A 57671-nucleotide genomic window follows, 5' to 3' on the forward strand; every position below is an offset into this window, starting at 1 on the left:
AAGTTAGTCAAGAAATGAACCGTATCTTTTAGATATGGCTGGGTCTTCTGCTGATAACAATGACTTTTCATCGATTACCAAAGCTGAATTGAGCTCCAACTATGAAATCTTGGTTTATGGTATGAATGGTCAGAAAATCAATCCGGATCAAGACTTGAATGGTGCTTCTAGGCGTGCCATCACACTTGCATTTATTTTGGCACTAACTAAAATTTCACAAGTCGAAGCTCCGAATGTTATTGATACACCGCTTGGCATGATGTCAGGTTATGTTAAGCAGTCTGTATTAAGACAAATGGTGAAAGAAGGCTCTCAAATTATCTTATTCTTGACTCATGATGAGATTAATGGCGTTGAGCCTTTAATTGATAGATATGCTGGCGCTGTATATACCCTAACCAATCCTGCTCATTATCCCAAAATATTAAAGAATAAACCGCTCACAGAGAATGGCAGCATTTTACGCTGTGACTGCAATCATCATGAGTCATGCTCAGTCTGTGAAAGAAATAACTATTTAGAGGAAGCCTAGTATGTCAATGCGAAACCCTTTTGAAAGCTATCAAATTGCCATACCCAGTAAATATTCAGATAAAGTAAAGCAATTTTGTAAGCAATCTAGTTCACAAACTAGCACACAATATACACCTTTTAATCGCCAAGTGGATTTTTGGTACTTTGCTTTTCTCTATGCTACTAAAGAAGATTTATCACCTGACCATTTAACAGATACGTCTAATATTACTGCCGCTAGCATTTTAGATGATTATCATATTAATCATATCCAAATGGCCTATTTAGCTAAGAACCTAGATATTGAAAGACTAACAGACAGTAGGAAAATATTTAATTACGCTGCTGACATGGCAAATGCAGGTATCCCGCATGTTATTCAATTATTAAGTGATGATGAAGACACGCCTTTAGATAATTTATTCTTCTACTTAGAACAAAATATGAAGTAAACATACATTAGTATATGGTGTTCTAAAAACATGCTAGCGATAAAAGTCAGTAAGAAATCTTTGCTAATTTTTCTAACTTTATAGGGCTCTCAAAGCCTCAAGAATCGTTCAAATTTTAATTAGAATACTTTTTTATACACCACTATATATTGAAGTTATATGTAAGACTTGACGGGACAACAACTAAATCTAAGTATAATAATATGTACGCTCGCTAATCAAAATTATCGTTATAAATAAGACCTATGTAAGGAAAAAGTATGTCAGTAGATCCAAAAAATATATTTGAAGCAATAACCAAACCGGTATCAGAGCTATTATCTGATAGAGGGCTTGGCCTATATATCCCCTCTTACCAACGCCCTTATAGTTGGGACAAAGAAAAAGTAAATAGGTTAATTGAAGATATAAGTCATGGCTTTAAATTGCTTTTAAACTCTGAAGATAGTTTCACTTTTTAGGAACAGTAATTACCATTCATGATCATAAGCATGTGACTGTCCAACCTATTGTTAGACAAGACGTGCCAAGTAAAGTACTTACAGTGATTGATGGTCAGCAGCGTATGACAACCCTATTGCTTCTGTGCATGGCACTACATAATGAACTCTCTGTTGTACATCAAAAATATATAAAATATAAGAGTAAAATCGAAAAACTATTATTGAAAATCAAGGCGGCTTAGATTTTGGAGAAGAGAAAAATGAGGAGCTTCAAAACTTTCAAAATGCTTTTGAATGGCTTGACGGGCAAACTCGACAAGTAATAGATGCACTTGCAAGTACATTCTACGAAAAGTATCCCTATGGTGAAACACCACTTTATCCAAGAATGATTAGATCTTTAGACGATCAATGGTCTAAAAGTGCCAAATCTCGTAAATACTACTCTTTCGATAGCTAATCTAATAGCAACATATATAGAGCAGATTGAAGATGGGGGGTACAAACCCATTCACTTTAAGCCTAAAAAGCGTTCAGATAAAAATATTGAAGGTGAAGAAGCCTTAGTCGATAGATTCAATCAACTCAAAAGCTTGCTTGGAAAATTAGGCACAAGTAATGATGAAGAGATTCAAGAAGTTCCAACTAATGAAGAAATTTATAACTCAGAAACGCTTCAGTTAGGTTTACTAAATCATGTCGCTCCGATTGATAGCATTAAAGATGTAAGTGAGGATTATAGAAAGCAGTTTGACGAACTCTCTCCTAATGTTTTATGCGAACTATGTGTTGAGTCGCGTCGTAGTAACAGTTGTTCAAGGCAAAAATGAAGATTATGCATTCACTATCTTCGAGTCACTTAATACGACTGGAGAGCCTTTTAACTGCATTTGAAACATTTAAGCCTCGTGTTGTTGGTTCAGTTGATTTAGAAAACTATGAAAAATCAGAAGAAAAAGCTTTGATGGATGAAATATCAAATTACCTTAGTCAATACTCTGCTGGCAAAGACCTACAAAAAGGAAACGATGGCCCTATTGATTGATTTCTTTGGTGCTTATGAAGGTATAAAGGTTCCTCGTAGGTTAGCGGATCAACGTTCTGCTCTGAAACTAGGCTTTGAAACAGCTCAAGAAGATGAGAATCCAAAAAAAGGAGAAGTTAAGATTTATACAGACTATGCGAGACGCGGCTAATTTTAGACATTATTTTTGGGATGCAACTAGCTTTAATGATATTCATAAATTCATTGGTAATTTAGAGCTCTCTAGTAAGTCAAAACTATGTTTAACCTTTTTGGGTGACCTAAAACACACCATTGTTATTCCTATACTAACTAACTTTTTCACTCAAATTATTAAAGCTGAGACTATAGAAGAAAAACAAGCAAGATTGCATGATTTTGAAGAAGCTCTTCAAGCAATTGTTGCGTTTAGTGTTTTATGGCGTGCTTCAAGAAACGGAACTGGAGGTATTGATAATCAATACCGAGAATTATTGAATACAACTGGTATGCGATCAGGCCTACCTCCTATGTCTAGAAAAACATTTGAAAGACGACATTATCAATATTGATTTATTTAAGAAGGAAATGAAATCACGCTTAATTGACTCAGATCGCAAAGGTTCGTTAGAAAACAAAAAAGGCTTCATTAATAAAGCTATTGAACTACCTGTTTACAATATAAATAAGAAGGTAGCCAAATTCTTACTACTTGCAGCCCATCATAATGCCGTAGAAGACCCCTTGAACCCTGGACTTCTTGTAAAAGGTAAAGAAGCATTAAACTCATGCTTAACATCGGATATGTACAACGATGAGAGAAACCTATCTTTAGAACATGTTGCTCCTCAAACATATACTAATGGATGGGATCAAAATATTTATGCTAGAAACACTCTTGTTCACACTTTAGGTAACTTAATATTAGTATCATCTACGTTAAATTCCTCTTTAAGTAATAGAGTATGGAACGAAAAACGTAACCTTTACCGTGCCGCTGGAGCTAGAACTGAGGAAGAGGCAAAACAAATTCTTATAGATTCACAGAGGAATCAGAATTTCGATTTCCGTAATAGCACGAAAGATGTCATTGAAGCTCAAAGCTACATGCCTAACTTAGTTGCATTAAGTAAAATGGAAGCACCGTGGACTGCAGAGTGGATAGAAAAACGTTCACAGCATTTATACTCATTAGTCTGGGAAGAACTGATGCCATGGCTCAGTTAACTGAAACAGCTTATTACTTATGACACATCACACACATTTTACCTTGGCCATAGATATCATCCATATCTAACTCAGGCTCACCATCAGGTCTAAGCGGATTAACTTTAATCCGCTTTTTCATCTTTGCAATTCGCTTTTCATGATCGGCTTTAATCTCAGCAATACGCTCAGGACGACTGAGCTGCTCCAATGATTCACGCTCAGACCATGTAAACGGCGTTTGGTTAGCTAAAGCTTCTTTCTCATAAGCCATAGCTTCTTTAAAAGCTTCAGGATGACGCTCTAGCAGTCCTACCCACTCTATCTTACGCTGGAAGAAACAGAAAGTGCATCCACTGCGTGTACGCCACTCATAATATGATGGCAACCCTACTCCAGAGTTTTCTAAAATATCCATGACACCTGGCTTATCTATACCGTCCTCTCTGAAGGGCAGTTTAATAACAAGCTTTTCGTCACTAGAATCATAGCCAGTACGGTAAGGCTCATCAGCACGAATAGCAACGTATGAGTGCACCTCATAGCCATCATCTAAGAAACCTTGAACCCAGTCTTGAAAAGGCTTCAGCTTCATTTTAATGGTGCACCAACGTGCCTGCGGAGAAGGCAGGTAGTCATTATGCTGAGTTAGCCAGAAATCAAAATCTCTATCAGGGTTTATATGTTGAACAGGTTTACCGAGATAACCCTCTAAATAAGAAAGATACTCATAAACTTCATCAAGCTCTTTGCCAGTATCGGTGAAGAAATATTCAATTTCTAACTCTGGGTAATGATCACGCATATAAATAGCTAATGCAGCGCTGTCTTTACCGCCTGAGATACCCAGTACATGTTTAATTTTTGACATTTAAGATTCTTCCTTTTCAGCAGATTCTTCATTGAGAGACTCTAAAAGCTTAGCAATCACAGCAATCCTATCGTTCATATCAAGCGCACTACGTTCTAAAGCTTGATTGATTTGGTCTACTTGTTGCCTGATAGATTCGGCATTCTTAGAGGTGATATGAGCCTCTCTTACTAAGCTTGTCGTGGCATTTGGAGACTTAGTAATAACCCCTACTTTCTGTCTATCTGGGCTGGCATTCACATCAGCATTAACTTCTGCTTCCAAAAACTGAAAACCATATGTGGCGATACGCTGCTGGGCTTTAGTAATGTCCTGGTCAATCCACTTTTTAGAAGGCTTATTACCTGCTAATAAACTGATTAAGCTTTCAGCATCATTCATAGAGCCATCGTACTTAACGAGTCTGGCAATGAATGAATCCAATAAATAATCACCGGATTTGCCAAATAGTGCCTCAGAGCGTTTATTAATTTCGGTGTAAGGATTAACACTATCTTCTTTATCTTAAGATGGTTTTGAAGGTTCATATTTATATCAGAAACTAAATCCGGATAAACCTTATCTAGCTCTTGCAGGCCATCAATAATTTTAGCTACCTTTGCATCATCATCATCTGCTGCACTAAAGAACTTCGGTAAATCATCAAAAAGCAGTTGGTTAGGGTCATTTGCTTTTTTCAGAATATCACGCAGTTGCATGGTTTTAGGTGATAAGTTGCTAGTACGCTGTATCCATGGATGCATGCTAAAGAATATACTTACTAAGGCTTGCGCAATAGGTAAGGGTTCGTCCTCAATTTTGGTATTTAGACGTGCACCAAACGCTTCTTGTAGTCTATCTCGTAAAACGTGAATCCATGATTGTACGCCCTCCAAAAAAGACACTTCTCTCACACCCACATCAGCTGGCACTTTAATTAAATACTCAGCCAACAAATACTGAACTGAAGGCTTATATTCACCATTGATATAACTAGCTAAATCACTATGGCGCGATAGTATGTAAGCAATATATAGAATTTCATGAAGTCCAGCCTTAACACCATAAGGAGGGGCTTCCCAAGCTTCATATATTTCCTTAGCGGTAACCAGATCACCTTTAGCCTCAGTAATGATACTATCTGCACACTTCCAGATAGCTTCTAACTGTACATCATCAGGCTTAGAAAAATAATAGTTACCGTCGCTATCCACTTTATGTAAACCATTTTTGACAATAACTGATTCATATACGCCTTTTTCAGGTGGATACTTTTCCATTCCTAGGTTTGGCTCTTCACTACGTTCAATCATACGTTTAAGCAATTCACGGATTGCACCTTTAGCGCTAGGTGACGGCTTATTACGATTGACTAGCTCATTATTGCAGATGAAGTTTTGAGTAACTTGCTTATCGGCGATGGTTGATGCAAGTGCTGATAATTTAAATCGGTTCAGCTGGCTTTCAGGGTTTGATAAATGATTGCTATACCATTTTGACGCATTCAAACTCTTATCAAGCAGTCTATTCAACGCGTCTTCAATTTCAACCAGACGTCCCTCAGTTTCCTGACGCGCAATCTTATCGTTCAGCAGTCTCTCTTCATTTTTTAAGATATTACTCAGGGCAATTTTGTCTTTTAACATATCAATGATAGTCGTATGACTATCCAAGACCGCGACAACCAAATTACTGAACTCATTAGAGCTGTCTATTTTTTTGCAAATCTCTGTTGCCAGTAATACTTCTTCATCGTTTTTAGGTATCAGCAGACAGAAGTATCCGACTAACGACGCATTGATATTATCTTGCAGGCCTGAAAGTACTTCTTCTAATGCATCAGTAACTGGAAGTAGTTTCACTTCCATCCAACGGAGGCTACCGGTAATTTGATAATGCTTTTTTGCAACGATAGGCTCAAACTGTTCCAGCTTTTCAAATGGTAATGATTCAAGATCCTGAATCTGTTCTCTCATCGCATCGTTTAGGTTGAAATCGCTACCTTCACTAAGCACATAGGATTGTTTAAATTTACTATAAAATATAACCGAAGCTGACTCTAATGACTTTATAAGCTCACCCAGCTGCTCTTCATCCACACCTAGTAGTGTCATTAATAGATCAGGACTCGCATGCACTCCCGTTCCATCTGCAAAAATACTAATGAGAGCTATTATTTTAATTAACTTAACTGCAAACTCATCATCAATTCCTTCATAACGATTAACTGCCGTTTGAGACAGCAACCACTGTTTACTGTACTCAGAAGCAATGATGGCATTATTTAAATTGCTATCCAGATAATCCCAAAACTGATGTGGCTGAAATAAAGCAAATTTATCAAGTGTCGTATTCTTTAAATAATGACCAAATCCATTTGGTTCAGACGACATTAAGAAAGAGAAAATACTACGCTGGTTTTGCCCAAAGTTCTTTGAGACAATTTACACAATAAAATTGCCACAACCGGATGTAGAGGAAAGACGTCGCTTAGTAGTTAGGCTAAGCTCTCACATTGGTTTGGCGAGAGTTAGCAATATTAGTAACTAAAGACTGGATTTGGGTGGTGAAGTCATCGCTATTTTTGTATCTTTGTAGCTGCTCACCATTTATATTGATGACTTGACCAATTAAATAAATCTGCTCGTCAACTGATAGAGTAATAGCGAAATCGTCAAACCTTCCTTGAATTTTCATCCATTCATTGTGCGTTTTATCAGTCGCTTGACGTGCATAAGCGGTAAAGGATTGATGTAACATACCAACTAAAATCATTCTTCCATTGGTTCTACTTACAAACTCCGCAAGTTGCTGGAGAAAATAAATATCATCTGGACGATGGCTTTTAGCAGCACCATCAAAGACCTTACCTAGCTCATCAATGAAGATTATAAGGTGTTGCTCTTTAGTAATATAGCTTTCCAATGCCTCTAGAATATCTTTAGCACTCGCACTTGATTCTAAATTTAATGCATCTATAAACAGCTGCTCTGGCGCTATCGTCTGACCTGTTAGGTTGAGCGTTTTCCATTGTTGGTTTTTAGAGTTAAAGTATTTAACAATAGCAGCCTTATTTTTTTACTTAACTTAGAAGATGCTATTTCAACGATTTCTTTATCGTCGCTTACTAAACCCTGTAAAAATAAAGCTAAACTAGATTTCCAGATCCAAAAGGACCTGTCCAAGTAAATGCTGTCCGTCCACCCTTTATATTATCAATCATATTGATTAGGATTTGTTCATAGGACGCAGTACAGTAAAAATTACTAATAGGTCCTTTATCGTTGCTATCAGCATGGATGTTTATAGAGCGTTGAAAATATTGATTACGCTCAATGTGGTCTTCAAGGTATTTATCTGTATTAGTAATAGTATTCATGACTATTTATAACTCTTTAATTAATTTATTAAAAATATGGTAATTAAATATTCTTCAGTAAGTCTTAATGGCTATAATCTTCTTTTCGCATATTCTCTACGCACTGCTCAAAAATAGCATTCAAATTGCTGCCATCAGTTATTTGGAATTGGCGAATCCCCAGCAGACTGAGTCCAAGTTAAAGAGTAGTTAGAATCCTGTAGTTGCTCCGCATAATCTATAATCGCATCTTCATCTAACATGAATACACGCCCTGGCGAACATTCGTCATAAGTACACATCTCTAGCGACAAGGTATCAGCTGCCCCATTATGAATCCGCCAACAGTTAATTAACGAATAAACGAAAACATGCAGTGTCAAAGAGTTCTTCTCACCTCGTAGTGCTCTAATGTTTTGCTTATTAACACGGGTCAATAGCCCAAGCTCTACTAGCGGACCTTCTAATACATTTTCAAAATCATCAGTCGCTTTACGAGTTTTCGTTGTGTAATTTTGAATCAAGCATTCAATATCTTTTTTATTGTTGAATCTGAAGGAGCCGATAAGCCGTGGTCTTTAAAAAACTCTTTTAATAAGCGAGCAAATTCTTCGCGGCTTAACTCTGACTTCGTGTTGATATTGAAGAGCCAGTAATAGGTCATTAAATTAGGGTTTGTGACGAGGCATAAATGCAATAGCCAAATGGTCGAAGGCGATTCTAGATAAGGATCCAAACCATGATCAGCAAAAATATTTTCAGCATTATAAAAAGAATTGAGTTGTTTAGTTGCGTTTACATTATCGTTTTTCGAAATTTCATCAATTATCGTAGTAGGCTGTGTATTATAATAAACGCTGTTATCTCTGATAATCATAGCCGTATGTGTTGACCAAAACCGCATAGCATTCAACATATTTTTACCAACACCAAAATCAGCAATAGCGGTATTTTGAGAGAAGACGTTTTCGATCTCTTCAGATTCCGGCTGTATTGCAATTTGATCATGAACTTTTTTTAACCAGCCATATCTCAGTGGGAAGGTATCATGGCCTGAAAGAGTTGGTTTTATATTATCTATCAAAGATGCAAAGTAACGCATAAATTTCAATCAATCCATATAATTTATAATAAACTTGTATAGTTGCTTTCTGCATTGAACAACTCTCCAATGCAGAAGTATATCATGTTACTATCTTTATGTAATGAGATTCTCTTTTTTCAACCTAAAAACTATCCTATACAAATAAATAATGAAAATTTTATGAAAACATATATTTAGATTACAATTCACATACCCCTTGCGACACGTCAGTTATTAAAGCTATGCAGGACATATGGTCTCAGCCTGGAAACCCTCATTCAGACGGACACTTTTTTGGCTGGAACAAACAAACATTAGTCAGTGATAGCCTCACAAAATTAGCTGATATATATGACTGCTTTGAGGAAGAACTGTTAATTACTTCAGGAGCTACTGAAGCGAATAACTTAGCTATCTATTCAGGCATCCCTATTGCCGAAAAAACGAACCCACAAGCAGACACCGTCCTAACCAGTCACTTAGAACATAAATCTGTCTTAAACCCACTAGAGATAGCTGCTAGTAAATATGGTCTAAAACTGCTTTATGTGGACATCACATTGGAAGGTATTATCGACTTACAAGATTTGCAGACCAAACTTGAGCAGAATAATGTCCTATGGGTTTCTTGCACGATGACCAATGGTGTTATAGGAACAAGCCAGCCTATCCATCAAGTTGCTGAGCTATGTCAGCGCTACGATACAATGTTACATGTAGATGCCTCACAAGCAGGTTATCTTGATATTTCTTGTCATGACTTAGAAGTGGATTTTCTGACACTATCAGCTCATAAAATATATGGTCCATCAGGTATTGGTCTATTGTACTCAAAACACTTACAACACCCTGAACTTATACCTATGATCTCTGGTGGTGGTCAGCAGGATGGTTTGCGTGCTGGTACATTGCCTGTACCACTGGTTGTTGGATTCGCTGAAGCAGCTAAGGTGCTAGATGAGATTAAAGAATCTGAAGCTTTACGATTAAGATACCTAAGAAATACATTACTAAATGGTTTGACTCAAGCTCTTGCAATCACAGTGTTTGGTGACTTAGATGGTCGCCATCCTGGCAACTTATACTTAGCGATTGAAAATGTCGATAGTATGCAACTTCTGAACAACCTACAACCACACCTCGCTTTTTCGCTTGGCTCCGCTTGCGACGGTTTGAGTCGTGAATACTCACCCATTATGAAGGCAATGGGTGTTCCAAAAGATGTCGCTGAATGTGCATTCCGAATTTGTGTTGGGAGAATGACTACAATTGAAGAGGTTAACTCGGCAATAGAGATGATTGTAGCTAAAGTTAAGAAATTGAAATGACTTTAGCTGAGGTTAAATTTATATATTATTTGGCTCGAAATCGTATTACTGACCCATGCTATAAAATCTGTAGACTTAAATAGGTTTTATGGCGTGTTGAACATTCAAGGTTTTAACCAGAGATAAGCATAAACGAGAGCCAGCGTATTCTCAAACTTTACCTAGTGGTATTTTAAATTATGTAATTACTCTAAACGTTAAATTAAATCGTGATTTATTAACTTTCTTTCGCTTAGGAACCGCATGTTGCCAAAAACTCTGTAATTCACCAGACATTATCAATAATGTGCCATGAGCGAGAGGTATGGTTAATTTTAAGTCACAATTTGCATTATTACGGATCTGAAAATCACGTGTTGCACCAAAGTTAACAGAGCCTATCACTGGGTTTATACCTAGCTCTTTTTCATCATCAGCGTGCCAATTTAAATAATCGTCTCCGTTACGATACCAATTCAGCAAAACACTATTAAAATTCACGCCTGCAACCTCTTCTACTTTCTCTTTGATGTAAGTTAGTCCTTTATTCCAAGAGTTAGGCTCCTGCTTAATACCCGAATAGCTATAAGACTTGCCTTCATCACCATACCATGCAGTTAATCTCGGTATGGCTTTACGGCCATATAGGTTGATATATTCTTGTTGCCAAGTAATATTAGTGAACTTGATTTTCTCAAACTCTTCGATAGGAATAGATTTCCAGTCAGTATTCATAGAATCGTAACTTTCATTCTCCAAAAAGTATTCAACACTTCTATCACTGATTTTCTCATTAAAAAAATTAGGCGCAAAAAACAGTTTGCCATGAGGCACAACAATATCAAAACCCTGTAGTGCCTCATTCCACTGATAATAATAGCCTCCAACATCATCAGGGAATTTAAAAGGCAGAATGTGTTTATCAGTAGAAAACAAGTCCATAATCTTCCCTTAAACAGTCTTTATACAGGCAAACATTGCAGTATAATTTTTATTATTACGTGGAATATTAAAGGTATTTAAAGCCATATTAGTAGCTGTTTTTCTTACTTTCCTAGATTCTTTTGGTGGTGTTCTAAAGACAGGGCGAATGGTATTAGCACCTACATATGTACTGGCAATGTACCTATAAAGCTTTAATATATTTCTTTGATTATTCATACCGTCTACCTCGTGGCTTACTACATGAATATAGTGCATACCAATCGTTGAGGTAATAGTTTCAAAAAACTCTAGAAGATTAAACTCATCAGCAAGTGTTATATCCAAAACCTGCGAAAATATATGAATCGTCACTTTATTAGTATCAAATAACAAGTCCTCACTATCCAATGTTTCTAACTTTTTATTGACGGTGCGAATAGTAGCATCTGGGAATTTTAGTTTAGCGATGGCTTCTGCCCGGTTTAAAGCAATCTTTGATGGTTCAATAAGAATGACAGACTTGAGATAGTCTTGCCATGTTCTGTCATCGTCATGACTCCATCTACAGACTAGGTTTAAAAAGGATAATCCTTGTCCGCAACCATAGTCGATAATTGTAGTATCGCCATCAATCATACTAAACTCAAACTGTTTATCCCATTGCTCATTACCCATTCTGCCATAGGAATATAAGTATTGGTCTAATTCGGTCAGTATCATCGAGAATACCTCTGCCTCTACCTAGAACTTCTGGTCCATTTCCGTAAATATCATCTGAATAACCTTTTCTAAGAGTTTCGTGAGTTAAATTGTCCGCAGTCAACGTACCATTATTAATGTCTTCAATGACTTGATCGGTCATAAGGTATCCTATTTAGAGTATGTGTGAAGCTAGATGTTCATTATTCAAAAACGAAAGTCATTTTAATCTTAGGTTCTATAGCTCCCTTTTTCTGAAGCCTCAATACAGCTGCCTGTAATCAATGTTTCTACTTTATTATCATGCTTCTTAGATTCCTCATTAAGTACTTGCTTGATAAGCTCAATATTCCGAGAATCCTTGAGTAGATGCTCTGCTAGACATATGAATACATTCATGATTGCCTATTAGGTAATGATACTAAACATATCTACCATAGGCGCAGTTTCAGTAGATATCCTTACTGAACCGCCCCAACTTTATCGGAAGTTGCTTCATAGAGTTTTTAATAATTAAAACATGCAGATATGTATAAATCAATTTTTATAAAAATTAGTTGACTAAATCCCCCTATTAGCGAGGATAATATATAGCCATGTATCTTCTGATAGCAGCTAAATTTAATTAGGCAGGTGAGTTTATGAGCAGCAAAGAACTAAAGGTCTTTAGTTTCTGTCAACAGCGTTTTGCCTATGCGTCTTCTCATGCTGCCAAACGCATCGCTCAACGCACATCTATGGATATATTAGAGTTAATGAGCTTGCTTGATAACGGGGCATGTGTGAATATTGGCCAATACGCAGGTTCTTATAGAAAGCATTTATTATTCTTTAGTCCTAAAGACAAATTTTACTATGTAGCTATCCAAGATGAACGGTATGGCAAAATCATCACTGTTCTACCTCCAGCGTATCACAAGAATTTAGCATGGCGCATTAAAGACGAACAATATCAGCTAGCTAAAGAACGTCATGAATCATATATCAAAGCCGTTACGGTAGCGGCCCAATCTAAAGAATGTCATAAGTTGTTTGAGCCTCATACAAATAGTGAAGGCCCGCGCAAATACAAGATATTGGTTCAAGCATTATATATTAGCGAATCTTTGAAAACCAAACGTAAAACGCTTTTGAGAATACCAGTAGATTTTCACATAGATGATTTTGAAAAAAGTGTAAAAGAGCTGATTAAGGACCTAGCGTTATACGAGGAAATCGATAAAGGTATTAAAAGAAAGCGTCTCTTTCAGGATACTATATATGCCTTATGTTTCAGGCAAGAAAAAGATGCAGCAGTTTTTTATACTTTAACATTAAGGAGTCAATATGAAGCGGAAAATCACGCAAAAAACTATCAAGAAATGCGTCAAAATATGAAAAAGTCTTGTCCCCTTATACCAGTGCTCATATAGCTTTAGCTGCACCAACCTCCATGCTATTACTGCGCTTATGCTGGAACAACGTTTAGATAACAATCAGTTTGCGATCAGTTGATTATATTTTAAGGAAGAAAAATGCTAGAAGTTCGTAGGGGTTTATCCGTTAGAAGCTATGAAAACACCTTTTTTAGAGAGTTTGCTCAAAATCTATCCATGCTGTTTGAAAGGTATGGCTTAAATGGCGTATTGATTGGTAACTCTATATGCACTCAGTCTGAGAATTTACAGATTGATGGGTTACTCGTTACGAACAACACGGTATGTATCATCGACTTCAAGAATTTTGGTGGTGCAATCACCCTACCTAGCCATCAAGACTTTGCAGATTCAGTGTGGACGAATGAAAGTGGCGATCTAATCAAGGGTGGTAGTCATATAAACCCATATAAGCAACTTACTCAACAAAAGAGAGCAATGATATGGGTTCATCATAACAGCACACTCAAAGAAACCATACAAGAGCATGGCGACCTACTTAACCCTTCACATGCCAAACGAATAGTATGCTTCCAACATCCTATCGAGTTAATTCGGCTCAATCCCTCGAAAAGACGAGTTGGATTTTTTCATAACAGATAAAAATGGCTACCTAGAGGTCATCAAAGACATTCTTGATGTGACCGACGATGAAGTCAATCTCAGTGATAAATCGTTTGAGATATTCAAAGATGTGTTTAAGGCTGATAGCTTTCAACTAAGTGAAGCATACAGTGAAGATGATGTAGAAGTCAGTACCGCGCCTGATATCGAGGTAGGTTTTGAGCTTGAGGTTGCTGAAAAATTTGATAGTAGTGAGTTGTACGACGATCAACAAGCCGCGATACAGCATATTCAACAGTTCCTACAAGCCGAAGATGAAAAGGTTTTTATACTTCAGTCAGCATCGCAAAGCGGTAAATCCCATTTAATTCCTCACATCAAAGACATGGCTTTCAGGCAGGGCTTCGCTCAGGTTGAATTATTAGCCACTTCATATAAGGTGATAAAAAATCTACTACATGATAATGCTGATTTTAGCAGTATTTACGGCTATATCTATGGTGGTAGCAGTCAATTTGAAGCGCAAGATGAAGGTCAGGAATCTACTGGAACAAGTGAGGAAGAGTCTACCAATAACAATTCTGATGCAGATGGGTTTATAGAAATCATCCCTATAAAGGGCTGTGACGATGAAGATAAGACGTTGTATGTGATTGATGAGGCGCATCTGCTTTCCAATTCTTTTGCGCAGTCGCTCGTAAAGCAATTTGGCACAGGCAGAGTGCTTGTTGACTTTCTTAAATTTGTGAATTTAGAGAAAAGTAAGCGTAAAGTTATTTTTATCGGTGATCAGTATCACATGGTTATGGGTAAAAAGATGAAAACGCACTCAACCCACTATTCTACACCTCGCATCTTGGGCTTGATAACGACCCAAATGTCTTCTCACTGAGCCCAAAGCAAGGTAGCGATATAACTACCCAAGCACGCTTGCTGGTTGATGCTATTGACGATAAACGCTTCAACAACCTTGCCTTCGATTATGATGATAATTTTTCAAAGGTTGCCAAATCTGACTTACAGACACTTATTGCCAACAACCTAAACAACGACTTCAAGGTGTTAACCTATACCAATAAATCCTGTAGCGCGATCAATCTATGGATTAAAAAGTCAATACTACGCAATGGCACTGATCTCACAACTAACGACCTTGTTTTAATTAATAATACTGTAGATGCGATATTGCTAGAAGATAGCATTAGCCCGACAAAACGACTGTTTAATGGGGATTTCGCATGGGTTGAAGATATAAGTGAAGTGCACTCATACCTTGTTGAGATAAAAAACAAAGAACCTATCACGTTATTCTTCAAAAATATAACATTGAAACTCTGTGATTCAGGTGAGATATTAGAGACATGCTATTTAGAGAATTACCTTGCCGAAGACTTATCGGAAGATGAAAAGCTGGCTCTTAAGATACTGATTAACCAAAAGCTCGATCTACTGCTTAAGTCATTCCCTTTTGAGGGTTCGCTGACTGAAAACAAGCTCATTGCATCAAGCGAATATCAAGACCAGTTACTTATAATTAATAGGCTTGAGTCTCAATTGAAAACTGGTGATAAAGTAGTAACCAAACTCAAGCAAGCAGAAGCCACTTTAAAGCGTATCGTCAAAAAGCACAGAGATACCATAAGCGCGATTCTATGCGTCTGGTAAGAGGTGATATTACAAGTAACTACTTCACGCTCTCTAACAGCCTTAATTTGCGTTATGGATGGTGTATTACTGTCAATAAAGCCATGTCCTATAGATGGGATAGTATCTTGCTTGATGCTAATGCTGGGAACAGAGGAACGATGAAGGATTCTTACTATCGTTGGTTATACTCAGCGATTACTAGAGCCAATCATAAGGTCAGCATTATCAATCTTGAAATTATCTCACCATTTAACAAGATTGTTATCGAAGACAAGCATGTTGCTAGATCAACACCGCCTGCTTACTTGGTGCTTAATAGCGCAATAGAAAAGAGTTGCCACGCCAGCATGGTTTTGAGCAGAGTGAATTTTCATCAATCCTCGTTCAAATTTACGATCATGTGAATAATATGATTGAGGCAAGTGGCATAAGAATTAAATCCATAAGACATAACAACTACCAAGAAGTGTACGAGCTAACCGACGGCACAAATATTAGTGCGGTCAATTTTTCGTACAAAAAGAACGGTCAGATAAGACTTCAAAAACCTTCAGGCAGCAATGAGAGTCTTAATACTAAACTGGCTAGCCTTCTCGCCAACCCTAAGGGGCTTGACGATTTCAGCTTCTTAGAACCTGATTGGAAAGTTAGCTGCTATGAGTGCATCGGTGAAGCACTAACCGCTAAAGGCTACTCTATTCAGTGGATATCACAAGTAGATTGGAAAGACTTTATTAAGATAGCAAACAGGGATTCTTACTTGCTTGCTGATTTTAATTATAAAAGCACTGGGGTTTTCACAAAAGTTGTTATGACCGAATACTCAGATGATGCGATAAAAACAGCCTTTGTTGGTGCATTAGAATCCCTTATGCCAAAAGGGAGTACTGATAATGGGTAGAACGTATAAGGGCAGATCATCCTATGAAAACAAATATGCTGATAGTGGCACTAATAAGGTCACAGCACTTCGTAAGCAAGGCAACTTGCAACAAGCCCATCAGTTAGCTATGACGCTCTACAGCGCAGATAGGAATGACGAGTGGGTGCAGAGAGCGTTGGCATGGGTATTACACGACATAGTTAAGGCTGAGTTGAGCACCAATCCCAACAATCTAAATAATGCGAATCATTGGTTTAATCAACTGCTAAACATGCGCCTAAACGACCAGTACATCAATGATGGCATTGAGCGACTTAGGGTGCAAATGAGTCCAACACACCACGCTGTTGAGAACGCCAATAACTTAAGTAAGGCACGCCAGCATCAACAGGCATTAAATGAGTTTAGAGGTATAAGTAATCAGTACGGTAAGTTGCCTATGGCCCAAGCTGAAAAGTATGGGTGGGCAATCTACAGATGCCTAAAAGATGATGCTGATCAGATGCCTGTTCTTGCGGTTAAAAGAATGTTGGTCGAGTACAACAGCCTGGATACTGAGAAGCCAAGCATGTTGCATACTCAGATATTGGAGTTTGTGCTGAGATACAGTCGTTCAAATCAAGGTATTGACCTGTATAGGTACTTCTTAAATTGGAATCCTGCTTATCTTCGTCCGGAAGACGTAAGACCAAGTGAGTACCAAGGAAAGGTGACGGCTGCACTCTTAGAACGGCTTAGCAAGGAATTGGTCAACTCGCCTTCTGTCATCGACTTCAACGATCTTGATAGGCGAATAGAGATATCGCACGACATATCTTTGATAGACAGTTACCGTGAAAGTGTTTTTGGTTGGCTATCAATGTTAATAAAGAAAATCGTTTGCATGACTTGTGGAATATCCTAGATGGCTATGTCAATAACTACTCAGACTATGGCTCAGGTAAATGGCATTCAGACATACTTGGGTTAGCAGAAAGAACGATGGTTGAGACTCAAGCATGGCGATTTCCTAGTTTCCTACAGCGATGGGGTGTACAAAACTTTCAAAGAGCAGATTGGGTTGGTGGTGTTTATAATGATCACCCCACTAAATCCTTGGTTGAAAAATCACTCAGTAAATTGGTTGAGTCCATTAAGGACAATAAAGATCCAAACGAGATACGCTGGATGCAGCCATTCTTTGAGAAAGCATCTATTCATTATGATAAAGATATTTGGGCGTTAAGAAACTACGCTATGTTCTTAATCAAAATGGGTGAAACCGATAAAGCAATTGGTTTATATAAAGATATTCTATTAAGCCTTAATGATCAGGCTTATGCTTGGCATGAATTGGCCAAACTGCTGCAAGCCGACGAACCAAAAATTGCGATATCTATGCTTTGTATGGCGATAAGCAAACAACCAAACGAAGATTTCTTAGGTGCTATTAGACTGAACTTAGCGGCATTATTGATTAATCAGCAATTCTTATGTGAGGCAAAAAGGGAGCTAAAAACCTATGAAAACCATCGAAAAACAAAAGATTGGAAAGTGTCACAAGATTTTAATCAGCTGATGGCTAGCGTGTCCGAATCAAAGACTTTGGATTACGACAAAAACTATTATAGAAAAAATACTGAGCTTGCCGAGAGCTACATATATAGAGACATTGCATGGCAAGATTTTCTAGTTTTTCAGGCATGGACGATGACTAAGAACGATAAGCCTGATGAAATGGTTGTTATGAGCAACTTACAAGATGTTGAAATAGTTAGCAAGAAGCGTCAATTTAAAGTATTAAAAAATACTAAAATCAATGATGTGGTTAGGTGTAAGGTTTATTACGATAAAGCAAAATCGCGTTATACAGCAGTATTGATTGAAAAATCAGATACAACTTATGAAGATATTATTGATAATGCAATGGAATCTATCGCGGTTATTGACGGTGTCAATCAGGATAAAAACTATTTCACTACCACTATAGCGAGACTATAAACGGTAATATTCTATTTACTAATTCAGATATAAAACCGAAAGTTGGTAAGTGTATTGCTATCAAGTATTTCATGCATTACAACACTAAATTCAAGAAGAAAATGGCAAAAGTATTAGATGTAACAGATACCGATAAAACCAACGATTCCATTGTAAGAATTCATGTTGGTGAGGTGAGACTTAAGTACAAAGATGGCGGTAGAACATTGAGCTATGATGAAGCTAAAGGCGCAGATATAGATACCCGTAAACCGAATTTTGCTTTTTTAGAGGACTACTATATTCATAGTCGATTATTGAAAGAAGCTAATATTACATGCGACCAAAAGGTTGAGATTATGGTGCTATTAAAAGAAGGCAAATGGAATACTATTGAGATTAAGAAAGCTTAAACAAATCAGTAAAGTGTGTTGAACATTGAGAATAAAATGCTGACAAAAAGGGAGTTTCCTAAAAACTGTGTAACTGCTTATAATCCACTAACAGGAGAATAAGCAATGACTACTCAATCTGACATCAAAAAACTGGCCGAGCAAATGGCTGGTAGCATGAACAGCTTCGATGACATCAAAGACTTTCAGAGGCAGCTCATGCAATCTTTTATCGATACTGCCTTGGAAGCTGAGATGGAAGACCACCTCGGTTACCCCAAGCATGAGAAAGCCGATAAACCTAATAAGCGCAACGGGCACACTAAAAGACCGTCCGCAGTGACACAGGTGATCTTGATATCTCCACCCCAAGAGACCGCGGTGGCAGCTTTGAGCCTGAGCGAGGAAATAGCGAAGCACTGCTTCGCCCGAGCGCAAGACAAGAGCTGTGCTCGCGTAGGTGAGTAAGCATCAAACCCGTATCTCAGGTCTCGATGATAAAATCATATTCCTTTACGCCAAGGGTCAAACCACCACTGAGATCGTAGAGAGCATTAAAGAGCTCTACGATGTCGACATCTCAAGCTCTCTTGTCTCAAGAGTCACCGATAACATATTAGAGGACATCACTGCTTGGCAGAACCGGCCGCTGAGCAGTGTTTATCCTATCGTCTATCTAGACTGCATCGTCGTGAAGATACGTCAAGACAAGCAGATCATCAACAAGGCTATCTATCTGGCGCTAGGTGTTGCTCTTAACGGTAAAAAGAGCTGCTTGGTATGTGGCTCTCAGAGAATGAAGGCGCTAAGTTCTGGCTAGGTGTTCTTACCGAGCTTCAAAACCGTGGCGTACAAGACATCTTAATCGCTTGTGTTGACGGTCTAAAGGGCTTCCCTGATGCCATTAACACCGTCTATCCAAAGGCACAGGTTCAGCTGTGTATCGTACACATGGTACGCTATTCAATGAAGTTTGTGCCGTGGACGGATAAAAAGGCCGTAGCGGCTGATTTAAAGGCCATTTACGGCGCTGATACCCTTGAGATGGCAAAGGCCAATCTTGAGCACTTTGATGAGACTTGGGGCAAAGATTACCCGCACGTGGTCAAGTCTTGGCGCAATAACTGGGAGGGCTTAACGGTGTTCTTTGAGTATCCGAAAGACATCAGAAAAGTGATTTATACCACCAATGCGATAGAGTCGCTAAACAGTGTGATTCGGACGGCAGTGAATAAGCGTAAGGTGTTCCCATCTGATCAGGCAGCATTCAAAGTGGTGTACTTAGCCACCCAGCAGGCGTCTAAAAAGTGGTCGATGCCAATCCGTAACTGGACGTCTGCTCTGAATCGTTTTATGATTATGTTTGATGACCGTATAAGCAGGCATTTAATCTAAATGGCAGTTACACAGAATCTGGGATGGTCTCCGATCTTCGCGAATCTTGCTTCTCATAATGATATTGTCCACATTTCTATAGATTTATAACCAGCGTTGTAGCTTGGCTCATAAAAATAGTTTTTTTAGTATGAGGTGAGAAGCCTAACTCAATCACTAAAACAACCATTTTCACTTAACAGTCGAAAAACCTTATCCATTTCTCCTAAGATTTTATTTGCCATCGTGCTTTCATTTATCATTAACCATGCCTCACTCGAACCTTTCCAGTCCTGCGGATCAAAGTAGTAGTAAGCAGGCCATTGAGCAGAAGAGCTCACTTTTTTATCAGTCAGCATCGTATTCAGTACCGTTTTCATAGTTTCTGTATGTGGACACGCTTTCGCGGCTTCTACAGAAGTGAACTGAATTCCTAGAATTGGACTATCAAACCCTGCATTATCAAACTCGAAGCAAACCCATGCATTGTCATAGCCAGGAATTATGAATCTAATCTGTTCGTATCTTCTGCCCTCGCCGATATAACTAATATCTAATTCGTAATCAGTTTTTTATATTTTGCTAACAAATCTATTTTTAACTTAGCTATCAGCTCTTTGAACCGCCCCGGGATTGTCGGAGACTCAACATTCTGAGAGAATACGACAATGAAAAAACAAACCTACACTCCTGAGATTAAAGAACGCGCCGTTCGCATGCTGATAGAAGCGTTGGGCGACTATCCCTCCACATGGTCAGCGATTCAAGCCATTGCCCCTAAGATTGGCTGTACGCCTGAAACCCTGCGGTCGTGGCATAAAAAGCACATAGATCAAACTATTCCTGCATCGGTGCAAGCGCAAAGTGATAAAGAGCGCATCAAGGAGCTTGAACGCGAATGCAGAGAGCTCAAGCAAGCCAATGAGATCATACGTAAGGCTGCCGCTTTTTCGCCCAGGCGGAGCTCGACCGCTGACTAAAATCATGATTCAATTCATCGACGATCATAAGAATAATTATGGGGTCGAGCTGATCTGTAGAGTATTACCGATTGCCCCATCAACCTATCACCGTGCTAAAGACTTGGAGAGCTACCCTGAAAAACGCTCATTGCGCAGTCAACATGACGACTTTTACATCAGCGAGATTAAACGTATCTGGCAGGACAGCAAATGCCGTTACGGTGCGCGTAAAGTATGGCAGCAGATGAAAGCTGACGGGTTAAAGGTTGCTCGTTGTACCATAGAGCGTTTAATGAGACAGCATGGCCTACAAGGTGTCTGGCGCGGTAAGGGTAAAATAACAACTCACAGCCGTGATGATCAAAAGCGTGCTGATGACTTGGTTAATCGTAACTTTAGCGCTCATCGCCCTAACCAGCTTTGGGTGGCAGACTTTACTTATATCAAGACGATAAGCGGCTGGGTGTATACCGCTTTTATGATTGATGTGTTTGCTCGCGCTATTGTGGGCTGGAAAGTATCTAATCGTATGAACACAGATATGGTGATGGCGGCGTTAAATCAAGCAATAGCAGATAGAAACTATCCCAAAGATGTGATTCATCACAGTGATCGAGGGGTTCAGTATTTATCCATTCGCTATACTGATAAAATGGCTACATGCGGTGTTATAGCTTCTGTCGGTACGACAGGCGATTCATACGATAATGCATTAGCTGAAACGGTCAACGGGCTTTATAAGTCTGAGGTGATTCATTATTTAAAACAGAACTGGACTGGTGTGAACGATGTTGAACTAGCAACCCTTGAATGGGTGGATTGGTTTAATAGAACACGATTGCATAGTACGATTGGATATGTGTCACCCTTTGAGTTTGAAAAGCGGTATTATGATAATTTAACCCTGTCAGGCATCGCTGCCTGACTCAAGTAAATCACTCTCCGATAAAGTCGGGGCGGTTCACTTTCTTCATTCGATCTACAGTGTTAGATACTTTGATACTGGCATCAATAGTAGCCGTATTTTTTTAATAATTTCTAAAATTGCATTGTCTTCGTTCATATCTTCTATCCCCATAAACTGTTTCTGAACAAACTTAGTTAGCTGTGCTATAAACTCACTGACACTATGATTCTGGCATTCTACTTGACACGCTTTGAGCCAACCAATCAAGTCACTAAATCTAAGATGGCTATATTGATTGCGGGTTATCCAATCTTCTAAAGTTTTAGTATCAACGCTATATTCACTTGGTACGTCATTATTCTCGTTTAAGTAAACAAGATGCCAATGCTTATGTTTTCTTTTTCAAGCTCAATAGCATAATCTTTCATTTGGTCAAGCTGATCTGCTGCATAAGGTTTATTTTCGATACAAATACCGTAGCTGTCATCACCTACCTGACATCTTAAGTAAATATCCATACGCCGCTGGGTGTTACTTTTACCCGTTATTTCTTCAAGAAAAACTTCTGTTTTCTCAAGATTATTAAGGAAAATCTGCCAGTTATCGTCTCCATATATAACAGGCAGACAATACTCAACGAATAACCTTAAAAAGCTTTCTTGCTGAGCGTGACTTCCTTGAGGGTCAAGCAGAGCTGCCAAAATACGACTAAGCCCTAATTCATCGGTATTGATATAATCAAAAGCACTGAAGTCCGGAGACAGTTGACGGCTATAGAGTGCTTGTGCCGTCTCTAATGCATTAATCTTTTGGCTCACATCATTGATTAAACTTTGCACGGTACTCATACTCATATTTCCTTTTAAAACCTCGTTCGGTTATATTCAGCGTTATTGCTGGTCATTGATTTGCTTTAGCATATTGATAGTGTTTATATCGTAACTGCCTTCAAAATACTGATCCAAAAGCTCGCTAAAAACACATTTTCTATTAGGGGATACTAAGGCAAATAACGTTAGCGAAGATTGCAGTTTCAAGTGATCCGGTGAACCAAAAATATCTAAAGCACTTTTATCAGGATGCAACAGCAATAATTCAGCGCACTCTATTAACCGTGCTCCAAGCACCTCGTGCTGCAAATACGTTTTTGATTGCTCCAGACTCTCTATTGCAAAGCGTCGAGACATTTTACTGTGCCCTAACCCTTTCACCTGTGGAAAGATAAACCACATCCAATGCGTGCGCTTACGACCTTGAGTTAGCTCTTCAATCACTTGTGAATAGATAGCATCTTGAGCTTGGATAAAATTATCAAATAAATCTTTATCTATCGTTGTCATTTTCTGCACTCCTTGTACTCTAGATAATAAGCGTTTACCTACCTAACATACTCACAACGTAAGTAAAACTATATATAGTCGATAATAAGCTAACTGGCCACGTATATCGCTCCCATCCAGCTATAGTCAAGTTTGTCAATCATCCTATTACCGTAAAACACTTCTGAATCATCAGAAATCCGACTTTCAACAGCAGTTGTGACGCTAAAAAACTCATCAAGAGATAGCTTATGATCGCTTTCAATATCAAGCATCATATACTGGATACTAAGACCTTCAGGAATTTGATTGAGCAGATGATTAACGGCACGCCTTATTTGTTCTGAGTCTGGCTTACCGATTACCCTAGCTTGTATAAACTTAGCAGTCTTTTCAGACCCGCAGGATCTTTTGATATCATTAACATCTATACCAACCTTATCCCGATCAGATAGTACCGATTCAAATACGCTTATCACCTGCTCGACTTCATCCGCTTTGCAAATAATGATCCCGTCTATTACTTCGGATCTATCAATTTGCTTATTGGTGGTTTGTAGCGCAAACAATGTGCAACCGACTTGTTGTTGTAGATTTAGCAATGACTGTTCATCCCAACCATCTTCGATAACGATAAACCCAACCTCAGACAAGAGGTAGCTATTTGATTGTGGCGTATATAAAGTAGCTAAAGGTATGGGCTCTATCTGAAGCGCATCATTACATTCTTTTTTAATGTCATTTTTTAGAGTCTGTTTGTCTTTAAAAATACTATCTACTGTCATACTCGGTTCCTTTTTAAAGTGAAATCATTAATTACGGTTATAAAGCTGCATCTCACTTTCTAGGCGCTCAAGAATAACTGCCTTTAGCTCCAATGGTTCAATCACGACGGACAATTGCGACATACTCACCATCCAATCTTGCAGACGAGTCGTATTAGCAACTGTAGCGCTGACTTGACGCCAAGTGTCATCGATAATCGTAATCTTCTGATCTATCGATAATGGACGCTCATAAAGATGCTGACAGGCATATTTCTGTACTTTTAAAACCAAGTTGATTTCAATATTTTTACCAAACTCTAGCTTGCCCAGCTTCTGTAAGCTATCTAATGTAAAAATGTCACGCCCTACCCAGTCAGGTATTAGCTTATCTATGACTACTGCCTCCGTAATACGGTTGACCGCAAAGTTGCGATGCTCCTCTAGCAATACGTCATCATTGATATGATCATCAGTAGGATTAAAGCCTGTGAGATAGACCATATTGTCAATAAAGATCAGTCCTTTGGGATACACCATTCTTTGAACTGGTTTTTCTTCCCATTTATTTTGATAGCTTATGCGTAATTGACGATTCTGTAGCAGAGCCTGATGAATACTTTCAAGCACATCACTATCAAGCGTTGGTGCTTGCACGATACTAGGTAAGGTGATGAGATGATCTTGCCATTGCCCTAGCGGACTTTGATGAAATTTATCTTTGTCCTGTCGACGTAATTGAGTGAGCTTGTCTGCGATTTCTTGTTTAAAAGATACTGGTAAGTAGTTTGCGGTATATTTATCCAGCATCTCCCAAAAGAACACAGTTTGCTCGTTAATGACATCGATGCTAAAGCTGGGGTCAATATAAAATCGCGCTGTTTGTCCGCTGATTTTTCTCCCCATCTAGGTACTCGAACCAGAGCATCACTATAAAAAATATCGTTAAAGATTTGGTTTAGTGCAATCAGGTCGTTCTCTAAATTCTTACGCTCATTCGTATGATTATCAGGGTTATTACCATAGGTGTTCATCAACTCCGTCAGTGACACAGCATCCGCTTCACTCCGAGGAAGGCTTTGATATAAAGCAAACAGACGTGTTGACTTTGTATAGCTGGCGATAGGATGTGCAGGCATAGTAGCTTCTCTGTTAGACTGATGAAGTAATCAATTTATTATTAAAATACAGGCTCAATCAAAACGAACCAAAATTGCAGTGCCATTGTCATAAGCATTGCCATCGGAGTCATAAACTTGATTCTTAAGATTGATTAGCCAAGCTTGTAAATCGGTTTCAGCATTGACAAGTTGCCAATGACGACTCGGCACCAAGTCATGAATACCATCCGTACAAACCAAGAGACAGTCGCCACTATTAATATCAATCTTGCAAGAGCTGTCTTTTGGTGCTTCACTGCTTAGATAACTGTCATCAGCCGTTAATGCAAAGCATTCAGTAATACTATATAGACTCCCCGCCATTTCTTCTCGGTTATAGTCAGCGAACTTCGCTTGGCGACCTTGCTCTTGCGCTTTCTGGTCAATGAGCTCATTCAATAGATTATGATCGCGTGTCAGACACTGCCATTGTGTCTCGCCTTTAGGCAGACAATAAACACGACTATCACCTACATGCGTTATCGTTGCCTTTATTGTTCCATCACTATTTAACTCACAGGCAACCATTGCGAGGGTTGCCGCGGCACCATGACGCTTAGATGAATGCTTAGTTTGATTAATCAGCTGATAAATATCTTCTGAAGTAATACTCTTCTGATTAACCCACAACCGTCTGATTGCTTTTACCACCGCTTTTGAGCAGTGCTGCGAGTGATTAGAGCTTGCCACGCCATCAGACACTGCTAGGCAAAATGGTAATGCAACTGGTGTCACTGCCATCACACCTAGATCTTCTTGATACCAATTATCTAAAAAGAAAAAAGCGTCTTGCTGCAGGTTATTACTGGTATTTCCTAGAAAGGTAATTGCACAGGCCTGTGCAATAGAAGGAGTTTCTTTTAAAGGACAATGGTCAAGAGGAGCAGGAGCAGGAGCAGGAGCAGGAGCAGTCATGATGGTAAGCCTATATGTTTGTCATAGAGGCTAGTATATCTGACTACCTATAAAATAATTTTCTAAGTTACATTTGCTGAGGTTTTCGTTCAAATAAACTTCATTTTTATATTGAACTAATGTTTGTATATATAATATATTGTTGCTAATATGTAACCATTTTATTTCATCGGACATATGTTATGTATCAGAACAAATTTTTTCTTTTGAGTGCTAGCTTAGTAGCCATGGCAAATTTATCAGGCTGTGCAGAAGTAAGCACATTAACAAAGGATTTTAGTACATCTGTTGGTCAAGGCGTCTCTACCATAGTTAGAGATATTAACACCAGTATAAACACATCTACTTCAGTACAGTCTCAAAATCAGAATGCTGCTTCGATTCCTCCGACAGATATCGTTTTTTTAATGGGTTGGATGGAAGATGGTTGTCAAGGTAGCATCGCACCATATAACAAAATTTCAGATCGTTATTATGCTTTTAAAGACACCGTGATTGATATGGATAACTCACGTGCCCAGCCTTATTCACAATGGTCACCAGAATATCGTGATCAGATTCAAAATGTTATAAAAAGTACAGATGGATCCTATGTAACTTTCTCACTGCCATTGAAGAATGCCTATTATAGAAAACAACCCTTAAAAGCTATAGAAATTGGCTACCGTGAGGAAACTGAAGGCGCTCATGCAAAATTAGTCTTTACTCAATCTGCGAACGTTACCGCAGTTGTCTCAAACTTTAAAACTCGCAAAGTCGAAGGTATGGGAGGTATGGGAGGTATGTACAATAGTGGCGCCACCTATAACGCTGAAGAAAGAAGTTTAAATTGCGAACTTTAGGTCAGTATTCGTTGAAACATACAACAAGTAATTCTAATTTCTGACGTATATTCATTAAAAATTTGTTTATTAAAACATATGATCCTACGTCGTTATTGTGTTTTGAATAAACAATATTAGAAAGTAAAAAGGACCACTAGGATGTTACGAAAAAAAGTGATTGCCTTAACGGTTATAACAAGTCTCTTATTTATTGGTTGTAGTAAAAGCGAGTCTGTTCCAAGTACTAGAAATGCTAACGACGATATCAGTATCAAATCAACCAACGTAGAAGCTGCGTCAAATATAGAGCAAAATATAGAAGTAGCATCAGGAACGGAAGATACATCAACCACAGATTCTGTTTCTAAACTGGTTCAATACGTAGTCCCCAATGGTGAGTACTCAGAACAATGCGGGTTCAAAAACAACGAAGGTAAAATCGTTGTAAAAGCAGAATATGATTTCTGCGGTACGTTCCATGAGGGCATGGCCTATCTACTCAAAAAGAATCTAAAGTCTGACTCTGACGGAGGCTATTACCTTGGATACACTAATAGCTCAGGTGAGCTTGTGATTCCAGTGAGTATCGAAGCAGATTATGGCTGGATGTTAGATGCTAGAAACTTTAGTGAAGGCTTGGTCGCTATTTTAAATAAAGACCAATGGGGATATATGGATAAAGAAGGTAAAGCTGTAATCCCCTTTGACTTTGAGAGCGCTAGTGACTTTGCTAATGGCATTGCCACAGTATCGAAAGATTATAAATATGGTGCGATTGATCGTTCTGGTAAAGCGATACTTGAGTTTAAGTACAGTCATCTTAGTGATTTTCAAGAAGGCCTAGCATCCTTTAGTCCAATTAATTCAGATAAGCAAGGCTTCATTAATACAAAAGGTAAAGAAGTCATTGCCCCAACCTGGGATCAAACAATGCATTTCGCTGAAGGACGAGCTGCTGTTGCTAAAGGCGACTACGAAAACGCCAAGTGGGGGTTTGTTGATACCTTAGGCAAAGTCATCATTGAACCTAAATATGATGGCGTCTTTATTGATCCAGGTGGAGATTCTCCCGATGTCATCGGTGGCTACTTTGAGAATGGCACTATAGATGTTTATCAAGAGGGCGAAAATGGACAAGTAACGGCTATTACTATTGATAAGAATGGCAAAGAGCTGAAACGTAAAGACTATGCGAGCACCTTAGATGTACTAGAGTCAATGTATAACTAGACTACAAGAAAACCTCTAAAGTATTTAGTTGTTTAGAACTCTGTTCTCATTCAATAGGAATAGCCATCTAAACCTTTTCTGATTTAAGTCCTTATTTGCTAAGGCTTTATCAGAAACTACCGTTCGTCGGATCGATATTTAGACGCTAAATTAGTCGATATAATTTCAAATACAGATCGAGTCCAATAAAAACTTTAATTTAATGATGAGGAATTTAATTCATGATTTTATCCCCTACCCGTTTGCTACCTCTAGCCACTGTTCTAACCTTTGCTACGTGTATTCTTCCCGCTCAGGCTTACGTAGATAACTGTAAACCACCTAAGACAAATTATGCTGAAATTGCTTGTACCGCAGATAGCAAATACTTTGTCGGGTACAACTCTGATTACAGTGTTAGAACCTTATTAGATGAGCAAGGCAAGGCACTAGTAAGCTCAAAAGGCTATGACGATGTAGACTACTACGGTATCAGCAATGGCGTCTTTGCAGTAATGAAAAATAACAAAGTCGGCTATATGAATACCCGAGGTAAGCTTGTGGTACCAACCATCTACGATACTATGCGAGACCCTAATGATAAATACGATGAGTCATGGTCTGAACCCGTATCTGACGGTCGTATATTAGTCTCTAAAAACGGCAAACTGGGTCTTATCGATACATCAAACAAAATTGTCATGCCCTTCACGAATAAATATCCTTCTATAGAGTCATTTAGTGAAGGTATGGCTCCAGTAATGTCAAAATCTTATAAATGGGGCTTTATTGATAAAAGTGGTAAGGAAGTTATTAGGCCTCAGTATGACGGTATAAATGGTAATTTTGGCGGCGTCTATGGTTTTTCTCAAGGCTTAGTTGGCATGAAAAAAGGTAAGAAATGGGGCTATATTACTAAAATTGGTAAAGTCGCTGTACCTTTCGTATACGATGAAATACGTCCGTTTAGTGAAGGTCTCGCCGGGGTATTAAAAGATGGTAAATGGGGGTTTATTAATGGTGCAAATAAAACTGTGATTCCTTTTAAATACTCTGATAGTAATGTCGAACGATATAGTTCTAACTTTATGGGGGCCACGTATTTTATTTTTAATGAGGGTACAGCCCAAGTTGCGACCATCAATCAGAAACAAATATGCATCAATAAATCAGATAAAAAGATAGCCTGTCAATAGATTGAGTCTGCTTTAGCAGCTCAAACCACTTCTCTCAATCTATGTATTTAGTATCACTATTTAATATCTTTTTAATTTTAAGGAACTTTTCATGCAGGCCAATCATATTTTATCTATATTCGCAATAAGTAGCTTAATGGCTATATCGGGATGTTCTGAAACCACTTCAGTAGAGGAAACGACAGATGTCACTACTCCTGAAGAAACAGCACCTACAGAAATAGTCGTCACTGATTCAACGGCTATTGCTGAACCTGTAGTAGAGACTGAAGAAGTAGAAACTGTCGAATCTATTGACGAAAACCCTCCTAGATTTTCTAACGTTACTGACTATTTAGCATTGAAGTCTAATGCAGACTGGAGTTGGGAATCGCTAGCAGATACTCCTGACATTAAAGAGTGGTATAGCAAAACGCCTACCAAGAACGAATACTCACCCGAGGATCCTAGTTACTCTATTAGAGGAGGTCTTGACGATTATGGTGGCATGGTAGTTTATGGTACCAAAAGCAGCCAGAGATAATAACTATTGGTTCAGGTCAAGCGGTTATGGAAGATGAGACTGGGAGTGCTGTATATAAACTCGGAGACATATTTAGAGCCAGCGAGCTTACCCGAGTGAAATCGAACTGTGATACGGGCGAAAACGAGCTATTCTCACAACAATTTTATAAATGGCAAAAGCCAGGGTATCAACCGCTTTATCTCTACTCAATCATAGATCATGCAAATGCAGGTACCTCAAGTAATGTTGGTATTGCCAAAAGTTTGGATAAGTTCTTTGAATCTGATTATAGTAGCGCCCTTATGGACTTGAGAGCTTTAGATGCTGACTATAACGATATTACTTGCACCTTTGATCTTTAATATCTTTTTAATTTTAAACTTAACGGAATGAACTATGAAATCGAAAAATACGTTATCTGTGTTGGTTATTAGCAGTTTTATAGCCTTATCTGGCTGTGCCGAAAGTAAAACGATAGGTAGTACCGTAGGAAAAGGGGCTTTGAGTCTTGTTGATAGTTTTGCTACAGGTGTACAAAAAGGTATCGATGAATCTTTCTTAGGTAACAACAGTAAAGCAGCAAACTCTACTAACAAAGTCAAAACTGCTACCACCATTGCCACAAAAACATCAAATACTATTACAAGTAAGGATATGGTTTATTTATTCGGCGGGATGGAAGATGCTTGCTCAGGTGAAAACCCAGCTTACAACGGTGTAAGGAAAAACTTGTCTGCATTTACCGAGAGTTTTCAAGGTAAAAAAGGGTATGACAATTTCGTCAAACCTAGATCTGAATGGTTACCAGAATATCGTGACATGATTAAAGAGATTAAATATAGAGATTTTTACGATAATGAATTGGCTGGCGATTTCGGTGAGTACAAAGTGATATTTGAGGACGGTGTGAAATATCGTGGTCAACCTTTAGAGCAGTATATTTACAAATATAGAAGAGAGTCACACGGCGGCGTTGAAAGCCTTAAATTTTCTTCTAGCGCCAATGTGATGACCATCTGGCCAAATTTCAAAACCCGTACTGTAGATAACTGGGGGGACATGATAGATATGGGTGCAATCTATACACCACAAACAAGAACTATTGCCTGCGAATTTGAATAACTGTAATTTGAAAAAACTGTTTCTATTAAGGATAGTATAATGAAAAAAATTTTAGCAAGCCAAGGTGTAAGCAGTGTTGTATTCCTAAGTTTATTCCTTGCAGCTTGTGGCGGAGGCGGTGATTCTGATAAAAATACGACAACGCCACCGCCAGTAGTAGAAACTCCAACTGACCCAGCGCCGACCAATCCAACACCCATTGATCCCTTACCTACGGATCCAGTTGACCCAAAACCTACTGACTCAATTGATCCAGTTGAGACTGATTATACGCAGGTGACTATTAGCTCTTTAGGCAACCAAGAGCAGTTGGGTGCTAGTTTATTAGCCTCTAATATGATTAGCCTTAACCGTCAATCATGTGGTCTTGGAGGTGTTTCGCATGATGAAGAGTTGGCAGCCATCTCTCGCAAACACGCAATGTACTTACAATACTTGTATTCAAATGGCAAGGTGAATTACAGCCCACATTATGAGTACAAGTTGGTAGGTCTTGAGTCAATATCAGGTGACGCTAACCCTTACTTTACAGGCGGTACACTTACTGAGCGCATCAAAACCGCTGGTTACACAGCGCCAGGTCTTGTAATCGCTGAAAATATCACTCAAAAAGAGTCGTTTAACTCCAATGGCATGGTTAACACGCCAAATCGAGAAGCTAAAGACTTTATCAAGGCTTTGTTTGCTGCACCTTATCACTTGCAATCGCTTGTTAACCCGAGCTTTGATAAGACAGGCACAAGTGTTATCACTTATACGCCATTTGGCAAAAGCGAAACTTTATCTAATGGATTTATATTAGTCAATAGTTCATCTGGAACAACAGCCAATACAAACTACCCTAAAAGTGGGTTAATAATTTATCCTTGTGAGGGTGTTATAGACACCTCTACAGCGTTATGGACTGAATCCCCAAGTCCAGTAGCAGGTACAGGTCGTAACTTGCGTACAGACCCTATTGGGCAACCAGTTTATATATTCGCTCCAGAAGCAGACAAAATCAAAGTTAGTAATATTGAGTTTTATGACAACGTTCGCAAGACTGATGTGCCTGTTGATTTGATTGACGATGAAAATGATCCTCAAAAAGGCACGGTATACGATCTTCCAGAGAACAAAGCGTTCATTTTACCAATTACCGATAGTCTGAATAGTTGTGGCGTTACCTCTTCAAAAACAAACTGTGGTCTTTATGCTAATACCAAGTACACAGTAAGCTTTGACTTATTGGTCAATGACAAGACTTTGCAAAGGAAGTCATTCAGCTTCACAACAGGCGATACAAATTACTAAGACTTAACCGCCCCGAATTGTCGGCGGCTCAACTTTCTGAGAGTCTCCGACAATCCCGGGGCGGTTCACCTTGTTTTATAATCCTTATGATATACCAGCTCATTCTTTAATATGCTCCAGAAGCTTTCTATGGGTGCGTTATCAAAGCAATTACCTTTGCCACTCATTGAGCCTATAAACTGGTGCTGTTTAATGATTTTATGATACGCATGGCTACAGTATTGACTACCTCTGTCTGAGTGCACAATTAACCCTTTATTAGGTCGTTTGTTTTTGATTGCCATATTTAGTGCTTTGCAAACTAAGTCAGCAGTCATGCGTTTGTTGATAGCGTAACCGACCAACTCTTTGGTATATAAATCTTTCACTCCTGCTAAGTACAGCCAGCCCTCATTTGTCCAGATATAAGTAATATCGCTCACCCAAGACTCATTAGGGCAACTGGCATCAAACTGCTGATCCAGCACATTCGGATAAACTAGCTTGTTGTGATTAGAGTCGGTGGTCACTTTAAAGCGCTTATGACGACGACATTTAATGCCGTGTTGCTCTTTGATGCTTCTTACCATATACAAGCTAATGTTATGGCCTTGCTCGCTTAGATGAGCATGCAGTCGATCTACGCCATAACATTCTTTCGTTTCACTGTGAGCCGCTTTAACCAGTAATTCAGACTGGTTGCGGTGTATCTGTTGGTCACTGATGTCACGACTAATCCAGTCGTAATAGCTTGAGGGCTTAACCCTTAACACACGGCACATAGTGGTTATGCTAAATATCTTCTGGTTATCCTTGATAAAGGCGTACTTCACTAACTGTCACTGCGGGCATAGCCCTACGTCTTGCGTCACTAAAACAGTCTACTAGACTGTTTCTTAACGTTCCTCATTGGCAAAGTACGCCGTCGCCTTTTTAAGATCTCGCGCTCCTCTTCAGCCACTTTAAGCTGCCGCTTGAGCTGCTTTATTTCTTGAAGAGCACTCATAAGATCAGGATCATATTGATCTGTGCCGACAAGCTTGCCTTGATTGGCTTTGTTCTGCCAGTTGGATAGCGTTTGCATGGCGATGCCAAGTTGCTTTGCGGTCGCTGAAATATTGCCATTGTTATCCGCTATCTTCTTGACGGCTTCAGCTTTAAATTCGTTACTGTAAGTTCTTAATTTCTTGGTCATGGTAAACTCCTATAATTGTGCTTAGTTTACCAAGTTTAGTTGTACGGTTTCTTCAGCATAGCTCAGTTCCTTGTTTCTGCATTTGATGGTCAAATAGTCGACCGATTAATGGCAATGGTACCGTCAATCGACCCTCAGACACCCAAGTCACATGTGTGGTACCATCGCCCAAGTCTTTTAAATCAATGATACCTTTATCATGCTGCATTTTGATGGGCTTAGATTTTTCGATTTGGTATTGCATATGAGTAGGACGCTCAAACGCTGTAATCCGCTCCCAGAACTTAACAGGTCCCGATTGAATGCTACGTAAAGCCCCGACGCCATTGCGCTCCTCGTCACCTTCATTCACCAACTTAGCCACTCCCACCGCTTTAAATGAGCCATAACTGGCATGATCACTCAGTGCTTCAAATACCTCATCAATCGGTTTTTTGACAATGCGCTCTACTTTTATTTTAAACATAATATTATCTCATTAAGACTAAAGTTATTTAGCTTACTGCTATTTTTGAAATAAATATAGCCGTCACATTGTGAAAAATTATTACCGCGAAGAGCCTCTACCTTTCGAAGGACGCCTGCCATTGGTAGTAGGTTTGCCATTGCCTCCAGACTTACCATTACCCCCTGACGGCTTACCACGACCAGTAGGACGTCCATCCCTACCTTTAGAACCTGCTGGTTTTCTAGCATCATCCTTGGCATATTTGTTACGCCCCTTTGCTGCCCCTGCCGATTTTGTAGATGGTTTTGACTTTGACGAAGCATCCGTACGAGGTTTCTTTCGTGGCGCATTGCGAGATTTCTTGTTTGAGTGATTGTCTTGCGAAGAGGAATCTTCTACAGATTTAAGTAACACAGACAGCTCTTTTGGGGTTAAGTCTCGCCAGTCACCAACAGGAAGACCCTTAAGACTTACATTCATAATCCGCGTACGTTCAAGCTTGACGACTTCGTAGCCAAAGTGCTCACACATACGGCGAATTTGACGGTTTAGACCTTGAACGAGCGTGATATTAAACACATTAGGAGCCACTTTAGTCACTGGGCATTTTTGGTCATCTTGCCAAGCATCGGCACACCGCCCGCCAAACCTTCTATAACGCTATCCGTTAACGGCTTATTTACTGTAACTAAATACTCTTTTTCATGGTTATTACCAGCACGTAGTACCTTATTGACCAAATCACCGTTATTAGTCAAAAAGATCAAACCTTGAGAATCTTTGTCCAAACGGCCAATCGGAAAAATACGCAAACTATGTCGCACAAAATCGACAATATTATTTTTCTCAGAGCTTTCCGTGGTGCTCACAATGCCCACTGGCTTATTCAACGCAATAAAAATAAAATCATCAGGCTCTCGCGGCTCAATAAGCTGCCCGTTGACTTTTACCGCATCACCAGCAACCACCTGATCACCGACCGACGCACGTTTGCCATTGATGTATACATTACCTTGTTCAATAAAGCGGTCAGCGTCTCGCCTAGAGCAAATCCCACTTTCGCTGATGTATTTATTTAAACGAGTCGAGGAAGCGTTGAACATAAAGCACCGTTTTACCTGATAAGAAGCATTTTTTGCTAAGAAAAAGCCTAAATTGAATGGATCAACAATAACGAAATAGCTTACATTATATAGGAAACTGAGTAGTTCTTTTAGGTTGAATTGATGTGTATATCAACTGACAGTTATAGAGTACTAGCTCATTCTCCAAAACCTTCAATATTTGAAACTAGTCTTTTATCAAGACTTAAACAGCCCTTTAAATCGAATTACTTTTGAGATTTTGTTCGGTTGGATTTAGTAGTATTATCAGTTATTTATATGGGCTGAAAAGTAGAAAACATGTATAAAATTTTTATAAAAAACCGTCTATCCTATCACTGATAAACGGCTTTTTTGTTCATAAAGGACAGTGTTAAGTTAAAATCTTATCTACCTGTTCAATTTAGTTTGCTCACTCTCATTTGTATTCGATAAATAATATGAAACTAATAAGTCGCTAGCTCAATACCGATACCAACACCGACATTGGTTGATTCTATATCTGGAGTCTACTGCCCATAGTCTCGTGCTAACTTTGGTCAGCGGTTGCAACTGATGCTCCCATGCAACATCGACAGCGGTGAGCTTATCCATTGTTGGATAGGCTTGGTTAATCGCTTCATCGGCTTGGTTTACCTTCGCATGCTGCAGCTTGGCATGGATAAAGTTACGCTCATCAAGCCATAAGCGTCCACCCACTGCCACACTTTCAGCATCACCACCAAGCGCATAGCCTAACGGATAGCCTTGCTGATAATAACCATCGGTATAGTTAATATGGTCATAGGAGATGCCTCTGACCTCACCGCTGGTACGCGTATCGGTATATTCAGCATAAAGCTGATAGGGTTTGCCGTAAGCAGATGAAGCATAGTCAGCACCGGCTAGATACATATTTTTGGCAGGTAGGCCGCCCGCTTCGTCTTCACCAATATACTGACCGTAGACGCTAGCCGGAACATCAATCAGTGAGGCGAGCTTGAGTTTGGCATCAAAGCCGCCCAATTGGTTGGCTGGATCGCCATCATCACGACCACCATTATCTTTGGTACCTAATATGGCATCACCAAAGGAGCTTAAACTTTCAGGTCGACCCTCGCCGCCCCACATAAAACTACGTGAAGCGCCGACTTCTAACCAAGGCAATGGGCTAGCGGTTAGACGCGCACCAAATAGCTTAGCGTCAGGAACCGCATCATAATCATCCAATTGCCCAGCAAATAGCTGATATTGCCAAGGTCCGACCCAGTTTAGATACTTATAATCAGGCGCAGTTTGCTGATCACGCTGCATAGTAAAGCCAGTCACCGGGATGCTAGCATCACCGCGAATCAGGCTACCGTCATGCCCAGGACCCCACCAAGTCGGAATCTTACCAGCGATCAACCACTGATTGGCCGCCATACCAGCAAGATAAGAGCCCTCAAAGCTAACGTCTGAACTGTCATCGATAAGTTTGTCATTTTTAAATTAGCTTGTAAATTAAATTCCCACTCCGCTTCGCTAAGCGACACGTCAATGCTTGCTTGTTGACCAGCAAGTTGATTATCAGCAAATTTTTGTGGTAGCTGATCTCTGTCGGTTTGTACATACAGGGCTGCCGAGCCTTTTACCACTGAGTCGCGGTTTTGATTCAATCGTGTTTGTACCAATTGCAGGATCTGCTGCTGCGCTGGCGTTTGAGCATTAGCCTTATTTAAAGCGCGTTTGATCTCATTGGCCGTCAGCGGCCAAGTACTGGTGCTAATCTGCGCGACTCCTTGAGTATTCAGCCAGTCAAGATCTGCTTTAAGCTTGAGATCGTTCATATATAGGTTTTGTGCAGATGCCAACATCGATACTGATGATAAGACACTCAAACTTAGGACCAGACTTAGCTTTTTATACATGATAGATTACTTCCAAATAACTGAGATTATATTGTTTTTCATTTAACTGCGTCGCCACTACCTTTACCTAAAGCGGTACTCAGTATATAAGAAAAATAGTTTTTGAGATTGATAGTATCAATCATTTCTTTGTCTTTTTAGCTAAGCGTTCGGGCGTAGACATGTCGATTCCACTTAATTGAGACAGACCTGTGATACCTGGTAATACGTCATAAACCCGCATCTCATCTCTAGCTTTGATAAGGTCTTTTTGATTAAAAAGGTTTGGTCTCGGACCTACCAAGCTCATCTCACCTTTTAATACATTGATGAGTTGTGGTAGCTCATCGAGCTTTGTTTTACGCAGCACTTTACCTAATTTCGTTACCGAAGTATTATCAACAAGGTGGCTGGCAACGGATTCTGTACTCACCTTCATAGTACGAAACTTAATCAGTTTAAATGGTTTTTGATCCTTACCCACTCGTTCTTGGATAAACAAAGGTGAACCTGTATCCAAGTAACCAATAGCCGTTGCACCAATTAACAATGGTGAGGCTACTACGAGACCGGTCGCTGAAAACATAATATCCAAAGGTCTTTGTAAAGTCATGGACTTAGGAGCAGTTAAGCTTAATTTATAAGATCTAGCAGTCTTTCGAATCGACTCACTAGTAGAGCTCTTAGGACGCCAACCTAACAAGGCTTTAGCTTTACTGATATCCACTTGTAATGAGCCGGATAGCCTTTGCGCCACACCTGACTTACCAATCGCACTTGCTGCCGTATTAATAAATCCAGCAGGTATATTTACCGCTCTATTTTTGACACCCAAACCTTGAGATATTTCTTCTAACAAACCAGCGGTAGATATATCATCATCGTCAGATATCAAAAACACTTCGTTTTTAGCATCCTTATGTTCAATACAGGTAACAATAAAATTAACCAAGTTGTCTACAGACACTAAGCTACGTAAGTTATTCTTAATTCCACCTATCGGTAAAGGAATACCTTTATAAGTCCATTTCATTAACGAGTGGAAGTTACCTTTTACATTTTTACCATATACTAAAGTAGGACGAATAATTACAACTTCTAATGGCGTAGTCTCTGCTAAATCAAGTAAGCCTTGCTCAGCTTCATATTTTGAGATGCCATAAGGATCGATAGGATTAGGCTTAGAATCTTCTGTATAAGGCTTACCGATCTTCGTGCCTTCACCATTAACTTTGATTGAGCTAATAAATATAAAACGCTTTACACCTGCATCAGCTGCTTGGCGAGCTAGATTTAAAGTTCCTTCCACATTTACTTTACGAAACTCAGTTAAAGGATCGGTAGACTTGTCATCCATTACATGCACGCGAGCAGCAGAATGAATGACCACGTCTATATCTTCAAAAACATCATTCAATGTCGGCTTATCTTCGAGATTGTTTGTGAGCCTATATTCACATTCAAGCTTCTCTGAAGGAATCTTACGAACACCAGCTACAACTTTATATTCAGTATTATTCAGTAAGTTGTTAACTAATGACTGACCTACGAAACCGTTAGCACCAGTTACTAATATATTCATTGATTAACCTTAATCGCATTTATATGGGATACACGTATTAATATAGACCTAAAATGAGCGAATAATATCTAAAATTTTATTCATCGCAAGCTCAGATGAGTATTTGTCTACTAAGACTTTCCGTGGAGATTTAAATTCTTTAATACGAATATCGGCTACTGCCTTGTCTAACATTTCAGCTATTGCTAAAACATCATCAGCTTCTACCACCCATCCTATATTATTTTCTTGTACCATTTGATATGTTTCAGAGCTTTTATCCATAATGGTAAATATGGGCTTGTCTGCTGCCATTGAATAGTAAGCTTTACTAGGTACACCTAAGCCAAGCATGCCATCTGCCAAAGTAACAATAGAGATATCACAAGCATTTAAGCCAAGCGATTTCTTGTCTTGAGATACTGGCCCGTAATACACGATATTTTGATTATCTGACTCGCCGATCAACGATTTCAATTCATCAACGTAAACACCATCTCCGATGAAAATAAATTGAGCTTCATCTATTCTTTTCATTAGTTTAATAGCTTGTATAAGCTTAGAGATACCCTGCACTCTTCCAATATTACCGAAAAACTGGAATACTACCTTCTGTCCACTCTGCCAATCTAGCTCCTTTAAAATAGAGTTATCACTTTTCGATTGTAAGGCAATATCACCCTCATCAATCCAGCTAGGGATAACTGTGATATTATCATGCTTGGTTTTTTCATAAACCAGACTTTCCATGTCTCTACCAATAACAATAATTCTATCAGCACTAGCATATACATCATCAAAAACACGTTTTATTAATTTGTATCCAAGATTTTCTTTTTTATTATCTTTGCAGGAATTAGGTTCTCTGGAAACACATCGTGGACTAAAAGCACCCATTTAAAACCTATTACTCTTTTTAAAAGGTGAATAATAATAAGTAGTAAAATAGGAGTTGTACCAGTAAATACTATGTCGTCTTTTTTAATATTTTGCCTACAGTTTTTGAAGAAATTAAATCCTATGAGTAACTCGTAAGAAGCTCTACTTACTAAGCTTTTCTTATCAAACTTAAACCCTTTCACATACAAAGCTTCAGGCTGATTAAGTACTTTCTCGTCCTTTTTGGTCAATAAGGTTAGATCTATATCTTTTGTTTACTAAGAAACTCATGTAGCTTACCAAATAGATAACCCGTTGTATTTTGAGAGGAATCGTAAAACTCTGTAATCAAGAATAATTTTTTAGACATAGTCATTCCTAATATTTTTTCCAAACAACGCGATTAACATAATCAGTATAACTCAAGATAATCCTGACTACTTTCTCACTGACATTTGGCATACTATAATCATCTACCAAGCATAATGAACGCTCTTCACCCCGTGCCTGCGACCCTAAAATATCTAGACCCTGTAAAATGCGCTTAGCAGCCAACCCTACCATCATTACTGCTGCCTCTTCCATACCTTCAGGACGTTCGTGTGCTGGCGTAGATTTAGCGCCGGAAAGTTTAAGATAGAAGATTCTTCGTTAATCGTACCGCTGTCTGATAAGGCGGCTTTAGCAGAAAGTTGAAGCTTATTATAATCACTAAATCCAAGTGGCTTTAATAGCTGAACAAGTGGATGAAACTTGATATCCAATTCTTCAATACGGTTACGAGTACGAGGATGCGTGGAAACAATTACTGGAAACTGATATTTCTCTGCCACTGCATTTAGCATATCGACCAAATCTAAAAAATTCTGATCAGAATTGATATTTTCTTCGCGATGGGCACTGACGATAAAGTATTGCTGCTCTTTAAGCCCTAACGTTTCTAAAATATCAGACGCTTCAATTTTGGCTTTATAGTGGTTTAACACCTCAAACATTGGGCTGCCAGTTTTAATCATTAGATCAGCAGGTATACCTTCGGCAAGCAAATAGTCACGAGCAATAGTACTATAGGTTAAATTAATATCTGCAGTATGATCTACAATACGGCGGTTAATCTCCTCTGGTACACGCATGTCAAAACAGCGATTACCTGCTTCCATATGAAAAGTTGGAATTTTACGACGTTTAGCAGGAATGACTGCCATACAGCTATTGGTATCGCCGAGCACTAGTAAAGCCTCTGGCTGAACTTCTTCCAAAACTTTATCGACGCCTATAATGACGTTACCGATAGTTTCAGCACCCGTTGCACCAGCAGCATTCAAAAAGTGATCAGGCTTACGAATTCCTAAATCAGTAAAAATATCTCATTGAGTTCATAGTCATAGTTTTGACCCGTATGAACAATGATGTGATCAAAATATTTGTCACATGCTTGCATGACTCGAGACAGTCTAATAATCTCTGGACGTGTCCCTACGACCGTCATTAGCTTTAACTTATTCATAATACAACTCTTACTCTGTTATTGGCATGGCATAAGTATCAGGTTTTTCACGGTCAAAAATCTCGTTTGCCCACAGCATAACGATCATTTCATCCTCACCTATATTAGTAATATCGTGAGTCCAACCCGGTACAGTCTCGACAATTCTTGCTTCATCGCCATTCGTGGTTAAATCATAATATTCGCCAGTAACGATATGCTTAAATTTAAATAACGCATTACCTTTAATGACTAGAAACTTTTCAGTCTTACTATGATGATAATGTCCACCACGAGTTATGCCTGGATGCGCAGTGAAATAGGAGAACTGACCCGCATCCGGTGTTTTAAGCATCTCTACAAAGACACCGCGTTCATCACCATGCTTCACTACCGTATAGTCAAACTGATTAGGCTGTAAGAAACTTAAATAAGTAGAATATAGAGCACGGGTTAAACCAGTACCTACTGGCAGCGTTATCATGGTTTCACGCGACTGTTTAAACTCTCTCAAAGTATCCGCTAGACCCCCAACCGTAATTTGATATTCTGGCTTAATGACAAAGTACTGCTCTGGTGAATAATGACCTTGAATCATCCGCCAAAATGTCTCTACCACATCATCTATATAAACTAAGCGAATAACCGCATCAGGATTATTAATTTGAATGGGTAAATCGTTAGCAACATTATGGCAAAAAGTCGCCACTGCTGAGTTATAGTTAGGGCGTGACCATTTACCAAATACATTAGCCAAACGACAGATATATACTGTATTACCTTGATTGTTATTTAAATCAATTAATACCTGCTCTCCGCCGAGTTTACTTTGACCATAAGCATTGTCTTGCTCTGCTTGAATAGATGAAGATAAAATGATCGGAGTCTTTTTATTATGCTCTATTAGCAAATCAGCAATTTTTTGCGTTAAGGTAATATTGCCCTCTACAAACTCTTGCTCATTTAATGGACGATTAACCCCGCTAAATGTATGATCCAATCTGCTTTGATAACCGCATCTTTTAACTCATCTTCACTAGAGTTACGGTTAAAACACAAGATATTAATATCATCTTGTTCGGATAAAAATTGAATAAGGTTTTTAGCAATAAAACCATTAGAGCCAGTTACTAAAATATTCACAATTACGCCTCCGGATCAATATGTCTGCCTTCAGTCAAAGCACGGACAAACTCAAGCTTAAGGAGCAGTTGCTTCATACCTTCCACATCTAATCGCTCTGTATTATGGGAGTTGTAATCCTCAATTTCGGTGATATGCAGATCACCTTCTTCGACATATTTGCCATAGTTAAGGTCACGCTGATCTGCTGGTACTCGATAATAATACCCCTGATCAATAGCCACTGCCATTTCTTCGCGACTTAAAAGGGCTTCATAAGCTTTTTCACCATGACGTGTACCCATAATAACAATAGGATGCTCATTAATATTCATAAGCTCTTTTAAAGCTTTAGCGAGCACCTCGATAGTGGCAGCAGGTGCTTTTTGTACAAAAATATCGCCATTCTCACCGTGCTCAAAAGCATATAATACTAAATCTACCGCATCCTCTAACGTCATCATAAAGCGCGTCATATTAGGATCAGTAATCGTTAAAGACTTACCCTTCAATATCTGATCGACAAATAGTGGAATTACTGAACCACGAGATGCCATTACGTTACCATAGCGCGTACCACAAATCACCGTATCTAAGCCTTCTAAATTACGTGATTTAGCCACCATCACTTTTTCCATCATCGCTTTGGAGATACCCATCGCATTGATAGGATAAACGGCTTTGTCCGTACTTAAGCAAACCACACGCTTTACTTTATTTTGAATGGCGGCTTCTAGTACGTTTTCTGTACCAAGCACATTGGTCTTTACCGCTTGCATCGGATGAAACTCACACGATGGTACTTGCTTTAGAGCAGCAGCGTGATAAATATAATCCACACCACGGGTGGCACTAAGCAAACTGTAGTAGTCTCTCACATCGCCAATATAAAATTTAAGCTTGAATTGGCGTAGGCGATACGCATATCTTCTTGCTTTTTTCATCACGGCTAAAGATACGAATTTCTGCTATATCCGTATCTAAAAAACGTTTTAGTACCGCGTTACCGAATGAGCCTGTACCGCCTGTAATTAGTAAAGTTTTATTTTTAAACATATTATTTATTTCGCTAATTATTATGAAAGTCAATAGATGTAGTATAATTATACTATAATTTCATAGCTTCTATAACCTCTAAAAGAACATTTGATTTTCGTTTATCTTTAATACTAATCACTGGAATCCCAATCTTTTGATACTCAAGACCTAAAGTAGATTCAAAATTCAAAGCAACCATTACTTCAGGAAAGTATAGCTTATCATAAATAACAGAAACCTTAGGTGATTTAATATTTTTATAAGCCTCCATAGAATATAAAGGATGTGGCTTTATAAATATCATATCTATATCTTCTATCTTTATTAAATACTGGAGGATCTCCATTTCATAAAAAACACTCTGAGGCTGCCCTATTATTAGTACAGATCTTTTATAAGAGGTTTTTGATAAGCAGAGCTTTGATTCAAGAAGATAAAACAATACATCTTGACTTAAGTCAAACAATGAAATAAAGATATTTTGGCTCAATAAATCAAAGGTATAAATACTTTTTAAATTCGTTAACTTATAAGGTAACGCTAAATTTTCTGGAAGCATTCCATGCTGCAATAAATTTAGATTACTAGTCGATAAAACTGAATCAAACATTACCGCCCATCGATCGTAATGGTTGGAAAAATAAATATTTTTTTGTTATCTAGATGTATTGAGTCAAGAGATTCATGTTTTACTAGCCAATCAAAAGAAACGTAGCATTGTAAAAGGTTTAGTTTAAACAGCATTGGTAAGTTAATAATTATGTAAAAAGCGCCAAAAAATAACATCTAACAATTCGAAGTGGACTTATATATTGTAATATATGAGCATCAGTATTTATAGAGTCGTCCTGAGTGAAGTTAATATAAAAACTGATACATGCTTTGCCTTCAAGTTTTTTTGAAATATTTCAATAGTTCGACTGTTTGCTACTAATACAACCGTACTTTCTGGAGGATTACCCTTTAGATTCTTAAGTTTCAACTTGATTATCAACATATAAGTTAATTGGTAACCGAAGATAACAGGAGATAACAAAAGAAAAATGACATTTAAAAAAAGTAAACAATAGTCTTAGTAGGTATTTTTGATAAGTGCTTAGCACTCTTCATAGGTCTAATTGGCACAAAATAAAAACCATTGATCTCTGAGCGTTGAAAAGCTTCTTTATCAATGGCTATTTCATTCGCAATTGCTTGAGTTAATTTTAAAAATATTTTAAACAAGTAAACAAGCTCCTAAAGTAATTATTGATGAGCTACCAAACATTATTAATATAGGCTTACAAATATTTATCTTGATTTCCTTTTCAATACTCATAGCCAACCTTCTAATTATTAATAAATAAATAATATAACTTATAGTCGTCGCTAGCGCAGCTCCTATAGCTCCTATAACATAAGAAAACCCAACAGTTAATATGATATTAATTAGTGCGACAAACAAAGTTGTCATTGAAATTTGTTTCGATCGTCTGTGATAAAACAAATAATTTACAAAAAAAGTAATAGAGGCCAAGTAAGAACAAACCATTAAATAATATATAGTACATAATAATGACACTGTAATCATAGTGCCTTAAAACATGAAAATATTTCCAATCAAGAATATAACTAGTTATAATTAGCACAAAGAAAGTTACAGCAATTAAAGTATATATCATTATAAATTTTTGATCGTAATTTTCAGAAACCCATTTCTTATAGTTCTTTATGACATATACAGGTAGCATTAAACCTATTGCTGTATTTAACAACCCCAATACAAGTGCTAAACTATAAGCTATGCTATATCTTCCCAATTCAGTACTATTGCTAACAACTTCTAGTATAAAACGATCTGAACTACTCATAAGCCATTGTGAAACTCCATGAGGAATCAAAGAGACACTAAAAAATATAGACAACCTTAAAACTTTCACAGGAATATTCATATTTTTGACTATAGATTTCTTTAAGAAAAAATAACAAAAATATACTAATGTAAAAAAGAATGCAGTTGAGATAGCTAAGGAATGAATAAATAGTAAATCAGCTAATGTATGACCGCTTATTTTTGCATAAATAATAGCAAAGAACACTAATGTTGTTTTTAAAGTATTAATTAAGAAAAATGCAATAGGTTTTTCAAAAACTCTTAAAGCTGTTGTAAACAGTAGAATAAGAGATTCAAAAACGCGATTATTATTGCAAACTTGAGCCAAAATATATTATATAAGTAGTAAGATACGACATAACTTATAACACTAATAAATATAGTTATAAACGCATAGTATAATATAAGTATATAAGTATAATCTAAGTTTTCGCTACCCTCTCGAAGAATAGCTGCTTGACCATTTAGACAAAGTACTGGAATTATCAGATTAATTGATACTAATGCAAGACTCCATATACCAAACTCACCTATACTTAGCATGTTACTAACTATAGGAAAGAATATTAATAAACTACCTCTACTAAGTGCCGTGCTTAAGGTATATAAAAAATTCCGCTTTTCATTTTCTCTTCTTCAAACTTTTAGGAATAAACAAATATATACAATAAGCCAATAAAATAGGTAACAATACTAGTATTATTCTAGTATTGAAAATACCTCCACGAATTATCTGTATGGAATAAAAAACAAAGAATATTAATAAAAATCTGGTAATGCTTTTCCTAGTTACTCTATTAGAAAGTAGCACATAGTAATAATTTAAAAACATTATCATTAATGGTATAATCAAGTAAGATAACCAGCCTACATTCATTAGAGCATTAGCGTATATACCAAATGTATAATTCGTTCCATTAAAAGCAACTGAAGGATATACTGCTCTTGTTTCTGCAGTAGATAAAGGTTTGTCTGGCGAAATTGCGCGAGGAATGAACATATAATACAGATCCTCCAACATGAACAGTTTAGGGTGGTGTGTACTTAGATAGTTAATTGAATCATCTAAAATAAATGCATTATTAAAATCCAATGTAGTAGCACTCCCATCTCTATATTCATCTATTCCACCTGCTCTCATAATTGCATTAGAAATAAATAGTACTGATACAAGAATAAAAGATATAAGTATCCACTTTATTTTTATTTCTACTTTATCTATAACAATAAATAAAAATATAAGAAACGTTAAAAAAATCATAAGTAGACTTCGTCCACCTGTCAATCCAACCAAGAATATGGAACTAACTAAAACAAGTATCTTAGTTTTATTACCACCTCCTTTATAAATATCATAGAACATCAAAAATATTATAATATTAAATATCGAGAATACCCAAGACGTACCTCTCTTACTTAAAGCATAAAATCTACCATAGTTATTAAATAGCTCATTATAGTTAATAGAACCGAAAACGCTAATTATCAAAAAATGATAAAAATAAACCATGATAAAAAAAACAGAAAAAACCAAATATTATTAATCGATTTGTAATGGTATCGATTAAAAAACACTTTATTTTTCATGGTAAAGCTAAAAAGCAAAAAGACCATAAAGCAACTATGTCGCAAAAAGATCATAAAAGAAATATAAGATCCGCTAATATAAGGGTAGTTATTATTAGCTATAGGAATATAATAAAATAAAATATCATAAACTACAAACAGCATTGCTGGTGATAAAATAAATACTATTAATGGTCTTATTCTCATAAACTGCCTAGAAAAAATATATAATTTTTTATGGATGATTTTTTGTTAACGATATGTCTAAGCTGTATGACTATTTATTCGCTTTTAAATGAGCTAGCTATATAGCATGATGATAATAATTAACATAAACCTTATTTGTAGACTTATATTTTTTAAAATAGATGAAAATGCTCTTTTGGAATATGATTATATTTACGCATATTTCGCTCGCGTTGGCTCCAAAAGCTCTCTATTCAATCAATATGGTTTCTGTCTTGTGCAGACTCTTTTGAATGATTAATAGGGCAATGGGTGAACGCACTGACATCAAGTGTTCTGTAAATTCCAAAGGGAATCAGTAAAGTCTGATACTATCAGACTTTACTTCCTCTCTTATAGTAAGGGTTAAGTTATCAGATCTTGCATTGAGGATGATACAAATATAGACACTGCCACTGCGCAGTCCAAAAATAGAGACCTTGTTACCAGCACCACGTTTGCATTTAAGTCTGCCACCAAAATAGCTTTCATCAACTTCTATTTCGCCTTCTAAAAGACGAAGCTTCTAACTATTCTCATAAAACCGTAGTCTTAGCCTGCTAAAGCAATAGCTGACTGTTGTTTTATTAATACCTATTAAGCTTGCTACTGTTCTCGCGGTAGAACCGGCAACAAGTAGTTCGATAAGCTTAGTTTTTTTTGTGCCAACTTAATCTACGCTTTCTCATGAGGCTATCCTAGATAAGTAAAATAATCTAGGATAGCCCCAAAATAATATTAAGATATTATTCTATTTAAGAATAGGTAAGCTATGAGAATAGAAATTCAGAGTACAATTAAATAGTAAACTCCAATATTTAATACTCATACATTATAAGGATATCGATTATAAAGAAAATCCATCATCAACAATTAAGTTTTGACCAACAATATATGCAGACTGATCAGAAAGCAAGAACAAAATTGATCCTATAATGTCTTTAGCATTTAGCATACCAGTGCCCAAAGTCTTTTGTTTGTAAGCTTCTAGAAAAGCCTCTGGTTGAGAATCAAAAATACCACCTGGACTTACAGCATTAATTCGAAAATCGCTATTATTTATGTACTTACTAATGTACTTATTAATATGTAATAACCCTGATTTTATTGCAGAGTATTCAACAGGCATAGTCATGGATGTGTTCTCATATATGGAAAAGTCTGGTGCTACGAAGCCATAAACTGAAGATATATTAACAAGAGAGAAAGGCGTCTTTTTACTTTCAAAGTAAGCTGCACATTGTTGGGAAAATAGAAAGGCACTACCTAAGTGTAATGCTAAGTTCTCATTAAAACTAGCAAGCGTTACATTAAAGAAGTGATTCCCATAAGTACTATTTCTTGGATAGGTAGCGTTTACTGCACCATCCACATGTCCGATGCCCAAAAATAAATCTTTTACACTATCTTCATCGGTAATATCCGTCTCTATAAACTTTAAGCTGGGACTATCTATATTGATATTTAAAGAAGACAAAAGCTTCTGCACTCTTTCAAAATTAATATCTGCTGCTATTATATTAGCCCCTTGCTCTAAAGCATTCTTAACTATTTGACTTCCTAGAAGCCCACCTGCTCCAGCAACTAATATAGTTTTATTAATTAATAAGTTATTCATTATTTCTGCTCAGTATAATACTTTCAGCTAATTGAAAATCATAAATATCATCAATATCTACGGCTCTGTTTTTAGGCACCTCAATACTTACTACTCTACCTGAAAACAATCCAAGATTTGTATTAATAAACTCTGGAGTGGATACATATACAACAGTAGTAATATCAAATACCTTTGGAGCATCCTGACGTCGAGTAACATTATTTTCAGGAGATATAACTAATTTAACACTATCTTCAGAACTGCGTGTAACCATATTAAAATAAGGGCTTCTATTTGCTGGCGTAATGGCAATGCATAAATCAGCATTAGTACCTTCTAATTTATTAATGGCACTTTCTATATCATCAATGCTGCGTAAGGGGCTTGTAGCCGGCAAACTGATAAATCTATCAAACGGCCCATAGTTTTCGGTTACCCATTGTATAGCATGTCGCCAAGCTAGCCATTCTGGTGAATCATCAGCTGCTAGCTCTTGCGGTCTATTAATTACAGTAGCGCCATATTCTTGGGCGACTGCTGCTATATTAGCATCATCAGTAGAGACGAATACTTTACTAATAGAACGAGCTGATAAAGCAGACTCAATGGAGTAACAAATTAACGGCTTATTAGCGAGTTTTTTTATGTTTTTGCCCGGAAGACCTTTAGAGCCTCCACGAGCAAATATAAAAGCATAATTCATCATGGGTTAATTCCGACCCTTATTTAAATCTTTACTTTAGATATAAATGAAATAGTATTCGCTGCTTCAAGCGGTGTTATGCATTGATTTGGTTTGCCTAGTATCAAGTTTTCAAAATCTAGAATCATATTTAAATACATCTTGTTTTTATCCCAATCAGGGTCACTGAATATAATCTCGCTTCGATCGCTGCTGTTCAAAACAATATTATTCTTTATTAAATCCCACTCTAATGAACCATTACTTCCAATAAAGCGACATTTTCTATAAGGTCTTCGTTGTAGAAAATCAAGATGTATGGAGATGACGGCACCTTTTGAATTTACAGATAAAATATCAGCTGAATCCTCAACCTCTAGCTCCAAAGCTTTTGAGGATCTCAATACAGAAAATTTTGGAGTCAAATTACCTATTAACCATTGGGTATAGTCAATTTCGTGGCTCAGCTCAAGCAAAGCTCCTCCACCTAAGTTAGAAGAGGCAGAAACACTATTCTTATAGTTTTTATTAGTTCTCCAGTCTGGTAGATATTGACCTACCTCGACAAATACATTATATATCTCACCAATTAAACCTGAATCAAGTTTACTTTTTATTTTTGGCTACTATTTAGATATCGTAGACAATACCCTATAGCAACAGGCGTTTGATGAGACTTTAACGCCTTGATTATTTCATTTGCATCCACTAACGATGCCGTAATAGGTTTCTCAATAAGTACAGGTATACCTGCATTTATTAATCGAATAGAGTGTTCTTTATGTAGGGTAGAAGGAGAAGCGACAATAACCATATCAGGATTATGACTAATCACTTCCTCAATATTCCTAGCTATAATATCCGCATCCGGAGGTAATTTATCAGGTGTCCTTCCACTGGAGGACATAGCAAAGATAGTGGAGCGTGGGTAGAGCATCTTTAAGTTTTTGCGATGCCTATTAGAGATGCTTCCTAAACCTATTACAGCCAACTTATTCATAGAGTTTTATCTTTCTTTGAAATGGGTTTTTATATCCTGTTGAGCTTTTTGATAATCAGCCATTTGTCCGATATCTAACCAGTATTCATGAGTAGAATATATACCTACTTTTTTATTTAATTGCATTCTTTGGTCTAACAAAGTAGGCAAGTCAATTTGTATATTGGATTGAACAGAGGCAGCGCACTCAGGGCTGAGAACATAAATGCCTGTGTTGATATTATAGCGATAAGTAGGTTTTTCTACCATATTAGTAATAAGGCCAACCTCACTTTCAACCACACCATAAGAAATCTTGTACTCTAATTGTCGAACGCACATTGTAGCATCTAACTTATTAGATTCATGATGATCCAACAATTCTGTAAAATTAATCTTAGTTAAGACATCACCATTCATCATAATCAATGGTAATTGAGGTAAGCTTTTTGGTAACAATCCTAAGGCACCACCAGTTCCCAAAGGTGCATCTTCATGGATATAAGTTATACTGATGTCCCATTGACTACCATCACCAAAGTACTCTTGAATGACTTCAGGCATATAGTGAGTCGAGATATAAAAGTCATGGAAACCCAGTACTCGAAACTGATTAATTAAGTGCTCAAGCATTGGTTTCTCACCGACACGTAACATTGGTTTTGGACAGTTGTCAGTAAGGGGACGAAGGCGAGTACCAAAACCACCAGCCATAATAAAGACGGGGTTATCCCGCTTCACAGGCTGCAATACTTGGTGTAGAGTTTCTAAGCCAACCAAATGGTTTTTATCATCAACAATCGGCAGTGCAAGAAGATCATACTGATCCATAATCTCTATGCGCTGTTGACGAGTATGAGACGGGTAACAGTTCTTGGACTCTGATTCATTACCGCACTGACAGAGTCTTGCATATCACTATTCTTTAGTAGCCCCCGACGGATATCACCATCAGTCACTGTACCTACTAACTTATCATTCTCATCACAAACTATAGCGATACGAAGCGCCGTTTCATCGAGAGTACGCATAGCATCACGGATGTTCGATGCAGGTGTTAGCACCACGTCTTGCCAATCTGTCATTTTTACGACTCCTCTCGAATAACTCGGTTGCGCGCTGGAACAATTACTTGCCCAGCCTTAACATCTCTTATTATTGTGCATCCGGCACCAATAACTGCTCTTTTACCAATGCTGATGCTTTGGATAACGTTAGCTCCTGTACCTATATGCACTTGATCACCCGTAATGACGCCGCCACTTAAAGTGGCATTCGGTGCGATATGGTTGTGTGCACCAATTACGCAGTCATGCTCAACAACTGAACCACTATTAACTATGCAATTTTTACTTATGCTAGCATTGGTCTGAATGATGGCACCATGCATGACTTGTACGCCATCTTCCAGTCTAACCCCTCCTGCAATAATAGCAGATGGAGCTATGACGGACTGAAATTTATAGCCATAATTAGAAAAGTAGTCAAACAGGTTAGTTCTTAATGTATTGCCAGGCAAAGCACCGAGGCCGTTCACTAAATCAACTTCTTCAGGTGAGTAGGTATCTAGGAGGCTTGCATCAGTCATTAAACGTTTTATACCTTTTAATGGAATATTATCCTTTATTTCATCAGGAGATACAGTCGCCACTATTGTTCTACCTTGATTTAATAAAATATCAGCAATCACAGAAGCATGACCTCCCGAACCAATCACTACTAAAGGTTTAGACATAAATCAAATCTCCCTCTAAATAGTCTCGATTAGCTGTTTTACCTAATAGGGACCAATAAAGACTCGGGGACATCCCATTACCTGGACGTTTAATAGTGAGGTTTTTTTCTGTATAAGTATCACCTGCCTTTATATGCTGAGCAGCGACTAAACTTTTTCTAGCTATAGATTTATTTTTAATTTCTGAGGCCTGAGGGCCTTTATACCATTGCCTAAGGCCATTTCAACATCACGAACCCCTTGTACCATATCTTTTAACTCATCTGGTTCTAATGATGCCTTGTGATCTGGACCAGGCATTGATTTATCTAAAGTAAAGTGCTTCTCAATCAACTGTGCACCCAAAGCGGTAGCTGCAATAGGGATGGTAATACCCGCACTATGATCTGAGTAGCCCGTTGTTAAATGAAAGGTGTTTCTTAACGTAGACATAGCATTTAGATTGATTTCATTAACAGGTGCTGGGTATTCAGTTGTGCAGTGTAAAAATTATGACTTTTGTTTGAGAGCTTTCTGTCCTACGTCGCTATTATAGGCTTCTTCAAAAGCCTGTTGGCTAGGAGTTTGACTATCGTCAGCCACTAATCCAAAAGCAATGACTGCTAAAGCGGCTTCAATTTCCGCTAAATTTGCCATACCTGTAGAAACAATTAAGTCGCATCCAGTACAAGCGTGCTCCAACACGAAAGGTGCATTTGTCAACTCACCAGAAGGAATCTTTAGGGTTTTTAGACTAAGATCATTAACTAAGAAGTCTAGACTCTCTTTATCAAAGGCCGTTGATAAAAACTCAATACCTAGATTCTTACAGTGTGCTACTAGAGATTTATGAGTGTCATAGTCAAGCTCTAAACGGCTTAGCATATCAAACTGTGACTCAGTAACACCAGTGTTTTGAATTTGATAATCTGCCTGCTGAGCACTTTTAGTGACTAAGTTTTTTGCTTTGAAAGTTTGAAATTTAACAATATCTACCCCTGCAGCATGAGCTGCATCGACGAGTTGAAAAGCTAAATCCTTGCTACCATTATGGTTAACGCCAGCTTCTGCAATAATTTTAACCATAATCTATAACTCCTTTTGTAGGTCATAAAGATTTTTATAGCAGATAAGTCTGCTTTAAGGACTTCCCTTAGTATGGCTTCACTGGCTTGCCCTTTTCCATAAGGATTAGTTACATTAGAAAAATCATTTTTAGGCTTGAATTTAACGCTTTAAAAATAGCTGTAGTCGTTGGAGGGCATGATATTACACTTTTAGCTGCCATGCGACCTCGTTGACGCTCACCAATATTGATAGTGGGTACTTTAAAGGAGGGTACTTCTATGATACCACTAGAAGAGTTTCCCACTACTGCTTGGGCGTGCTTTACAGCACTCAAATAACGCTTTTGTCCCAAAGATGGAATCGCTAAGACTCTTTCTGGACTTTTTGCAGCATATTCTTCAAGTAAAGGAATTATTTCTCGACCCCCATCATCGGCATTCGGATAAGTTAATATAATTTGATGCCTTGGAAACTGTTCCAGTGCCTGTAGTAGATTTAAAAACGACTCTTTTGCTGGTTCAAAAGCAGCGGTTACTGGATGATAAGTGACTAAAAAGTAAGGTTTGTCTAAGTTAAAGTTTAGAGAGGTAGATAAATTATTAATGGACATGAGCTCAGTTCGTTGTAAATGATCAAGCCCTACAGCGCCAACATTAAATACACGATTGGGGTGTTCACCTAGTTGAATAACTCGATTTCGATGAGCGTCTGTAGATGTAAAATGAAGCAAGCTAAGCTTAGTAATGGCATGACGAATAGCATCATCATAAGCACCTTCAGTAATCTCACCACCATGAATGTGAGCAATAGGAATACGTAAAATCATGGCAGCTTGAGCGGCAGCTAGAGCTTCAAACCGATCTCCTAAGATAATCAGTAAGTCAGGTTTCATACGATTTAACGCATCCGCGAAACCTATAACTCCTAAGCCCATACTCTTTACAGTACCAACCGCAGAATCTGAAGAAAGTAGCATCTCTATCTTTTCAGTAATCTTAAATCCGTCAGACTGTATTTGCTTATAAGTCATCCCGAACTCAGGTGACAAATGCATCGCTGATACGAGTAACTGTAATTCTAAAGACCGATGAGCCTGAATATCTTTTAACAACCAATATAAAAGCCCGTATTCTGCACGAGTGCCTGTAAATACAGCAATTTTTTTCATATTAAATACCAATAGGCGAGCTAGGTAAGTTAACGAGTCGAGCCTCTGCCCATTCAGAGTTGCTTAAGTCGCCTTTTAATTCATTAGCGAACATAGGTAAGCCGTGCATTAATTGCCAGACGGGGCGAGTCATAAGACCTTGCTTATTAGTTACTTCTAATAAAGTATCGCGAGCATTCACATCAGGACAAACGACAGCATTTAGCCAATAGTTAGACTGAGCGTATTCAGGCTCTACTACAAAACGGTAATCTGTACTTTTAAAGAACTCCATATACCGCTCTGCTATCAGACGTTTACTGGCAAGTTTTGCCTCTAATTGCTCAATTTGTGCACAGCCTAAAGCCGCATTCAAATTTGGCATACGATAGTTAAACCCTGCCTCATCATGATAAAACTCATATGGGTGAGGAACTTTTGCTGTCGTTGTAAGATGCTTCGCTCTAATGCCATCTTCTTGGCTCTGGCATAGAACCATACCGCCGCCACCTGTGGTAATAACCTTATTGCCATTAAAGCTTAAAGCGCCAAAGCGTCCTAGAGTACCTGTATGTTTGCCTTTGTAATACGAACCTAAGCTCTCAGCTGCATCTTCTATTAAAGTGAGGTTCCATTTTTGACATACCGTTAATAGCTCATCAATTTGAGCAGGATGACCAAAGGTATGCATTGGCATAACGGCTTTGATAGGCGCTTTAGTCTCTTTGTGACGGCACTGACCTTCCTCGTCTATAACAGCATTTTCAGATAGCCATTGCTCTGTAGCTACAGGGCACAGACCAAATGCTTTACGTTCTATATCGATAAAAATGGGTTTAGCACCCATATGATATAAGGCATTGCAGGTGGCCACAAAAGTCAATGCTTGCGTAATCACTAGGTCGCCCGCTCTTACATCTGCTAAATATAATGCTGAGTGAAGTGCAGCAGTACCATTGACAGTTGCTATAGCTTTTGCCGACCCAGTTACTTGTTGGACTTTTTGTTCAAACTCATCCACAAATTTTCCGACACTTGAGACGAAAGTGCTGGTTATGGTTTCTGTGACATACTTCTGCTCGTTACCCGAAAAGCTAGGCGCGTGTAAGGGTATAAATTCATCAGTTGAGTAGATCTCTCTAACCAACTTTATAAGTTCGGTTTGCATAATATTCTCACATTTTGCCATCAAGATATTTTCCAGTCTCTTTATGACCAAAATCTGGAATCATTTTGAAAATAGATCGACAATAGACTGTTTCTCCCAAGCACGTCTGTCTCTCATAGCTTGAATACTGGTTTCGAACTCTGCAAGTAAGGTAGGTTCAAATATAGCTTCATTTTTAATGACACCTAGGTTGTTAAATCGCTGCATATCCAACACTTCATTATCGGTAAAGAATTCTTCGAAATCTTTTTCGCCAGTAGTATCGCTACCTGTGAATAAACAGGGCCATTTGCCTTGTTCGGGAAGCGTTTTAGCAAGTTCGCGTGCCTCATCCTCATTACTACATAATACTGGTTCATAGCCTTTTTGTTCTAAGTACTTGATAGCAATATCTGCAAAAGAAATCAGATGAAGGTTTTCGCTTAACTTGGGAAGAAAATGTCTCTATTTTCACCAAAGATACAAGACATTAGACATAATTCACCAGACTCCTGAGGGGTCACGAAATATCTTTTAATGTCATTAGGCGCAACAATGGGTTGGCGTTTTTCAATACGTTGATTAAAGCTATGTAATAAGGATCCATCAGAGAATGCTACATTAGCAAAACGAGCCGTAGAGATATCGATTTCTAGACTACGACGCATTAGAAACATTTCCATAATACGTTTTGAGGCGCCCATCATATTGACTGGGTTAGCTGCTTTATCTGTGGAAACACAAAAGTATTTTTTAACACCACTTTCTATAGACTGCTGCAGTGTTTTATCAGTATTAAAGATATTAACATCAATCATACGCATTAAGGTATAAGGATCTTTTCACTGCGAACATGTTTTAAGGCTGATAAGTTTAATACATAATCAAACTGACCATCAGCTTTAATAAAAGCATCATACTCAACTGAACCTATATCCAGTGCAAAAGTCTGAAAGTCACCATCGATGTAGCCAAATGAACTGCGAATATCACGAACCAACTCAGCCAAGTTGTTTTCACTAACATCGACAACATGCAGCTTTTTTGGATTGCGCTTAAAAATTTCTTTAGTAACTGCCTGACCGATAGTTCCAGCGCCACCTATAACTAAAAATTTAGAAGTAGATACAGTTTTATATAATTCTTGTTGCTTATTTTGTATATCGGTAGTAAACAGCTCTTTCTCCCTACCGGTTAGTTTTAGTATTGAGTTCATAATGACCTTGTTTGATTTTTAGAAATAACTAATGGTATTAAGGCGCGTCCTTATTTTAAAAATGGTGATAAAAATTAGATGAATTGCCATGAAGCAAGAAAAATAACGCCGATAATATCGAGATATTAGCTAGTTATTTGATGCTGTTTGGAGAATCTAACCATTTTTAAACTATTTATATGACTGTCGATTCAATTGAGGACACGCCCTAGATGATGCTCATTTTAAGTTTATATCGTTGATAAAAATCTGATAACTATACATATAAATAATGTGATTACTGCAAATACTATATGAATAACTCGAATTAATAAGACTAAACTCAAACCACTTGATTCAATAAAAGTATCTGAAAACAAGTTTTTTTAAAAACTATGTATTATGTTCTATTAACTGCATTCTTGAAAACTTAGAAATAATGCTAATCATCATACTATCTTACCTACTTCTGCATATTGCTATGCCTATCATCGATACTAATATATGAGAATATATTATATAGTACTAAGCATTCTTATTATCTAATTTAGTAATAGGTTTCAAATTATTATTAGATGTCGCTGACTGATATCCTACTACAAACTCTTTAAACTGCTGCTTCAGCCAAGGAACATCAAGCTCTTTTTCGCTTTTCATTCAACTCAAACAATACTGACTCTAGCTCATCTAATGGAAAGCTATGCTCTATCGCTTGCATGATTAGGGAATGATCGGTTGTTTTGATATTGTCATCACCGATGATGAGCTCTTCATAGAGTTTTTCACCTGGCCTTAAGCCTGTGAATATAATCTCTATATCACCATTAGGATTATCTATCGTTTTCGTCCTATGCCCACTTAAATGAATCATGCGACGGGCTAAATCGACGATCTTGACGGGTTCACCCATATTTAAAACGAATACTTCACCGCCTTTTGCCATTGCACCTGCTTGGATCACTAGGTTTGCCGCTTCTGGAATAGTCATAAAGTAGCGTGTGACGTCGGGGTGGGTAACTGTGATCGGTTTTCCTTGCTCTATTTGTTTCGTAAAGACAGGTACTACCGAGCCTGATGAGCCAAGTACATTGCCGAAACGCACCATACTGATCACAGTATGATCCGTATTTTTGACTCAGCCCTTGACAGACTAACTCTGCTAAACGCTTAGAAGCTCCCATTATATTGGTAGGCCTGACTGCTTTATCAGTAGAAATAAGTACAAAGGTATCGACCTTTGCTTGTATAGCCGCACGCGCACAGTGATAAGTGCCTTTGCTATTATTAATAACGCCTTCAAAAGGGTTATGCTCTACGATGGGAACGTGTTTGTATGCCGCAGCATGATAAACCGTCTGTATCTGATAAGCGTTAAATACACGCAACAAGGTATCTTCATTAGTCACGTTACCAATAATGGCAACGACTTCAATATTTTCATAATCCTTGTTATTTGCCTTCGTCGCGGTCAGCTCTTGATCTATAGTATAAAGCGCGTATTCAGAGAGTTCATATAGCACTATGCATTTGGGCTTGTTTTTAATAAT

62 protein-coding genes, 10 pseudogenes and 1 other annotated feature (2 of these 73 running past the window's edge) are annotated in these 57671 nt (G+C 38.0%); of the genes and pseudogenes, 28 read left to right on the forward strand and 44 right to left on the reverse strand.

The window, feature by feature from the left end; translation table 11 throughout:
• The 9 genes from ACOBWA_RS09000 to ACOBWA_RS09040 form a co-directional block, all read left to right on the forward strand.
• Positions 1 to 32, forward strand: the end of a protein-coding gene (locus ACOBWA_RS09000) for a hypothetical protein (protein ID WP_420229121.1). It extends 1564 nt beyond the left edge of the window; 32 of the gene's 1596 nt are visible here — the last part of the coding sequence; the start codon falls outside the window, past its left edge; the stop codon is at positions 30 to 32.
• A 2-nt stretch (positions 33 to 34) separates the two neighbouring features.
• A complete protein-coding gene (locus ACOBWA_RS09005) occupies positions 35 to 532 on the forward strand; it encodes a hypothetical protein (RefSeq protein WP_420229122.1) in 498 nt (165 codons plus the stop codon).
• Between the two features lies 1 nt (position 533).
• On the forward strand, positions 534 to 965 hold the full coding sequence (locus ACOBWA_RS09010) for a hypothetical protein (protein WP_420229123.1): 432 nt from the start codon (positions 534 to 536) through the stop codon (positions 963 to 965).
• 260 nt (positions 966 to 1225) lie between these two features.
• Positions 1226 to 1426, forward strand: coding sequence for a GmrSD restriction endonuclease domain-containing protein (locus ACOBWA_RS09015; protein ID WP_420229124.1), 201 nt, complete (start codon positions 1226 to 1228; stop codon positions 1424 to 1426).
• 32 nt (positions 1427 to 1458) lie between these two features.
• A complete protein-coding gene (locus ACOBWA_RS09020) occupies positions 1459 to 1650 on the forward strand; it encodes a hypothetical protein (RefSeq protein WP_420229125.1) in 192 nt (63 codons plus the stop codon).
• A gap of 180 nt (positions 1651 to 1830) precedes the next feature.
• Positions 1831 to 2238 (forward strand): hypothetical protein, encoded by a 408-nt coding sequence (locus ACOBWA_RS09025; protein WP_420229126.1) that lies wholly within the window; start codon positions 1831 to 1833, stop codon positions 2236 to 2238.
• 138 nt (positions 2239 to 2376) lie between these two features.
• Positions 2377 to 2604 (forward strand): hypothetical protein, encoded by a 228-nt coding sequence (locus tag ACOBWA_RS09030; protein ID WP_420229127.1) that lies wholly within the window; start codon positions 2377 to 2379, stop codon positions 2602 to 2604.
• Complete coding sequence (locus tag ACOBWA_RS09035; RefSeq protein ID WP_420229128.1) at positions 2588 to 2983, forward strand: hypothetical protein; 396 nt, start codon at positions 2588 to 2590, stop codon at positions 2981 to 2983. The genes ACOBWA_RS09030 and ACOBWA_RS09035 overlap by 17 nt, the downstream gene beginning before the upstream one ends.
• The gene (locus ACOBWA_RS09040) at positions 2958 to 3638 is read left to right on the forward strand and encodes a GmrSD restriction endonuclease domain-containing protein (protein WP_420229129.1); all 681 of its coding nucleotides are present in this window, start codon (positions 2958 to 2960) and stop codon (positions 3636 to 3638) included. The genes ACOBWA_RS09035 and ACOBWA_RS09040 overlap by 26 nt, the downstream gene beginning before the upstream one ends.
• 13 nt (positions 3639 to 3651) lie before the next feature.
• Here ACOBWA_RS09040 and ACOBWA_RS09045 read toward each other — a convergent pair whose 3' ends face one another.
• The 6 genes and pseudogenes from ACOBWA_RS09045 to ACOBWA_RS09070 form a co-directional block, all read right to left on the reverse strand.
• A complete protein-coding gene (locus tag ACOBWA_RS09045) occupies positions 3652 to 4488 on the reverse strand; it encodes a phosphoadenosine phosphosulfate reductase family protein (protein ID WP_420229130.1) in 837 nt (278 codons plus the stop codon).
• Positions 4489 to 4869, reverse strand: coding sequence for a hypothetical protein (locus ACOBWA_RS09050; protein WP_420229131.1), 381 nt, complete (start codon positions 4867 to 4869; stop codon positions 4489 to 4491). It abuts the gene before it with no gap.
• Positions 4866 to 6860 carry a hypothetical protein gene (locus tag ACOBWA_RS09055; RefSeq protein ID WP_420229132.1) on the reverse strand — a complete coding sequence of 665 codons (1995 nt, stop codon included), beginning with the start codon at positions 6858 to 6860 and terminating at the stop codon, positions 4866 to 4868. The genes ACOBWA_RS09050 and ACOBWA_RS09055 overlap by 4 nt, the downstream gene beginning before the upstream one ends.
• A gap of 109 nt (positions 6861 to 6969) precedes the next feature.
• Entirely contained in the window at positions 6970 to 7392 is a 423-nt protein-coding gene (locus ACOBWA_RS09060; protein WP_420229133.1) for a hypothetical protein, read from the reverse strand.
• Positions 7393 to 7615: 223 nt separating this feature from the next.
• Entirely contained in the window at positions 7616 to 7846 is a 231-nt protein-coding gene (locus ACOBWA_RS09065; RefSeq protein ID WP_420229134.1) for a hypothetical protein, read from the reverse strand.
• A 134-nt stretch (positions 7847 to 7980) separates the two neighbouring features.
• Positions 7981 to 8927, reverse strand: a pseudogene (locus ACOBWA_RS09070) (DUF4007 family protein).
• A 224-nt stretch (positions 8928 to 9151) separates the two neighbouring features.
• On the opposite strand from ACOBWA_RS09070, the gene ACOBWA_RS09075 reads away from it, so the two are divergent.
• Entirely contained in the window at positions 9152 to 10237 is a 1086-nt protein-coding gene (locus ACOBWA_RS09075; protein WP_420229135.1) for a cysteine desulfurase family protein, read from the forward strand.
• A gap of 177 nt (positions 10238 to 10414) precedes the next feature.
• Here ACOBWA_RS09075 and ACOBWA_RS09080 read toward each other — a convergent pair whose 3' ends face one another.
• The 3 genes from ACOBWA_RS09080 to ACOBWA_RS09090 are packed head-to-tail and all read right to left on the reverse strand — an operon-like array spanning position 10415 to position 12002.
• Positions 10415 to 11158, reverse strand: a complete 744-nt coding sequence (locus ACOBWA_RS09080; protein WP_420229136.1) for an alpha-ketoglutarate-dependent dioxygenase AlkB family protein — start codon at positions 11156 to 11158, stop codon at positions 10415 to 10417.
• A gap of 9 nt (positions 11159 to 11167) precedes the next feature.
• The gene (locus ACOBWA_RS09085) at positions 11168 to 11776 is read right to left on the reverse strand and encodes a hypothetical protein (protein ID WP_420229137.1); all 609 of its coding nucleotides are present in this window, start codon (positions 11774 to 11776) and stop codon (positions 11168 to 11170) included.
• A 31-nt stretch (positions 11777 to 11807) separates the two neighbouring features.
• The gene (locus ACOBWA_RS09090) at positions 11808 to 12002 is read right to left on the reverse strand and encodes a hypothetical protein (RefSeq protein ID WP_420229138.1); all 195 of its coding nucleotides are present in this window, start codon (positions 12000 to 12002) and stop codon (positions 11808 to 11810) included.
• A gap of 478 nt (positions 12003 to 12480) precedes the next feature.
• Here ACOBWA_RS09090 and ACOBWA_RS09095 point away from each other — a divergent pair, with 478 nt between their 5' ends.
• From ACOBWA_RS09095 to ACOBWA_RS09140, 10 genes and pseudogenes are all read left to right on the forward strand, one after another.
• On the forward strand, positions 12481 to 13251 hold the full coding sequence (locus ACOBWA_RS09095) for a hypothetical protein (protein WP_420229139.1): 771 nt from the start codon (positions 12481 to 12483) through the stop codon (positions 13249 to 13251).
• 102 nt (positions 13252 to 13353) lie between these two features.
• Positions 13354 to 13857, forward strand: a complete 504-nt coding sequence (locus ACOBWA_RS09100; RefSeq protein WP_420229140.1) for a nuclease-related domain-containing protein — start codon at positions 13354 to 13356, stop codon at positions 13855 to 13857.
• Positions 13835 to 14710 (forward strand): hypothetical protein, encoded by an 876-nt coding sequence (locus ACOBWA_RS09105; RefSeq protein WP_420229141.1) that lies wholly within the window; start codon positions 13835 to 13837, stop codon positions 14708 to 14710. The genes ACOBWA_RS09100 and ACOBWA_RS09105 overlap by 23 nt, the downstream gene beginning before the upstream one ends.
• A 38-nt stretch (positions 14711 to 14748) precedes the next feature.
• Positions 14749 to 15483, forward strand: a complete 735-nt coding sequence (locus ACOBWA_RS09110; RefSeq protein ID WP_420229142.1) for a hypothetical protein — start codon at positions 14749 to 14751, stop codon at positions 15481 to 15483.
• A complete protein-coding gene (locus ACOBWA_RS09115) occupies positions 15471 to 15869 on the forward strand; it encodes a hypothetical protein (RefSeq protein WP_420229143.1) in 399 nt (132 codons plus the stop codon). The genes ACOBWA_RS09110 and ACOBWA_RS09115 overlap by 13 nt, the downstream gene beginning before the upstream one ends.
• A gap of 5 nt (positions 15870 to 15874) precedes the next feature.
• Positions 15875 to 16366: a hypothetical protein gene (locus tag ACOBWA_RS09120; RefSeq protein ID WP_420229144.1), complete on the forward strand. Its 492-nt coding sequence runs from the start codon at positions 15875 to 15877 to the stop codon at positions 16364 to 16366.
• Complete coding sequence (locus ACOBWA_RS09125; protein WP_420229145.1) at positions 16359 to 17252, forward strand: hypothetical protein; 894 nt, start codon at positions 16359 to 16361, stop codon at positions 17250 to 17252. The genes ACOBWA_RS09120 and ACOBWA_RS09125 overlap by 8 nt, the downstream gene beginning before the upstream one ends.
• A 77-nt stretch (positions 17253 to 17329) precedes the next feature.
• Positions 17330 to 18328 carry a tetratricopeptide repeat protein gene (locus ACOBWA_RS09130; protein ID WP_420229146.1) on the forward strand — a complete coding sequence of 333 codons (999 nt, stop codon included), beginning with the start codon at positions 17330 to 17332 and terminating at the stop codon, positions 18326 to 18328.
• A 101-nt stretch (positions 18329 to 18429) separates the two neighbouring features.
• Entirely contained in the window at positions 18430 to 18720 is a 291-nt protein-coding gene (locus ACOBWA_RS09135) for a hypothetical protein (protein WP_420229147.1), read from the forward strand.
• A 105-nt stretch (positions 18721 to 18825) separates the two neighbouring features.
• Positions 18826 to 20094: pseudogene (locus ACOBWA_RS09140) on the forward strand (IS256 family transposase).
• Positions 20095 to 20243: 149 nt separating this feature from the next.
• Here ACOBWA_RS09140 and ACOBWA_RS09145 read toward each other — a convergent pair.
• On the reverse strand, positions 20244 to 20432 hold the full coding sequence (locus ACOBWA_RS09145; RefSeq protein WP_420229148.1) for a hypothetical protein: 189 nt from the start codon (positions 20430 to 20432) through the stop codon (positions 20244 to 20246).
• 309 nt (positions 20433 to 20741) lie between these two features.
• Between ACOBWA_RS09145 and ACOBWA_RS09150 the strand changes: the two genes are divergently transcribed.
• Positions 20742 to 21960 (forward strand): IS3 family transposase gene (locus ACOBWA_RS09150; protein ID WP_420229149.1). Its coding sequence is split into 2 segments (ribosomal slippage): positions 20742 to 21022 and positions 21021 to 21960, totalling 1221 coding nucleotides; the frame shifts between segments, so codons are not numbered across the junction.
• Positions 21017 to 21132: a sequence feature (AL1L pseudoknot), on the forward strand. (Overlaps the previous gene by 116 nt.)
• A 347-nt stretch (positions 21961 to 22307) precedes the next feature.
• On the opposite strand, the gene ACOBWA_RS09155 is transcribed toward ACOBWA_RS09150, so the two are convergent.
• The 5 genes from ACOBWA_RS09155 to ACOBWA_RS09175 all read right to left on the reverse strand — a co-directional run bounded on the left by ACOBWA_RS09155 (position 22308) and on the right by ACOBWA_RS09175 (position 26100).
• Positions 22308 to 22790 (reverse strand): PD-(D/E)XK nuclease family protein, encoded by a 483-nt coding sequence (locus ACOBWA_RS09155; protein WP_420229150.1) that lies wholly within the window; start codon positions 22788 to 22790, stop codon positions 22308 to 22310.
• A gap of 42 nt (positions 22791 to 22832) precedes the next feature.
• Positions 22833 to 23282: a DUF1810 domain-containing protein gene (locus tag ACOBWA_RS09160; RefSeq protein ID WP_420229151.1), complete on the reverse strand. Its 450-nt coding sequence runs from the start codon at positions 23280 to 23282 to the stop codon at positions 22833 to 22835.
• An 89-nt stretch (positions 23283 to 23371) separates the two neighbouring features.
• On the reverse strand, positions 23372 to 24046 hold the full coding sequence (locus ACOBWA_RS09165) for a hypothetical protein (RefSeq protein ID WP_420229152.1): 675 nt from the start codon (positions 24044 to 24046) through the stop codon (positions 23372 to 23374).
• Between the two features lie 27 nt (positions 24047 to 24073).
• The gene (locus tag ACOBWA_RS09170) at positions 24074 to 24931 is read right to left on the reverse strand and encodes a helix-turn-helix transcriptional regulator (RefSeq protein WP_420229153.1); all 858 of its coding nucleotides are present in this window, start codon (positions 24929 to 24931) and stop codon (positions 24074 to 24076) included.
• A 287-nt stretch (positions 24932 to 25218) separates the two neighbouring features.
• Entirely contained in the window at positions 25219 to 26100 is an 882-nt protein-coding gene (locus ACOBWA_RS09175; protein WP_420229154.1) for a PP2C family protein-serine/threonine phosphatase, read from the reverse strand.
• A 182-nt stretch (positions 26101 to 26282) separates the two neighbouring features.
• Between ACOBWA_RS09175 and ACOBWA_RS09180 the strand changes: the two genes are divergently transcribed.
• From ACOBWA_RS09180 to ACOBWA_RS09210, 7 genes are all read left to right on the forward strand, one after another.
• Entirely contained in the window at positions 26283 to 26942 is a 660-nt protein-coding gene (locus tag ACOBWA_RS09180) for a hypothetical protein (RefSeq protein WP_420229155.1), read from the forward strand.
• Positions 26943 to 27083: 141 nt separating this feature from the next.
• On the forward strand, positions 27084 to 28154 hold the full coding sequence (locus ACOBWA_RS09185; RefSeq protein WP_420229156.1) for a WG repeat-containing protein: 1071 nt from the start codon (positions 27084 to 27086) through the stop codon (positions 28152 to 28154).
• A gap of 221 nt (positions 28155 to 28375) precedes the next feature.
• Entirely contained in the window at positions 28376 to 29329 is a 954-nt protein-coding gene (locus tag ACOBWA_RS09190) for a WG repeat-containing protein (RefSeq protein ID WP_420229157.1), read from the forward strand.
• Between the two features lie 136 nt (positions 29330 to 29465).
• Positions 29466 to 29852 (forward strand): hypothetical protein, encoded by a 387-nt coding sequence (locus tag ACOBWA_RS09195; protein ID WP_420229158.1) that lies wholly within the window; start codon positions 29466 to 29468, stop codon positions 29850 to 29852.
• A 26-nt stretch (positions 29853 to 29878) separates the two neighbouring features.
• The gene (locus tag ACOBWA_RS09200; protein WP_420229159.1) at positions 29879 to 30196 is read left to right on the forward strand and encodes a hypothetical protein; all 318 of its coding nucleotides are present in this window, start codon (positions 29879 to 29881) and stop codon (positions 30194 to 30196) included.
• Between the two features lie 34 nt (positions 30197 to 30230).
• On the forward strand, positions 30231 to 30956 hold the full coding sequence (locus ACOBWA_RS09205; RefSeq protein WP_420229160.1) for a hypothetical protein: 726 nt from the start codon (positions 30231 to 30233) through the stop codon (positions 30954 to 30956).
• Positions 30957 to 30995: 39 nt separating this feature from the next.
• Complete coding sequence (locus ACOBWA_RS09210; protein ID WP_420229161.1) at positions 30996 to 32249, forward strand: CAP domain-containing protein; 1254 nt, start codon at positions 30996 to 30998, stop codon at positions 32247 to 32249.
• A gap of 68 nt (positions 32250 to 32317) precedes the next feature.
• Here the strand turns inward: ACOBWA_RS09210 and ACOBWA_RS09215 are convergent.
• The 29 genes and pseudogenes from ACOBWA_RS09215 to ACOBWA_RS09355 form a co-directional block, all read right to left on the reverse strand.
• Positions 32318 to 33423 (reverse strand): annotated as a pseudogene (locus tag ACOBWA_RS09215) (IS3 family transposase); the annotation flags it as partial.
• A gap of 52 nt (positions 33424 to 33475) precedes the next feature.
• Positions 33476 to 33889: an SRPBCC family protein gene (locus ACOBWA_RS09220; protein ID WP_420229162.1), complete on the reverse strand. Its 414-nt coding sequence runs from the start codon at positions 33887 to 33889 to the stop codon at positions 33476 to 33478.
• An 81-nt stretch (positions 33890 to 33970) separates the two neighbouring features.
• Complete coding sequence (locus ACOBWA_RS09225; RefSeq protein WP_420229163.1) at positions 33971 to 34450, reverse strand: hypothetical protein; 480 nt, start codon at positions 34448 to 34450, stop codon at positions 33971 to 33973.
• 17 nt (positions 34451 to 34467) lie between these two features.
• Positions 34468 to 34974, reverse strand: coding sequence for a 23S rRNA pseudouridine(2604) synthase RluF (gene rluF, locus ACOBWA_RS09230; RefSeq protein WP_420229164.1), 507 nt, complete (start codon positions 34972 to 34974; stop codon positions 34468 to 34470).
• A gap of 446 nt (positions 34975 to 35420) precedes the next feature.
• Positions 35421 to 36863, reverse strand: a pseudogene (locus tag ACOBWA_RS09235) (capsule assembly Wzi family protein).
• A gap of 121 nt (positions 36864 to 36984) precedes the next feature.
• Positions 36985 to 38424: a hybrid nucleoside-diphosphate sugar epimerase/sugar transferase gene (locus ACOBWA_RS09240; RefSeq protein ID WP_420229165.1), complete on the reverse strand. Its 1440-nt coding sequence runs from the start codon at positions 38422 to 38424 to the stop codon at positions 36985 to 36987.
• Between the two features lie 48 nt (positions 38425 to 38472).
• Positions 38473 to 39300 (reverse strand): glycosyltransferase family 4 protein, encoded by an 828-nt coding sequence (locus ACOBWA_RS09245; protein WP_420229166.1) that lies wholly within the window; start codon positions 39298 to 39300, stop codon positions 38473 to 38475.
• 360 nt (positions 39301 to 39660) lie between these two features.
• A pseudogene (wecB, locus tag ACOBWA_RS09250) lies at positions 39661 to 40789 on the reverse strand (non-hydrolyzing UDP-N-acetylglucosamine 2-epimerase).
• Positions 40790 to 40799: 10 nt separating this feature from the next.
• Positions 40800 to 41911 (reverse strand): annotated as a pseudogene (gene wbjC / locus ACOBWA_RS09255) (UDP-2-acetamido-2,6-beta-L-arabino-hexul-4-ose reductase).
• Positions 41912 to 41913: 2 nt separating this feature from the next.
• Positions 41914 to 42946: pseudogene (locus ACOBWA_RS09260) on the reverse strand (polysaccharide biosynthesis protein).
• 52 nt (positions 42947 to 42998) lie between these two features.
• On the reverse strand, positions 42999 to 43538 hold the full coding sequence (locus ACOBWA_RS09265; RefSeq protein WP_420229167.1) for a hypothetical protein: 540 nt from the start codon (positions 43536 to 43538) through the stop codon (positions 42999 to 43001).
• 814 nt (positions 43539 to 44352) lie between these two features.
• Positions 44353 to 45129, reverse strand: coding sequence for a hypothetical protein (locus ACOBWA_RS09270; RefSeq protein ID WP_420229168.1), 777 nt, complete (start codon positions 45127 to 45129; stop codon positions 44353 to 44355).
• A 294-nt stretch (positions 45130 to 45423) separates the two neighbouring features.
• Positions 45424 to 46062 (reverse strand): hypothetical protein, encoded by a 639-nt coding sequence (locus tag ACOBWA_RS09275; protein WP_420229169.1) that lies wholly within the window; start codon positions 46060 to 46062, stop codon positions 45424 to 45426.
• A gap of 667 nt (positions 46063 to 46729) precedes the next feature.
• Positions 46730 to 47281: pseudogene (locus ACOBWA_RS09280) on the reverse strand (transposase); the annotation flags it as partial.
• Positions 47282 to 47439: 158 nt separating this feature from the next.
• Positions 47440 to 48210, reverse strand: coding sequence for an oxidoreductase (locus ACOBWA_RS09285; RefSeq protein ID WP_420229170.1), 771 nt, complete (start codon positions 48208 to 48210; stop codon positions 47440 to 47442).
• Complete coding sequence (locus ACOBWA_RS09290; protein WP_420229171.1) at positions 48203 to 48898, reverse strand: cytidylyltransferase domain-containing protein; 696 nt, start codon at positions 48896 to 48898, stop codon at positions 48203 to 48205. Before ACOBWA_RS09290 ends, ACOBWA_RS09285 begins: the two co-directional genes overlap by 8 nt.
• A gap of 20 nt (positions 48899 to 48918) precedes the next feature.
• On the reverse strand, positions 48919 to 49491 hold the full coding sequence (locus ACOBWA_RS09295; RefSeq protein WP_420230753.1) for a Gfo/Idh/MocA family protein: 573 nt from the start codon (positions 49489 to 49491) through the stop codon (positions 48919 to 48921).
• Positions 49488 to 49874, reverse strand: coding sequence for a Gfo/Idh/MocA family protein (locus tag ACOBWA_RS09300; protein ID WP_420229172.1), 387 nt, complete (start codon positions 49872 to 49874; stop codon positions 49488 to 49490). The genes ACOBWA_RS09295 and ACOBWA_RS09300 overlap by 4 nt, the downstream gene beginning before the upstream one ends.
• Before the next feature lie 6 nt (positions 49875 to 49880).
• Complete coding sequence (locus ACOBWA_RS09305) at positions 49881 to 50684, reverse strand: nucleotidyltransferase family protein (protein WP_420229173.1); 804 nt, start codon at positions 50682 to 50684, stop codon at positions 49881 to 49883.
• Positions 50685 to 50689: 5 nt separating this feature from the next.
• Positions 50690 to 50938, reverse strand: coding sequence for a CBS domain-containing protein (locus ACOBWA_RS09310; RefSeq protein WP_420229174.1), 249 nt, complete (start codon positions 50936 to 50938; stop codon positions 50690 to 50692).
• Between the two features lie 2 nt (positions 50939 to 50940).
• Complete coding sequence (locus tag ACOBWA_RS09315; protein ID WP_420229175.1) at positions 50941 to 51588, reverse strand: acetyltransferase; 648 nt, start codon at positions 51586 to 51588, stop codon at positions 50941 to 50943.
• Positions 51581 to 51769, reverse strand: coding sequence for an SAF domain-containing protein (locus ACOBWA_RS09320; protein ID WP_420230754.1), 189 nt, complete (start codon positions 51767 to 51769; stop codon positions 51581 to 51583). Before ACOBWA_RS09320 ends, ACOBWA_RS09315 begins: the two co-directional genes overlap by 8 nt.
• Positions 51751 to 52653: pseudogene (gene neuB / locus ACOBWA_RS09325) on the reverse strand (N-acetylneuraminate synthase). Before neuB ends, ACOBWA_RS09320 begins: the two are co-directional and overlap by 19 nt.
• A 109-nt stretch (positions 52654 to 52762) precedes the next feature.
• Entirely contained in the window at positions 52763 to 53803 is a 1041-nt protein-coding gene (gene neuC / locus ACOBWA_RS09330) for a UDP-N-acetylglucosamine 2-epimerase (RefSeq protein WP_420229176.1), read from the reverse strand.
• A 1-nt stretch (position 53804) separates the two neighbouring features.
• A complete protein-coding gene (locus tag ACOBWA_RS09335) occupies positions 53805 to 54950 on the reverse strand; it encodes a LegC family aminotransferase (RefSeq protein WP_420229177.1) in 1146 nt (381 codons plus the stop codon).
• A gap of 60 nt (positions 54951 to 55010) precedes the next feature.
• On the reverse strand, positions 55011 to 55157 hold the full coding sequence (locus ACOBWA_RS09340) for a hypothetical protein (protein WP_420229178.1): 147 nt from the start codon (positions 55155 to 55157) through the stop codon (positions 55011 to 55013).
• A gap of 215 nt (positions 55158 to 55372) precedes the next feature.
• Entirely contained in the window at positions 55373 to 55753 is a 381-nt protein-coding gene (locus ACOBWA_RS09345) for a polysaccharide biosynthesis protein (protein WP_420229179.1), read from the reverse strand.
• Positions 55753 to 56145 carry a polysaccharide biosynthesis protein gene (locus ACOBWA_RS09350; protein WP_420229180.1) on the reverse strand — a complete coding sequence of 131 codons (393 nt, stop codon included), beginning with the start codon at positions 56143 to 56145 and terminating at the stop codon, positions 55753 to 55755. Before ACOBWA_RS09350 ends, ACOBWA_RS09345 begins: the two co-directional genes overlap by 1 nt.
• Before the next feature lie 613 nt (positions 56146 to 56758).
• Positions 56759 to 57671, reverse strand: a pseudogene (locus tag ACOBWA_RS09355) (UDP-N-acetylglucosamine 4,6-dehydratase family protein); it runs 141 nt beyond the window's last position.

It is taken from the genome of Psychrobacter sp. ER1 (assembly GCF_048631835.1).
Taxonomy (GTDB): Bacteria; Pseudomonadota; Gammaproteobacteria; order Pseudomonadales; family Moraxellaceae; genus Psychrobacter.

What these genes read in the sequence shown, in the direction of transcription:
- ACOBWA_RS09080 (WP_420229136.1), bottom strand. Translation starts at nt 11,158, where the DNA reads ATGGACTTGTTTTCTACTGATAAACACATTCTGCCTTTTAAATTCCCT.
- ACOBWA_RS09220 (WP_420229162.1), bottom strand. Translation starts at nt 33,889, where the DNA reads ATGTTTAAAATAAAAGTAGAGCGCATTGTCAAAAAACCGATTGATGAG.
- ACOBWA_RS09200 (WP_420229159.1), top strand. Translation starts at nt 29,879, where the DNA reads ATGGAAGATGAGACTGGGAGTGCTGTATATAAACTCGGAGACATATTT.
- ACOBWA_RS09050 (WP_420229131.1), bottom strand. Translation starts at nt 4,869, where the DNA reads ATGAATGATGCTGAAAGCTTAATCAGTTTATTAGCAGGTAATAAGCCT.
- ACOBWA_RS09345 (WP_420229179.1), bottom strand. Translation starts at nt 55,753, where the DNA reads ATGCGTATGATTGATGTTAATATCTTTAATACTGATAAAACACTGCAG.
- ACOBWA_RS09190 (WP_420229157.1), top strand. Translation starts at nt 28,376, where the DNA reads ATGATTTTATCCCCTACCCGTTTGCTACCTCTAGCCACTGTTCTAACC.
- ACOBWA_RS09015 (WP_420229124.1), top strand. Translation starts at nt 1,226, where the DNA reads ATGTCAGTAGATCCAAAAAATATATTTGAAGCAATAACCAAACCGGTA.
- ACOBWA_RS09085 (WP_420229137.1), bottom strand. Translation starts at nt 11,776, where the DNA reads ATGATTGATGGCGATACTACAATTATCGACTATGGTTGCGGACAAGGA.
- ACOBWA_RS09030 (WP_420229127.1), top strand. Translation starts at nt 2,377, where the DNA reads ATGAAATATCAAATTACCTTAGTCAATACTCTGCTGGCAAAGACCTAC.
- ACOBWA_RS09290 (WP_420229171.1), bottom strand. Translation starts at nt 48,898, where the DNA reads ATGATGAATTATGCTTTTATATTTGCTCGTGGAGGCTCTAAAGGTCTT.
- ACOBWA_RS09350 (WP_420229180.1), bottom strand. Translation starts at nt 56,145, where the DNA reads ATGAACTCAATACTAAAACTAACCGGTAGGGAGAAAGAGCTGTTTACT.
- ACOBWA_RS09130 (WP_420229146.1), top strand. Translation starts at nt 17,330, where the DNA reads ATGGTTGAGACTCAAGCATGGCGATTTCCTAGTTTCCTACAGCGATGG.
- ACOBWA_RS09165 (WP_420229152.1), bottom strand. Translation starts at nt 24,046, where the DNA reads ATGACAGTAGATAGTATTTTTAAAGACAAACAGACTCTAAAAAATGAC.
- ACOBWA_RS09160 (WP_420229151.1), bottom strand. Translation starts at nt 23,282, where the DNA reads ATGACAACGATAGATAAAGATTTATTTGATAATTTTATCCAAGCTCAA.
- ACOBWA_RS09275 (WP_420229169.1), bottom strand. Translation starts at nt 46,062, where the DNA reads ATGATTTTTTTAACGTTTCTTATATTTTTATTTATTGTTATAGATAAA.
- ACOBWA_RS09265 (WP_420229167.1), bottom strand. Translation starts at nt 43,538, where the DNA reads ATGTTTGATTCAGTTTTATCGACTAGTAATCTAAATTTATTGCAGCAT.
- ACOBWA_RS09305 (WP_420229173.1), bottom strand. Translation starts at nt 50,684, where the DNA reads ATGGATCAGTATGATCTTCTTGCACTGCCGATTGTTGATGATAAAAAC.
- ACOBWA_RS09170 (WP_420229153.1), bottom strand. Translation starts at nt 24,931, where the DNA reads ATGGGGAGAAAAATCAGCGGACAAACAGCGCGATTTTATATTGACCCC.
- ACOBWA_RS09335 (WP_420229177.1), bottom strand. Translation starts at nt 54,950, where the DNA reads ATGCAAACCGAACTTATAAAGTTGGTTAGAGAGATCTACTCAACTGAT.
- ACOBWA_RS09125 (WP_420229145.1), top strand. Translation starts at nt 16,359, where the DNA reads ATGGGTAGAACGTATAAGGGCAGATCATCCTATGAAAACAAATATGCT.
- ACOBWA_RS09240 (WP_420229165.1), bottom strand. Translation starts at nt 38,424, where the DNA reads ATGAATATATTAGTAACTGGTGCTAACGGTTTCGTAGGTCAGTCATTA.
- ACOBWA_RS09245 (WP_420229166.1), bottom strand. Translation starts at nt 39,300, where the DNA reads ATGGGTGCTTTTAGTCCACGATGTGTTTCCAGAGAACCTAATTCCTGC.
- ACOBWA_RS09340 (WP_420229178.1), bottom strand. Translation starts at nt 55,157, where the DNA reads ATGCAGCGATTTAACAACCTAGGTGTCATTAAAAATGAAGCTATATTT.
- ACOBWA_RS09115 (WP_420229143.1), top strand. Translation starts at nt 15,471, where the DNA reads ATGCGTCTGGTAAGAGGTGATATTACAAGTAACTACTTCACGCTCTCT.
- ACOBWA_RS09285 (WP_420229170.1), bottom strand. Translation starts at nt 48,210, where the DNA reads ATGAATAACTTATTAATTAATAAAACTATATTAGTTGCTGGAGCAGGT.
- ACOBWA_RS09035 (WP_420229128.1), top strand. Translation starts at nt 2,588, where the DNA reads ATGCGAGACGCGGCTAATTTTAGACATTATTTTTGGGATGCAACTAGC.
- ACOBWA_RS09315 (WP_420229175.1), bottom strand. Translation starts at nt 51,588, where the DNA reads ATGTCTAAACCTTTAGTAGTGATTGGTTCGGGAGGTCATGCTTCTGTG.
- ACOBWA_RS09135 (WP_420229147.1), top strand. Translation starts at nt 18,430, where the DNA reads ATGGCAAAAGTATTAGATGTAACAGATACCGATAAAACCAACGATTCC.
- neuC (WP_420229176.1), bottom strand. Translation starts at nt 53,803, where the DNA reads ATGAAAAAAATTGCTGTATTTACAGGCACTCGTGCAGAATACGGGCTT.
- ACOBWA_RS09065 (WP_420229134.1), bottom strand. Translation starts at nt 7,846, where the DNA reads ATGAATACTATTACTAATACAGATAAATACCTTGAAGACCACATTGAG.
- ACOBWA_RS09175 (WP_420229154.1), bottom strand. Translation starts at nt 26,100, where the DNA reads ATGACTGCTCCTGCTCCTGCTCCTGCTCCTGCTCCTCTTGACCATTGT.
- ACOBWA_RS09145 (WP_420229148.1), bottom strand. Translation starts at nt 20,432, where the DNA reads ATGCTGACTGATAAAAAAGTGAGCTCTTCTGCTCAATGGCCTGCTTAC.
- ACOBWA_RS09095 (WP_420229139.1), top strand. Translation starts at nt 12,481, where the DNA reads ATGAGCAGCAAAGAACTAAAGGTCTTTAGTTTCTGTCAACAGCGTTTT.
- rluF (WP_420229164.1), bottom strand. Translation starts at nt 34,974, where the DNA reads ATGTTCAACGCTTCCTCGACTCGTTTAAATAAATACATCAGCGAAAGT.
- ACOBWA_RS09310 (WP_420229174.1), bottom strand. Translation starts at nt 50,938, where the DNA reads ATGACAGATTGGCAAGACGTGGTGCTAACACCTGCATCGAACATCCGT.
- ACOBWA_RS09010 (WP_420229123.1), top strand. Translation starts at nt 534, where the DNA reads ATGTCAATGCGAAACCCTTTTGAAAGCTATCAAATTGCCATACCCAGT.
- ACOBWA_RS09120 (WP_420229144.1), top strand. Translation starts at nt 15,875, where the DNA reads ATGATTGAGGCAAGTGGCATAAGAATTAAATCCATAAGACATAACAAC.
- ACOBWA_RS09045 (WP_420229130.1), bottom strand. Translation starts at nt 4,488, where the DNA reads ATGTCAAAAATTAAACATGTACTGGGTATCTCAGGCGGTAAAGACAGC.
- ACOBWA_RS09155 (WP_420229150.1), bottom strand. Translation starts at nt 22,790, where the DNA reads ATGAGTACCGTGCAAAGTTTAATCAATGATGTGAGCCAAAAGATTAAT.
- ACOBWA_RS09100 (WP_420229140.1), top strand. Translation starts at nt 13,354, where the DNA reads ATGCTAGAAGTTCGTAGGGGTTTATCCGTTAGAAGCTATGAAAACACC.
- ACOBWA_RS09075 (WP_420229135.1), top strand. Translation starts at nt 9,152, where the DNA reads ATGCAGGACATATGGTCTCAGCCTGGAAACCCTCATTCAGACGGACAC.
- ACOBWA_RS09090 (WP_420229138.1), bottom strand. Translation starts at nt 12,002, where the DNA reads ATGACCGATCAAGTCATTGAAGACATTAATAATGGTACGTTGACTGCG.
- ACOBWA_RS09300 (WP_420229172.1), bottom strand. Translation starts at nt 49,874, where the DNA reads ATGAATAAGTTGGCTGTAATAGGTTTAGGAAGCATCTCTAATAGGCAT.
- ACOBWA_RS09205 (WP_420229160.1), top strand. Translation starts at nt 30,231, where the DNA reads ATGAAATCGAAAAATACGTTATCTGTGTTGGTTATTAGCAGTTTTATA.
- ACOBWA_RS09005 (WP_420229122.1), top strand. Translation starts at nt 35, where the DNA reads ATGGCTGGGTCTTCTGCTGATAACAATGACTTTTCATCGATTACCAAA.
- ACOBWA_RS09180 (WP_420229155.1), top strand. Translation starts at nt 26,283, where the DNA reads ATGTATCAGAACAAATTTTTTCTTTTGAGTGCTAGCTTAGTAGCCATG.
- ACOBWA_RS09055 (WP_420229132.1), bottom strand. Translation starts at nt 6,860, where the DNA reads ATGTCGTCTGAACCAAATGGATTTGGTCATTATTTAAAGAATACGACA.
- ACOBWA_RS09195 (WP_420229158.1), top strand. Translation starts at nt 29,466, where the DNA reads ATGGCTATATCGGGATGTTCTGAAACCACTTCAGTAGAGGAAACGACA.
- ACOBWA_RS09185 (WP_420229156.1), top strand. Translation starts at nt 27,084, where the DNA reads ATGTTACGAAAAAAAGTGATTGCCTTAACGGTTATAACAAGTCTCTTA.
- ACOBWA_RS09210 (WP_420229161.1), top strand. Translation starts at nt 30,996, where the DNA reads ATGAAAAAAATTTTAGCAAGCCAAGGTGTAAGCAGTGTTGTATTCCTA.